Genomic DNA, 57,671 nt, shown 5'->3' with positions numbered 1-57,671 from the left:
GGCAGCTGCTCGCCGTCGCCGCCGGACGGAATGATCATGATGCGGGCGACCTGACGGTCCACGCGCCACAGCGCGCTGCCGTCGAGCTGGCTCAGCCGGCTCAGACCCGGAGTCGCGTCGAGCACCCGGCTCATCTCGCGCGGCGCGCCGTCCCGTACAAGTACGTAACGGATCGCGAAGCCGCTGAGCTGGCTGCCCTGGTCGGCGCCCGAGCCCGCGACCAGGTTGGCGACCACCTTGTCCAGGTGACTGTTGGAGCCGCCCGACTCGGCCAGCTCCGCGTCACCGAGCCGCGCGCCGGAGCCGCGGACCAGGGTGTACGAGACAGAGGCGGGCGAACTGCCGCCGAGGACCAGGGTGCGCGGCTGATCGCGGGTGCCGCTCTCCTCCGCGACGAACGCGGGGACCTGCACCGGGTCACGACGCTCCAGCGGGCCCGCGGCGCCACCGATCATCCAGCCGGCGGCGGCCAGCGCGGGAGCCAGCACCGCGGCGAGGGCGATCAGGGCGGCGACGGGCTGGCGCCAGCCGAAGCTGAGCTCGGCGACCCTTACTCGGGCACCGTCCGCGCCGACGAGCGCGGCGGCGATCAGCGCGATGCCGTAGACGAGGGTGGCGGGCCCGGCCCAGCCGGAGCCGTTGGCGATCCCGGCGAAGACCAGGGCGACGAGCGCGACGGCCCAGGCGGCACGGATCGCGAACTGCCGCTCCCCGCGCAGCAGCGCGGCAAGCGCCGCGAGCACGATGCCGAGCAGCAGCACGCCGCCCGCGGCCTTCGGGCCGCCGGGGCTGATCCCGAGCAGGTCGAGTGCGGAGGCCGTACCCGTACCGACGTCCAGGCCCGCCTCGTTCAGGAACGACGAGGGGCTGCTGAGCAGCGACAGCGACCACGGGGCGAGGACCAGCAGCGGGGTGCCGATCGTGGCGAGGAAGCGGAGCCCGTAGGCGGCGATGTCGTGGCGGCGCAGTACGAGGACGCCGATGCCGAGGACGACAGCGAGCGGCCAGACGATGGGCGTGAAGGCCATCGCGAGGGTGAGGAGCAGGGTGTACGCCCAGGTGGCGCGCCAGCTGCCGCGGGTGTCCCCATGACCACGCATCCCGCTTGCGGAGACGGCGGCGCGGGTGATCAGCGGAAGCAGAATCGCCAGTACGGCGGTGCCGAGGCGGCCGGTCGCGAGGGCGCCGGTCGCGGCGGGCAGGAAGGCGTACGCGATGCTCGCCCAGGCCCGCAGCAGTCGTGATTCGAGCAGCGGGCGGGACACGAAGTACGCGGTGAGTCCGGCGAGCGGGACGGAGCAGACGAGCAGCAGCGTGAGCGCGAAGCCGGTCGAGCCGAGGAACAGCGCGGACAGGGCGGAGATCACGGCGAGGTAGGGCGGTGCGGTCTGGGTGCCACCGGTGCCGACCGGATGCCAGCCGTCCGCGTACCGCCCCCACAGGTCGGAGACATCCGCGGGTGCGGGCAGCAGGGCGCCGCCCGCCAGTGCGCCGCCGCCGAGGAGGCTGCGGCAGGCGACGAGGGAGACCAGGAGCAGGACGGCGAAGAGGACGGGGCCGGGCTTGCGGCCGATCCGCTTCAGCCGGGCGAACTGTTCGATCTCCAGGAAGTCGGCGTCGTCACCGCCTGGTCCGGACTCGACGGCGCCGTGCCGTGAGCCGCCGGAATCGGCGTCGGATCCGCTGCCGAAGTTTCCGGCGACCTGCTCGACGGTGGCGCGCACGGTCGCACCGGGCGGCGGGAAGAGGCCGCGCAGCTCGGCCGCGTCCACGACGCCCTTGCCGCGCCTGCGGCGGGCGGTGAAGATCCTGCCGGGGCGCAGCAGGGTGCCGAAGAGTCCGGCGACCTCGTCGAGTGCCTGGCCGGGCACCTTGCCGACCAGATAGGCGAGGGTGCGGAGCAGGGTGCCGAGCATGAGCCGGAGCAGCACCCAGGGCAGTTGCTTGCCGCGGGCGTTGACGAGCATCGTGTAGACGGCGCCCGCCTTGTCGACACGGTGAGGCGAGGCGACGGAGCGTCCGGCGCAGTCGATGGGGCGGCGTTCCCGGGCGGCCGCCTCGGCATGCCGCAGGACGGCGTCGGGGGCGACGAGGACCCGGTGTCCCGCGGCGTGGGCGCGCCAGCAGAGATCGACGTCGTCACGCATCAGCGGGAGCCTGCGGTCGAACCCGCCGAGTTCCTCCCAGATGTCACGGCGGATCAGCATGCCGGCGGAGGAGACGGAGAGTACGGTACGGACCTGGTCGTGCTGGCCCTGGTCCTGCTCGCGGCGGTCGAGTCCGGTCCAGCGGCGTCCGCTGTTGGCGATGGAGACGCCGACTTCGAGGAGCTGCTTGCGGTCGTACCAGCCACGGAGTTTGGGGCCGACGATCGCGGCGTGGTGGTCGGTCTCGACGACGCGCAGCAGCTCGGCGAGCGCGTCGGGCTCGGGTGCGCAGTCGTCGTGGAGCAGCCAGAGCCACTGCACCGGTTCGCCGTGCGGCAGTTCGGGCAGGTCGTACGCGTCGTCGCGCCAGCTCCTGGTGACCGGGTCCCAGCCGCTGGGGCGCTTCAGGTACGGCAGGTCGTCCGGGGTGAGTTCACCGACCGTGCGGACCGCCTCGTCGACAGCCGTACCGAAGCTCGTACGGCGTGCGAGGTGCAGGACGCGCTCGGCGCCGAGCGCCTCGGTGACCAGCCGCGCGGAGTCGTCGGCGGAGCCGGTGTCGGCGGCGACGACCTGCTGTACGGGACGTTCCTGCCCGAGCAGCCCGGCCAGCACGGTGGGCAGCCAGCGCGCGCCGTCGTGGGCGACGAGCACGGCGGTGACGACGTGCCGGGGGAACTCTGGGGCGGCGGCGGCCGCGTACGGCGCCGTCGATTGGCTGTGCACGGACATCGAGGTACGGGCCCTCCGGCCGGGTCCGGGGGGCGTCCCCCCGGGGGCTGCATCGGTGTACACGCGCGCTCCGTCGGGGCGTTGGCGCGTCTCGGACGGAGCCCCACACTAACGGTACGGACGACCGGGGTGGCGCCGAGCGGTCTAACGGGGGCGCCCGGAGGGCGAAGGGCGGAGCGGCCGCGCCGGCAGCGGTACGAGGGGGTGCGGACGCGGCGACGGCCCGCCGCCTGCGGGCAGGGTGCAGGCGGCGGGCCGTCGCCGCCGAGGTCCGGAGCGTGGTCGTTGGCGCTCCGGCGGCCGGGGGTTCCAGTGAATCCGTCGGTCTGTCGCTTCGCCGGTCTCGCGGTCAGACTGCGGCCTTCTTCAGGCGTCGTCGCTCGCGTTCGGAAAGGCCGCCCCAGATACCGAACCGCTCGTCATTGGAAAGGGCGTACTCAAGGCACTCGGACCGGACTTCACAGGCGAGGCAGACCTTCTTGGCCTCGCGGGTCGATCCGCCCTTCTCGGGGAAGAAGGACTCGGGATCGGTCTGGGCGCACAGTGCGCGCTCCTGCCAGCCGAGTTCCTCGTCCGCGTCCTCGACCAGCAGTTGCTGGAACAGCTCGGTCATGTGCGCCCCTCGTCTGTCTCATGCGTCCCCGTGATGCGGCCGTTATCGATTCGGCCGAACGACACGAGTGAAATTACAAGTGTGTGGATACGAGCCAGTCAAGCGGAGATCTGCTATTGAGTCCCGTATTCACTCTGCGGAACCAAGCCTATGCAGAAAGTGTTCAAATCACCAAAAAAACTGACATATGCCACGGACTTCACCGCACCCCCGTCCCTCACGGAGTGAGACTCCCGAGAAGGTGGCCATGTTTCGATTCGATCACCGAAGCGATCAAGATCACAGTCGGGTCACGAGGTCGCTGCGACGTTTGGGGGCGCCGTTGTTGCGCCACATCTCCGGCGCGGCGGGTGCACAAACCTTTCCCCGGCCGGAGTAACCGGATGAGGTGAATCATTACCGCCAAATCGGGCATCAGGTTGACAACGGGAGCTTTGCTCGGTTCCCTTGCTGTCATGCCAGCGACCTCCGTGATGCGCGTGACCCACCTCCGTGGGTTCCGCACCGCTGTCCAGGCTCGCTGTTGCTGTTCCAGCTGTCTCAGCTGTTGAGGCCTTCGCGCTCCAGCTAGTCGCAGCTCTTCTCCGGACCTCGACCCTTCTCCGGACCACCCCGTCGAACGGCTTCTCGGCGACGGCTGCCCGGTCCCTCCCCGGTCCTCGGTCCTCGCGACACCCCTGGATCTCTGCATCTGCACTCTTGCCCTGCACTCACTTGCCGAGGAACCACCGCACCCATGAACAGCAACAGCGACCTCCAGATCGCCGGCGACATCCTTGAGGTCCAGCACCTCCTCCGGCCCGCCCGCCAGCACCCCTCCACGGTGGCCGAGTTCGTCGGGCTCGCCCGCAGCATCGCCGCCGACCGCTCGCAGTGGGCGCCGCTCGTCCAGTACGACGCGACCACGCGCTGGTACCACCGGCTCCGCGCCGTTCCCCCAGCTCTCGACTCAGCTCGAGCAGGGGAGACCCCACTCGGTTACGAGGTGTGGCTGCTCAGCTGGGTTCCCGGTCAGGGCAGCGGGCTGCACGACCACGGGCGGTCTTCCGGCGTACTGACCGTCCTGGAAGGCGAATTGACCGAGCGTACGGAGCGCGGCATGCGGTCGCTGGACTCCGGCGCGCAGCGCGTGTTCGCGCCCGGATACGTCCACGAAGTGGTCAACGACTCCCTCGAACCGGCCGTCAGCCTGCACATCTACTACCCGGGGCTGACCGAGATGCCCATGCACGCGGCATCCTGCGCCTCGGCAACTGCCGACGCCGTACACGTCTGACAGTCCCACCCGTCGCCCACCACCACCCCGACAACGATCAGGCTGCGCCTGACAGACTGGTCGGCATGCGCATTGTGGTTCTGGCCGGCGGTATCGGTGGTGCTCGTTTTCTGCGTGGCCTCAAGCAGGCCGCGCCCGACGCGGACATCACGGTGATCGGCAACACCGGTGACGACATCCATCTGTTCGGGCTCAAGGTCTGCCCCGACCTCGACACCGTGATGTACACCCTCGGCGGGGGCATCAACGAGGAGCAGGGCTGGGGCCGTACCGACGAGAGCTTCCACGTCAAGGAGGAACTCGCGGCGTACGGCGTGGGACCCGAATGGTTCGGGCTCGGCGACCGTGACTTCGCGACCCACATCGTCCGTACGCAGATGCTGGGCGCCGGCTACCCGCTGAGCGCCGTCACCGAAGCGCTCTGCGCACGCTGGAGGCCCGGGGTCCGGCTGCTTCCGATGTCCGACGACCGGATCGAGACGCATGTCGCCGTCGACATCGACGGCGAACGAAAGGCGATCCACTTCCAGGAGTACTGGGTGAAGCTGCGCGCCTCGGTCCAGGCGCAGGCGATCGTGCCCGTCGGTGCCGAGCAGGCGAAGCCGGCGCCCGGGGTCCTGGAGGCCATCGCCGACGCCGATGTCATCCTCTTCCCGCCGTCCAACCCCGTCGTCTCGGTCGGCACCATCCTCGCCGTGCCCGGGATCCGGGAGGCGATCGCCGAGGCCGGGGTGCCGGTCGTCGGCCTCTCCCCCATCGTCGGGGACGCGCCGGTACGCGGCATGGCGGACAAGGTGCTCGCCGCGGTCGGCGTGGAGTCCACGGCGGCCGCCGTCGCCCGGCACTACGGCTCCGGGCTGCTCGACGGCTGGCTCGTCGACACGGTGGACGCCGGCACGGTCGACGAGGTGGAGGCCGCGGGCATCCGCTGCCGCGCCGTGCCGCTGATGATGACCGACGTGGACGCAACCGCCGAGATGGCGAGGCAGGCGCTGGCGCTGGCCGAGGAGGTACGGGCGTGAGCGGCGCGGCTGCCGGTGAGGCCCCCTCGTACCGGGTGTGGGCACTTCCCGGGATGCCCGAGGTACGGGCCGGTGACAACCTCGCGAAGCTGATCGCCGCCACCGAGCCGGGGCTGGTCGACGGTGACGTCCTGCTCGTCACCTCGAAGATCGTCTCCAAGGCGGAGGGCCGGATCGCCGAAGCCACCGATCGGGAGGCGGCGATCGACGCCGAGACCGTACGGGTGGTGGCGCGCCGCGGCACGCTGCGGATCGTCGAGAACCGGCAGGGCCTGGTCATGGCAGCGGCCGGGGTCGACGCCTCGAACACCCCCGCCGGGACGGTGCTGCTGCTCCCCGAGGACCCGGACGCCTCCGCGCGGACGATCCGGGACGGGCTGCGGGACACCCTCGGCGTCGAGGTCGGGGTCCTGATCACGGACACCTTCGGGCGGCCGTGGCGCAACGGGCTGACCGACGTCGCCATCGGGGCGTCCGGAGTCCGGGTGCTGGACGATCTGCGGGGCGGGACGGATGCGCACGGCAATCCGCTGAGCGCCACCGTGGTCGCCACCGCGGACGAGCTCGCCTCGGCCGGTGACCTGGTCAAGGGCAAGGCGGAGGGGTTGCCGGTCGCGATCGTGCGGGGGCTCTCGCATGTGGTGGACCCGGCGGACGCGGAAGTGGGGGCCCGGGCGATGGTGCGGGTCGCCGCCGAGGACATGTTCCGGCTCGGGACGTCCGAGGCGGTACGGGAAGCGGTGACGCTGCGGCGTACGGTCCGGGAGTTCACGGACGAGCCGGTGGACCCGGCGGCGGTACGGCGCGCCGTGGCCGCGGCGGTGACGGCGCCGGCGCCGCATCACACGACACCGTGGCGGTTCGTACTCCTGGAGTCCGAGGAGTCGCGGATCCGGCTGCTCGACGCGATGCGGGATGCGTGGATCGCGGATCTGCGCCGCGACGGCAAGAGCGAGGAGTCGATCGCCAAGCGGGTACGGCGGGGCGATGTGCTGCGCCGGGCGCCGTATCTGGCGGTGCCGTGCCTGGTGATGGATGGCGCCCATGGATACGGGGACGCGCGGCGGGATGCTGCGGAGCGCGAGATGTTCGTGGTCGCGGCGGGGGCGGGCGTCCAGAACTTCCTGGTGGCGCTGGCCGGTGAGCAGCTCGGTTCGGCGTGGGTGTCGTCGACGATGTTCTGCCGCGATGTGGTGCGTGAGGTGCTGGACCTGCCGGCGGAGTGGGATCCGTTGGGTGCGGTGGCGGTCGGACGTCCGGCGGTTGCGCCGGTGGCCCGGGCGGAGCGGGGTGCGGAGGCGTTCGTCGCGGTGCGGTGAGGTGGGCCGGGGTGGGTTTCTCCCACCCGCCCCTTTCCGGGACCCGGGGGCGACTTTGGGGCTCATTCGTCCTCGATCGCCGGACGGGCTCGAAGGCGACACGGCTGATCGTGGACTGCGAGGCCGCGTCGGGTGTTTGAGGACGTATCAGAGGCGGGCGATGTCGCCCCTTGTCATGCGCGGAGCTCTGCGGGACGGGGTGTGGCCCGAGAGCAGGATGAGGCGTGTGGCTCGGTGGCGCTGGCCCTCGTAGGGGGTCAGGAGCGTCAGCATTTCCGCGTCGTCGGCGTTTCTGTTGCCTGCCAGGGCGTGCCCGATGATGCCGGGGAGGTGGAGGTCGCCCACGGTCACCGCGTCGGGGGCGCCGTTGGCTCGTTGGAGGGTTTCCGCCGAGGTCCAGGGGCCGATGCCGGGAATCAGTTCCAAGCGGGCAGTCGCCTCGGCGAGGGGCATTGTCGCCGCCTCCTCCAGGCGGCGGGCGACTCGTACCGCGCGCAGGATCGTGGCCGAGCGCTTGGCGTCGACGCCGGCGCGGTGCCATTCCCAGGACGGGATCAGCGACCAGGTGCGCGGGTCCGGCATGACGTGCAGGCCGTGCGTGCCGAAGAGGGTCGCTGCCGGACCGGGAGCCGGAGTGCCGTACGTACGGACCAGGAGGCGCCAGGCGCGGTAGGCCTCGTCGGTGGTGACCTTCTGTTCCAGGATCGACGGGATCAGCGACTCCAGCACCAGACCGGTACGCAGCAGGCGCAGTCCGGGGCGGCGGTGCCGGGCCGCTGCGACCAGGCGGTGGCGGGGGCGGAATGCTTCCGGGTCGTCCTCCGCGCCGAGCAGGGTCGGGAGCTGGTCCAGCAGCCAGGACGCGCCGGGGCCCCAGGCCGTCGCCTCGATCCGGCCGCCCCGGTCGATGATGTGGAGCGTGCCGGGGCCTGCCGGGGTGCGGGTGGCCCGCCAGACCGAGCCGTCCCGGGCGATGCGGAACGTGGGGTCGGCGGGGCCGCGGCGCAGCGGGCCGAGGACGAGGCGCAGGTCGAGCGGGCCCGGCGGGGTCCAGTCCCGGGTCAGCGCCTCCGGTGCCGGACCGGTCGGCACCTGGCGTGGGACGGGCGTGCGCGGGGCGTTGCGGGGAGCGAATCGTCCGGCCACGGGTGAGGTCCTCGGTCGTCGGGGGTGCCTATCGAGCGTACGCGCCGCAGCGCGCCCGTCATTCGTCCGACGAGAAACGGACCGACGCGTCCGGCAGGACCGCACCGCACCAGACGCGGACGCCGTCACGCAGTTCGTTGTCGGCGCCGACGTGGGCACCGTCGCCGATGACAGCGCCCACCAGGACCGTACGGCTGCCGATCCGCGCACCGGCTCCGACCAGGGAGTCCGTGATCACGGCGCCGGGTTCGACGACCGCTCCGGCCAGTACCGCGGAGCCGTCGATCCGGGCGGCCTCGCCGATCCGGGCGTCCTCGCAGATGACCGTACCGCCGGTGAGTTTGGCGTCGGCGGCGACGGATGCGGTCGGCAGGACGAGCCGGTCGCCGCATCGGCCGGGGACGGCCGGGGACGGGGCGCGGCCGAGGACCAGGTCGGCGGAGCCGCGTACGAATGCCTGCGGCGTGCCGAGGTCCAGCCAGTACGTGGAGTCGACCATGCCCTGGAGGTGCGCGCCGGAGGCGAGCAGTCCGGGGAAGGTCTCGCGTTCCACGGAAACCGGTCGGCCGGCCGGGATCGTGTCGATGACCGAGCGGCGGAAGATGTACGCCCCCGCGTTGATCTGGTCGGTGACGATCTCCTCGGGCGTCTGCGGCTTCTCCAGGAACGCGGTGACCCTGCCCGTGGAGTCCGTCGGTACGAGTCCGAAGGCGCGGGGGTCCTCGACCCGGGTGAGGTGGAGCGAGACATCCGCGCCGGAGGTGGCGTGCGAGGTGACCAGCGCCCGGATGTCGAGGCCGGTGAGGATGTCGCCGTTGAAGATGAGCACGGGCTCGTCCGGGCCCGAGGTGAGACGGGATGCCACGTTGCGGATGGCTCCGCCGGTGCCGAGCGGTTCGCGTTCGGTGACGTACTCGATGTGCAGGCCGAGCGACGAGCCGTCGCCGAAGTACGGTTCGAAGACCTCCGCCAGGTACGAGGTCGCGAGCACGATGTGCTCGACCCCGGCGGCCCGCGCCCGCGCCAGTTGGTGCATGAGGAACGGGACACCTGCCGCCGGAACCATGGGCTTCGGAGTGTGCACCGTGAGCGGGCGCAGCCGGGTGCCCTTGCCACCGACCAGGAGAATCGCTTCTTTTGCCTCTGTCACGGCACGTCTCTGCTTCCTGCTGGGGCCGGGCCTGGTTTTGGCTGGCCAGTTTATGCAGACCGGTCGGGTTCATCACCGTCCGGCAGCCCCGCAGCAGACCGCAGCGGTGGGTCGTCAGCGGCCTTGCAGTCGGGCGGAGCTGGTCCGGGCCGTGCCGAGCTTCTCGTAGAGGCGTGCTCCCGGACATTCGGTGACGAAGCCGTCCCGATGACCGGAGATGACCTTGAGCGTGACCTTCGCTCCCTTCTTGAACCGGTTGCCGCCGCCGGAGACGAGTGTGGTGCTGCCACTGGGGTCGGCGCCGAACAGGCCGAGCTTCCAGGCGGTGAGCTTGGCGACGGCGTCCACCACCGCGGTGGGCGGCTTGGACGTGGTGAAGGTTCCGAGCACCGCAATGCCCATGCTGTCGGCGTTGAAACCGAGAGTGTGCGCGCCCTGGACGGCCTTCGTCACGCCTCCGGCGCGTCCTTCGTAGATATTTCCGCACTTGTCGACGGCGAAGTTGTAGCCGATGTCGCGCCAGCCACTGCTCGTGACGTGGTAGCGGTAGATACCGCGAAGGACCGAGGCCGCTTGCGAACACGTGTAGCTGTTGCCCGTGGCGGTGTGGTGGATGAAGGCGGCCTTGACGGACTTCGTGTACACGAAGGCGCTCTCGCGGAGCTTCTCGTCGGCGCCCCAGCCCTTGCGGGTGATGATGCTCGGGCGGGGGCCGATGTACGGCTTGGCGCCGGGGGCGACGTCGTCCTCGGCCTCGCTCTCCGCCTCGGTCTGCGCCTTGCTCAGCGCGGGGAGAACCAGGGCTTCGGAGGACGGGGCGCGACTGTCCCCGCCGTCGGCTGCGGCTCCCGGGCCGGCTGCGGGGCGTTGTTGAGGGTCCTTGCCCGGGTCGACGAGTTCGAGCCGCAGTCCGTCGGGCAGCGGGACGCTGGCGCCGCTGCCCCCGTCCCGTACGTCGGTCACTTCAGGGCTTACCCGGACCTCGACGCCGTCGGAGTCGCCGACCCAGAGCGGAGCGGTGGAGCCGCGGACGGTCCCGGAGTCGCGCTCGGCGGTGCCGGGGTCGGCGCCGTGCTCGGCGTTGTGGGTCTCCAGCTCCTGCCAGTCCGACCAGTGGGTGGTGCCGGTGGCGCGAGTGCGGACCTGGACGGTGCCGTTGAGTTCCACGTCGGCGTCGTTCCAGACGACACCGACCAGGGAGAAGGGGCGGACGTCGCGTCGGGGCAGGCCTCGTTCGGCGGTGGCGGCCCCCTCGGTGGGGGCGCCGGTCGTCCGCGTCGACGCGGCGGGCAGCGGAGCAAGTGGCAGGGACTGGGTCGACCCGGACACCTCGGTGGGGTCGGCGGTCTCGGTCTTTGCGGTGACGGTGGTGTCGGGGGCGGCGCCCGCGGGCGCGGCGAGCGGCAGTACGAGGGCTGCCGCGCAGGTGACACCAATGGCGGATGCAATGAAGGCACGCATACGAACGATCCTGGGCACAATCCAACAACTCCGGCTACCGGGATATCTCCGCCCAATTGACGATCCGTCTGCCGAACCGGTGTATGCGACACCTGTGGCGCCCGGTCCCGTCCGGCGCCGCCGCGTACCCTTGCGCGGATGAACGCCAGCGACCGTACCCCTGCCGACCTGCTGCGTTCCGCGCTCGCCGCGGACCCGGCCCGCCCCATGGTCACTTTCTACGACGACGCCACCGGAGAACGGGTCGAACTGTCGGTGGCCACCTTCGCCAATTGGGTGGCCAAGACAGCCAATCTGCTGCAGGGCGACCTGGCCGCGGAACCCGGCGACCGGCTCGCCCTCCTGCTGCCCGCGCACTGGCAGTCCGCGGTCTGGCTGCTCGCCTGTTCCTCGGTCGGAGTCGTCGCCGATGTGCAGGGTGACCCCGCCGCCGCCGACCTCGTCGTGACCGGTCCGGACACGCTCGACGCGGCGCGCGCCTGCCGCGGCGAGCGCATCGCTCTGGCCCTGCGTCCACTGGGCGGACGGTTCCCCCAGCCACCCGAGGGCTTCGCGGACTATGTCGTGGAGGTACCGAGCCAGGGTGACCGGTTCGCGCCGTTCGCACCGGTGGACCCGGACGCGCCCGCGCTGACCGTCGACGGTGTCACGCTGACGTCGGCGCAACTGGTCGCGCGCGCCCGCGAGGACGGTGCGGAGCGGGGTCTGACGCCCGGGTCGCGGCTGCTGACGGGGCACACCTACGACACCTGGGAAGGGCTCAGCGCCGGGCTGTACGCACCGCTGGCCACCGGGGGCTCGGTGGTGCTGTGCCGGCACCTGGACCGGCTGGACGAGGACGGGCTCGCCAAGCGCATCGAGAGTGAGCGGGTCACCAACACCGCAGCATGACAAGCGCCCTGAGGGCCACTCGTCCGGCCGACAGCGGGCCGAGCCCCCGGGCCTGCGGATCAACTCCGGTACATCATCGGCGGTACAGGTCCGGCGGATCATGACCGGACGCCCCCGACCGAGGCACAACCAAGCGTGAGGTTCAGCCGTCTACTCCTGCGACCGGCGGCCCAGCGCGCTGCCGAACGTGAAGGATGGACGCAGACGTGACCGAAAGCGCCGGCACGCCGCCGGACCCCGACCGCTCGGCCGCGGACAAGGACGAGGCCGCGTCGAGGGGCGGGTCGCAGGACGGGCCTCAGGACAACTCGCAGGACGGGCCGGACGGGGAAGCCTCCCGAGTGCGGTGGTGGGACGACGCGGCGCCCGCCCGGCGCAGGCACCGCTGGCTGCGCTGGGCCGCGCTCGCCGCCTCGTTCTTCGTCCTGGTGGCCGCGGGCGTCGGCTGGTGGCTGTACAAGAAGCTCGACAGCAACATCAGGACGGACACGTCCGTGGCCGCCGAACTGCGCGCGTACGAGAAGGAACGCCCCGCGTCCGTCGTGCACGACGCGGAGAACATCCTGATCATCGGCTCCGACAGCCGCGCCGGTGACAACCGGGAGTACGGCCGCGACTACGGCGGCAGCCAGCGCTCGGACACCACAATCCTGCTGCATCTCCCCGCGGACCGGAAGAGCGCCACCGCGATGTCCCTCCCGCGCGATCTGATGACGGACATCCCCAGCTGCCGCACATCGGACGGAAAGCGGAGCCGTAAGCAATTCGCCCAGTTCAACTGGGCCTTCGAGTTCGGCGGCACTGCCTGCACGATCCGTACGGTCGAGCGGATGACCGGCATCCGCATAGACCACTACATGGTCGTCGACTTCAACGGCTTCAAGGACATGGTCGACGCGGTGGACGGTGTCGAGGTCTGCCTCAAGGAACCGATCGACGACCCCGACGCGCATCTGAAGCTGCGCGCGGGACGCCAGAAACTCGACGGCGAGGAGGCGCTGGGCTACGTGCGGGCCCGCAAGTCCCTCGGCAACGGGAGCGACACCGACCGGATGGACCGCCAGCAACGTTTCCTCGGCGCACTGGTGAACAAGATGCAGAGCGACGGCGTCCTGCTCAACCCGACCCGCCTCTATCCGGTGCTGGACGCGGCCACCAAGTCGCTGACCACTGACCCCGGCCTGGACAGCCTCAAGGACCTGTACGCGCTGGTGCGCGGCGTGCGCAACGTGCCGACCGACAAGGTGCAGTTCCTGACCGTGCCACGGCAGCCGTACGCCGCCGACCCGAACCGGGACGAACTCGTCCAACCGGACGCGACCAAGCTCTTCGAGCGGCTGCGTCAGGACACCCCCGTCACGGTGGTCCCTGCGGACGAACTGGCACGCAGGAAGGACGGGAACGGGGACCCCTCGGACTCCACGAGCCCGACCCCCACACCCACCTATTCGGGCAACAACGCGGCCGCGGACCTGTGCAAGCAGTAAAGCAATGGCCAAGGAGATGTCGACGATCGGAGTGCAATGAGCAGAATGACCGGTTGTAAGGTCCGTGGAATTTGTCACGCCCGTCGCTCGACGCCGAACTTGGCGGATAGTGTGACGCGATCCGGTGCTACCGGCCGTCAGGTCGCGCACTGCTGGAGCGAAAGATCGAGCGCCTTGTCGGGGGAGGCGCCTCGCGTGGCACCGACGGAGGACTCAAACAACCGTGGATGCGCAAAGCCGTGGGCGGGCGGACGAAATCGATCCCGCAGACCAATGGGTTCTCAACCCGCAGACCGGCGATTACGAATTGCGACTGCCCCAATCCGGAGGGGATTCGAGGCGCAGGTCGACCCCTCCGGGGCAGCGTGGCTCCAGGAGTGCAAGTGCGGTTCGTGAGGGCGGTGGCGAACGCAGAAGCGGTGCGCGTGACGGCGGCGGGCGCGGCAACGGGCCGCGCCGCGAGGTGCCGACACAGCGTGGCCGTCGTACGGCCAATGGCCCGCGCGGGCCGGAAGGCTCCGGTCCGGACACCGCGGGCCGGCGCAAGCGCAAGCAGCCCAAGGCCCGCCGCAAGAAGGCGCTCATCTGGACGGGCGGCGTGATGGCCTTCGTGCTCGTCGGTCTCTCGGCCGGCGCCTACGCGCTGTACCAGCACTTCAACAGCAACCTGAACACTGTCGACATCGGTGACGCCGGAAACAAGGACGTCACCTCCGACGGCCCCCTCAACATCCTGGTCATCGGTACCGACAAGCGGACCGGTAAGGGCAATGAGGGGTACGGCGACAAGGGCAGCGCCGGTCACGCCGACACCAACATCCTCTTCCACGTCTCCAAGGACCGGACCAACGCGACGGCGCTGAGCATTCCCCGCGATCTGATCACCAACATCCCGGACTGCGAAACCACGCAGCCGGACGGCACGAAGAAGGTCGTTCCGGGGACACAGGGCGTCCGGTTCAACGTCAGCCTGGGCCAGGAAGGACGCGACCCGGGCTGCACCATGCGTACGGTCGAGGAGATCACCGGAGTGCGGCCCGACCACTTCATGATGGTCGACTTCAACGCGGTGAAGGAACTGTCCACGGCGGTCGGCGGCGTCAAGGTCTGCCTGGCCAAACCGGTCAAGGACAAGGACTCGCACCTGGACCTGCCGGCCGGTGAGAGCAAGATCCAGGGCGAGGACGCGCTCGCCTTCGTCCGCACCCGGCACAGCTTCGGCAACCAGAGCGACCTGGACCGGATCAAGGTGCAGCAGCAGTTCATCGGCTCGATGATCCGGCAGATGAAGTCGGACGACACACTGACCAGCCCGACCAAGCTGTACAAGCTGGCGAACGCGGCGACCAAGGCGCTCACGGTCGACAAGGCCATCGGCTCCGGGACGAAGCTGGTGTCGCTCGCCAAGGAGCTCAGCAAGGTCGACACCAAGAACATCACCTTCGTGACGGTCCCGGTGCTGGACAACCCGGCCGAGAAGGTCCACGCCACGGTGGTGCTCAACAAGGCCAAGTCCGAACCGCTGTTCCAGATGATGCGCGAGGACACCTCACTGACCGAGGTGAACAAGCAGAAGAAGGCCGCCAAGAGCAAGCAGGACGCACAGCTCAAGGGGACCAAGGCCGCTGCCGCCGACGTACGTGTCGATGTCCTCAACGGCGGCGACCGGCCGGGCGCCGCGCAGGAGACGGTCACGTGGCTGCAGAACGACCAGGGCGTACTCAAGTCCACCAACAAGGCCAACGCCCCGGCGAAGATCTCCAAGACGACGCTCGAGTACGCGCCCAACCAGGCTGACCAGGCCCGCGCACTCGCCGCCATGATGGGGCTGCCCGGCTCGGCCCTGAAGCAGGGCACCACCGACGCCGAGGGGCTTCAGGCGATGGTCCTGACCCTGGGTGCGGACTTCAAGGGCGCGGGTGTGCCCATCACCGGACCGACAAAGGCGCCGGCAGACATACCGCTAGCAAACGCCGCCAAGGCAGAGTGCGCAAAGTGACACCGGGTCACTGCGCCATTCCACGAGTCTGAGCAGCAGGGGGGTCCCGGTGGGACGGAGCAGCACATCCGGGGAGGGGACGCGACCACGCGTCCGGCATCCCGGCCAACTCGGCCGGGACGACGACCTGTACACGGCCGCCCCGGCCGCGGGCCGGGACGGCCGGGGTGCCGGCGCGGACCGGGAGGGGCCGGGTCACGGCGGGCGCCGCCGCGGCACGTCGCGCCGGCGCGGGAAACGCGGAAAGCGCCGCATACTGCGCTGGGTCGCGTACGTACTTGCGCTGGTCATACTCGGCACCGGCGCCGCCGGTTATCTCTGGTACCAGCACCTGAACAGCAATCTCCGCAAGGGGCATCGCAGCGCCGGGAACAACGCGGCGAAGAAGACCGCCCCGAACGCCGCGGGTCAGACCCCGCTGAACATCTTGCTGATCGGCTCGGACAGTCGTAATTCCAAGGCGAATCTGAAGCTCGGCGGCTCGAAGGCGAGTGTCGGCGCCAAGCCGCTGGCCGATGTGCAGATGCTGCTCCATGTATCGGCCGACCGGAAGAACGCCTCGGTCGTCAGCATTCCGCGTGATACGCGCGTGGACATCCCGAAGTGCGTGGACCCCGACACCGACCAGGAGTACCAGGCCACCAACGCGCTCATCAACGAGTCGCTCGGCCGTGGCGGCCCGGGCTGCACGCTGGACACCTGGGAGCAGCTGACCGGCGTCTACATCGACCACTGGGTGATGGTCGACTTCGCCGGTGTGGTCGCCATGGCGGACGCCGTGGGCGGCGCCGATGTGTGCGTCAAGGACAACGTCTACGACATCCCCAAGCCCAAGGTTTCCGGCGGCTCCTATCTGAAGCTGACCAAGGGCACGCACAAGGTCAAGGGCAAGCAGGCGCTGCAGTGGCTGCGTACCCGGCACGCCTTCGAGAGCGACATCGGCCGGGCCAAGGCCCAGCACATGTACTTGAATTCGGTCATCCGCGAGCTGAAGAGCCAGAACGCGTTCACCGACACCGGGCGGCTGATGGATCTCGCCGAGACGGGGACCAAGTCGCTCCAGGTCTCTGAGGAGATCGGCTCGGTGAAGAAGCTGTTCGATCTCGGTATGCAGCTCAAGAACGTACCGATGGACAAGATCAACATGCTGACCATGCCGCGGATCGCGGATCCGCAGGACGACAACCACGTGCTGCCGAAGCCGGGCGCCGCCGACAAGCTCTGGGCGCTGCTGCGGGACGACCAGTCGCTCGACCCGAAGGACCGCAAGAAGTCCGGGACGAAGGGCGGGTCCGGGACGAAGGACAAGAGCCCGACGGTGGCCGCGGCCGCGCCCGACGCTCTCGACCTCACGGTGGTCAACGGCACTGCGGCCGACGGCCAGGTCGCCACCAGCGGCCGGGCGGCGGACGTCCAGGACATCCTCAGGTCCAAGGGCTTCACCAAGGCCACCGCGTCGACCACACCCGGGTCGGCGCTGACCACCGCGGTGACGTACCCCAAGGACTCCGGCGCCCAGGGCAAGTCGGATGCGCTCGCGGTCGCGGAGGCGCTGTCCATGCCGACCAGCGTGGTCAAGGTGTCGGCCGATGTCGACACGCTGACGCTCACGGTCGGCTCGGACTGGCGGACAGGGGCGACGTACCCGAAGCAGGCGGCCGGGAACGACGACCCGCTGGAAGGAACCGAGGCGGTCAACGGGTCCGAGGAGGACGCCTGCATGGACGTCTACTGGCCGTACCGGTTCTAGCGGACCACGCACGAAAGGGGCGCCGGCTGTTTCTCCGGGGAGGAACAGCCGGCGCCCCTGTTCATGTCCGTGCCGGGTCAGACCGCCTGTCGCTGGACCGCCGGGCGGCGGCTGGCGATGACCTTCCTCGCCAGCGAACGCGGGCTGGTCAGGAAGCCGTAGCCCCAGGACATGTGCATGGTGGCCAGCGCCACCGGTATCTGGGCCCGCGCCTTCAGCGACAGGCCCTTGCCCGCCGGGAGGGACCCGGCGACGATGGCGGCGACATAACCGGCCGGGACGACGAACGCCCACGGGGTGACGGCCGCACCGACCACGAGGCCCGCCGCGATCGCGCAGACGGCGGTCGGCGGGGCGAGGTAGCGCAGGTTGATCGAGCCGGAGTGGTAGCGGGCGACGACATGGCGCCAGCGGCCGTAGTCCTTGTACTGCTTGGCCAGCGCCTTCACCGAGGGACGCGGCCGGTACTGCACCTGCAGCTCCGGCGAGAACCAGATCAGACCGCCCGCCTCGCGGATCCGGAAGTTCAGCTCCCAGTCCTGGGCGCGGATGAACTCCACGTTGTAGCCGTCCGCCTTCTCCAGCGCCTCGCGGCGGAAGACGCCGAGGTAGACGGTCTCGGCCGGGCCCGCCTGGCCGCCGGTGTGGAAGGCCGCGTTGCCGACGCCGATCTTCGATGTCATGGCCGCGGCGACGGCGTCCTCCCAGGCGTTCTCGCCCTCGGCGTGCATGATGCCGCCGACGTTCTGCGCGCCGGTCTCCTCCAGGAGGCGGACGGCCGTCGCGATGTAGTTCGGCGAGAGCATGCCGTGGCCGTCGACCCGCACCACGACGGGGTGCGAGGAGGCCTTGATCGCGGCGTTGAGCGCTGCCGGGGTGCGGCCGGTCGGGTTCGGCACGGTGTGGACCCGGGAGTCCTCCCGTACCAGCTCGGCGGCGATCTCGTCCGTACGGTCCGTGGACGGACCGAGCGCGATCACGACCTCCATCTCGCCGGCGTACTCCTGCTCCAGGATGTGCCGGACGGAGTTCCTGAGATGGCGTTCCTCATTGAGCACCGGCATGATCACGGAGACGGCGGGGTACTGCGCGGCAGACATGTGGTCCTCGGGGGGTCCTCGGGGGCGCCGGGGGCTCTCACCCCAGGAGGCGGCGTTTCGGCCGCCACGTTACCGCGAATGGGGGACGCGGGCGCGCGCCGCAAGGTCGCTTCCCGGTATGGAGATCGTACGGGCCTACTGTGCGAGCGATCCCCCTTGCACCGCGGAGGTCCCCCCCGTGCCCACACCGCACCGCTCCCCCCGTCCGCCGCGCCCCCGCGCCGCTCCCCCGCAGCTCAGGTCGAGAAAGCAGGACGAGAGGCCCCGCTGGGGCATGCGGGTCGCGACCAGCCTGTCCGTGCTGGTGCTCGGCGCCGGCGGGATCGGTCACGCCGTGGTGGCCAACCTGGAAACCGGGATCGACCGCATCGACCCGTTCAAGGACATGAAGAACCGGCCGCGGGCCGGGAACGGCACGAATCTGCTGCTCGTCGGCACCGACGGCCGCGACAGCATCACCCCGGACGAGAAGAAGAAGTACCGGCTGGGCGGTGCTCCCTGCCACTGCACCGACACGATCATGCTGGTGCATCTGTCGGCGGACAAGGAACGCGCGAGCATTGTCTCCCTGCCGCGCGACAGCTACGCCGAGATCCCGGAACACCGCGACCGGAACACCGGCGCCGAGCACGCCGCCCACCCGCTGAAGCTGAACGCCGCCTACTCGGAGGGCGGGCCGAATCTGACCGTACGGACCGTCGAGGACATGACCGGCATCAAGATCGACCACTATCTGGAGGTCGACTTCCCCAGCTTCATGAAGACGGTCGACACCCTGGGCGGGGTGCAGATCTGCACCGTCCGGCCGATGAAGGACTCGTACACCGGTCTCGATCTCGCCGCCGGCGCCCACCGGCTGAACGGCGGGCAGGCGCTCCAGTACGTGCGCTCGCGCCATGTCGACGGGGCCGCGGACCTGGGCCGGATGCAGCGCCAGCAGCGGTTCCTCGCCTCGCTGATCAAGCAGACGACCAGCAGCGGTGCGCTGCTGAACCCGGTGAAGTTCCGGGAGATCGCCTCGACGATGCTCCGTTCGGTCCGGGCCGACGAGGGGTTCGGCACGGAGCAGATGCTGGACCTCGGCCAGGCGATGCGCGGCTTCACTGCGGCGTCGTCCGAGTTCACCTCCGTACCGGTCAGTGATCCCTCCTATCCGGTCAAGGGCATCGGCTCGACGGTCAAGTGGGATCCGGTGAAGTCGACGAAGCTGTTCCAGGCGCTGCGTGACGACAAGCCCCTCGCGGCGAAGCAGCCGAAGCAGGCCGCGGCGAAGACCGTCGATGTCGCGCCGCAGCAGATTCGGGTCCAGGTCTACAACGGGACCCCGATGGACGGCCTCGGCAGGACGGCCGACGACGCCCTGCGCGCCACCGGCTTCCGTACGACGGGGGCCCCGCTCGACGGGGCGCCGCGGGAACTGAAACACACCCTGGTCGAGTACGACCCGAGGTGGGACCGGTCGGCGAAGTCGCTGGCGGCGGCGCTGCCGGGGGCCGAGCTGCGGGCAGTCAAGGGGCAGGGCGCGACGATGAAGGTGACGACGGGCACGGACTTCAGCAAGGTCGAGCGGGTACGGGGCGAGGACACGCACGGGGGCGCGTTCGCCGCGGTCACGGGCGACCAGGTGACGTGCCCGTAGCGAGGCGCCCGCCCGGCGGAGCCCAGGGCAGCGGTCCGCCCCGGGGCCGGGGAGGGCGCCCTGCCGTCAGTCCTCGATGCCGTCCGCCACGCGCTTCTCGCGCAGTTCCTTGATCGCGCGACGCCGGGCCAGCCGGTGCGTGCGCCGGATCTGCGCCTCCTGGTAGCGCCGCTTGTCGCGCTCCGTCTCGGGTATCACCTGCGGTACGGGGCGCGGCTTGCCGTCCCCGTCGACCGCCGCGAAGACCAGATACGCGCTGCCGACCTGCTGGGCCGGGGTCGATTCGTTCCACCGCTCGGCCATGACCCGGACGCCGACCTCCATCGAGGAACGGCCGGTCCAGTTCACCTGGGCACGGACGTGAACAAGGTCACCGACGCGTACCGGCTCCAGGAAGACCATCTCGTCCATCGAGGCCGTGACCGCGGGTCCGCCGGAGTGCCGGCCGGCCACGGCGCCCGCCGCGTCGTCGACCAGTTTCATGATCACGCCGCCGTGCACCGTACCCAGCAGATTGGTGTCGTTGCCGGTCATGATGTGGCTGAGGGTCGTCCGGGACGCCGCAGTCGGCTTGCCCGGAATGTCGCCCTCCGGACGTGGGGCCTGATCTGTCATACCGTCCACCTTATGCGGGGACCCTGGGCCTCGGACATTGCATCAGCTTCGCAACAGCCCAGGCCCGATATCTCACACCCCCTGTGATAGCGGCACGCCCGGACTGCACACTGGACCGCATGAGCGACTGGCCCGGTGGATGGACCGACGACGACCGCAACGACCGCTACGGGCGGGGCAGCGACAGCGCCCAGCCCGAGGGCCCCCGCGTCATGCGGCACGTCCAGCGGCGCCCCGCGCCGCCTCAGCAGCGCCCCGCGCCACCTCAGCAGCGTCCGACGGCGCCGCGACAGCGTCAGCCCGAGGCGCCTCAGTACTCCGGCGGCTATGACGACAGCGCAGGGTACGACGACGGTTACAACACGGGCCACGTCTACGGCGGCGGCAACGGCGGTGGCTACGGCCACGGGGGCGGCCGGGGTGACGGCGGTTACGTCCAGGGGAGGCCCGCGCCGGACTGGCGCCGCCGGATAAAGATAGGCACCCTGACCCTCGTGGTCGTGGTGCTGGCCGTCTCCATCGGCACGTACTTCTGGGCCGACTCCAAGCTCAAGCGTGAGGTCGACCTCTCCAAGGTGATCGAGCGGCCCCACGAGGGCGACGGCACCAACTATCTGATCGTCGGCTCCGACAGCCGCGCGGGCATGACGGCCGAGGACAAGAAGAGGCTCCACACCGGCTCTGCCGGGGGCAAGCGGACCGACTCGATGATGATCCTGCACGACGGTTCGAACGGGCCGACGCTGATCTCGCTGCCGCGTGACTCGAACGTCGAGATCCCCTCCTACAAGGGCTCCGACTCCGGCAAGCTCTACCCGGGCCGCGGCCGCTTCACCAAGCTGAACGCCGCCTACGCCGAGGACGGACCCGAACTGCTCGTCCGTACCGTCGAGTTCAACACCGGGCTGCACATCGACCACTACGTCGAGATCGGGTTCGGCGGCTTTGCCAAGATTGTCGATGCGATCGGCGGCGTGGAGCTCGACATCCCCAAGGCGTTCAAGGACAAGAACTCCGGCGCCGATTTCCAGGCCGGCAAGCAGACCCTCAACGGCGAGCAGTCCCTCGCCTTCGTGCGGACCCGTTACGCCTTCGCGGGCAGCGACCTGGACCGTACGAAGAACCAGCAGAAGTTCCTCGCGGCGCTGGCGAGCCAGACGGCGACGCCGTCCACGATCCTCAACCCGTTCAAGCTGTACCCGACGATGGGCGCCGGTCTCGACACCCTGATCGTCGACAAGGACATGTCGCTGTGGGACCTGGGCAACATGTTCTTCGCGATGAAGGGCGTCACGGGTGGTGACGGCACGTCCATGAACATGCCGATCTCCGGCTCCACGGGCGGGAATCTGGTCTGGGACAAGGCCAAGGTCAAGCAGCTGGTGGAACAGCTCAACAACGACGAGAAGGTCACCGTCTCCGGTAATTGACCGCAGGCGAAGGCAGGGCCCGGACGGTTCACCGTCCGGGCCCTCTTCATGCGCGGCAACCGGCCCGGTGCCCGGCAGTCTTGACGCCCCGACCGAGCTGCGCCGGGACTGCCGGACTGCCTGCTCCGTACGGATACCGTCACCCGCGTCGGCCATGTCGCCCAAGTGGTGCCGGCGGGCGGCCGGTTCGTCGTCGGCCCGGCACCTTCCTCGCGTACCGCCGGTGCCGACGGGCGGCGCCGGCCTGCCTGACATGCGCCCGCGCCCCGGGAAGGGGCGGCGGGTGAGCTCCGACGCTCAGGCGCTGTCCTGCCCCCGGGGCGCGGCGGGGTCGACCTCGTCCAGGTCCTCGTACAGAGCGTCCAGGATCCGCCCCGTGGGCTCGCCCGCCGGGGACAGTTCAGCCAGGCACCAGCCGGGCAGCTGCTCCTCGATCCCCGGCGGAAGCCGGCCGTCCGTGGGGTCGGCGAGGCCGTAGAGGACACCGAAGGCGGTCTCCTTCGCCACCTCGCGGGCTATCTCACCCAGCTCCTGGTGGGTCAGGCCCAGCCGGAGCGCCCGCCCGACTGCCCCGGCGGCGGAACCCTCTTCCGCGTACGCCCCGACCCAGTCGGGTGCTGCCGTGCTCCAGGCGTCGATGTCCTGCCAGACCATGCGGAGGAACCGGTAGCGGGCAAGCTGTGGAATGTTCTCCTCCGCCTCGGAGTCCGCCCAGCCCCGGGCGTCGTCGGCGCCGAGCGCGGTGAACAGCGCGGTGAGCCTGTCGATGTCGTTCATGGACAGGGAAAGTACGCCACGGAAGGGGACGCGCCTACGCCCTCGGCCCGTCTCGGCGATGGGCGCCGGGCGACGGTGCCGACATGGTCCGTGGCCGGGCCTGGCGGGAAACCACTACGGTCGCCGGACCGGGACCGCGCAGTCCCGCAGGTTGCGGAGCCGTGGCAGAGCGGCCCATTGCGATCGCTGTGAGGGAGGTCCCCCTCACAGCGACTGACGGGGTCCGGGGCGGATCCTGCCCCTACCTGTCCGCGGGTTCGAATCCCGCCGGTGCCGCAACCGAACAGCACCACCCGCCCACGGGAGTTCCTGGCAGCCGTCGGAAACGGCCCCCGGCATGGCGCCGGGGGCCGTCTCGCGCAGCTGGAACCGAAGCGCTACGGCAGGTTCCTCGCCATGACGATCCGCTGGACCTGGTTCGTGCCTTCATAGATCTGGGTGATCTTGGCGTCGCGCATCATCCGCTCCACCGGGTAGTCCCGCGTGTAGCCGTAGCCGCCGAGCAGCTGGACCGCGTCCGTGGTGATCTCCATCGCGACATCGGAGGCGAAGCACTTGGCCGCGGCACCGAAGAAGGTGAGGTCGCTGTCGAGGCGCTCGGACTTGGCGGCGGCCGAGTAGGTGAGCTGGCGGGCCGCCTCCAGCTTCATCGCCATGTCGGCGAGCATGAACTGGACACCCTGGAAGTCACCGATCGGCTTGCCGAACTGCTTGCGCTCCTGGACGTAGCCCTTGGCGTAGTCGAGGGCGCCCTGCGCGATGCCGAGGGCCTGGGCCGCGATCGTGATGCGGGTGTGGTCCAGCGTCTTCATCGCCGTGGCGAAGCCGGTGCCCTCCTCGCCGATCATGCGGTCGGCCGGTATCCGGACGTTGTCGAGGTAGACCTCGCGGGTCGGGGAGCCCTTGATGCCGAGCTTCTTCTCCGGGGCGCCGAAGGAGACGCCCTCGTCCGACTTCTCGACGACGAACGCCGAGATGCCCTTGGAGCGCTTGGTCGGGTCGGTGACGGCCATCACCGTGTAGTACTCGGAGACGCCCGCGTTGGTGATCCAGCGCTTGACGCCGTTGAGGACCCAGAAGTCGCCGTCACGGACGGCCTTGGTCTTCATGCCGGCGGCGTCGGAGCCCGCGTCGGGCTCGGAGAGGCAGTACGAGAACATCGCGTCGCCCTTGGCGAGCGGGCCCAGGTACTTCTTCTTCAGCGCCTCGGAACCGGAGAGGATCACCGGGAGCGAGCCGAGCTTGTTCACGGCCGGAATCAGGGAGGAGGAGGCGCAGACGCGGGCCACCTCCTCGATCACGATCACGGTGGCGAGGGCGTCGGCACCGGCGCCTCCGTACTCCTCGGGGACGTGCACGGCCTGCAGCTCGGAGGCGACCAGGGCGTCCAGCGCCTCCTGCGGGAAGCGGGCCTCCTCGTCGACCGCTGCCGCGAACGGGGCGATCTTCGCCTCGGCGAGCGCACGGACCGTCTCGCGGAGCATGTCGTGCTCCTCGGCCGGACGGTACAGGTCGAAATCGGTGGAACCCGCCAAGACTCTCACTCCCCAGGGACGCTAACTACCGTTAAGTAACCCAATTTTAGGTGCCCTGGCCCACAAAGACCTATGAGAGCTGCACGTGAGCTTCGCGACAGGGGTCCCCCAGGCCTGTAAATCCCGGTCTTCAGAGGCACGACTATGCTCGTTCACCGCATGTCTGTCCGCATCTCTCTGGAGCACTCCATGGCCCTCAGAATCACTGTGATCGGCACCGGCTACCTCGGCGCCACCCACGCCGCGGCCATGGCGGAACTCGGCTTCGAAGTGCTCGGGCTCGATGTCGTGCCCGAGAAGATCGAGATGCTCAGCAGCGGCCGGGTCCCGATGTACGAGCCCGGGCTGGAGGAGCTGCTCCGAAAGCACGTCGCGGGCATCGAGGGATCCACCGGGCGGCTGCGGTTCACCACCTCGTGGGAAGAGGTCGGTGCCTTCGGCGATGTGCACTTCGTCTGCGTGAACACCCCGCAGAAGCACGGCGAGTACGCCTGCGACATGTCGTACGTGGACTCCGCCTTCGAGTCGCTGGCGCCGCAGCTCACCCGGCCCGCGCTGGTCGTCGGCAAGTCGACCGTGCCGGTGGGCTCCGCCGTCCGGCTCGCGGCGCGGCTGGCCGAGCTGGCGCCGGTGGGAACCGATGCGGAGCTGGCCTGGAACCCGGAGTTCCTGCGCGAGGGCTTCGCCGTGAAGGACACCCTGCACCCCGACCGGATCGTCGTCGGGGTGGAGAGCGAGCGGTCCGAGAAGGTGCTGCGCGAGGTGTACGCGGTGCCGGTCGCGGAGGGGTCGCCGTTCGTGGTGACGGACTTCCCGACCGCGGAACTGGTGAAGACCTCGGCGAACTCGTTCCTGGCGACCAAGATCTCCTTCATCAACGCGATGGCGGAGGTCTGCGAGGCCGCCGACGGCGATGTGGCGAAGCTGGCCGAGGCGATCGGTCACGACGAGCGGATCGGATCCAAGTTCCTGCGGGCCGGTATCGGCTTCGGCGGCGGGTGTCTGCCGAAGGACATCCGGGCGTTCATGGCGCGCGCCGGTGAGCTGGGCGCCGACCAGGCGCTGACCTTCCTCCGTGAGGTCGACTCGATCAACATGCGGCGCCGCGGCCACATGGTGGAGCTGGCCCGGGAGGCCGTGGGCGGGGAGACCTTCCTCGGCAAGCGGGTTGCCGTGCTGGGTGCGACGTTCAAGCCGGACTCGGACGACGTACGCGACTCGCCTGCCCTGAACGTCGCCGGGCAGATCCACCTCCAGGGCGGCCAGGTCACCGTCTACGACCCGAAGGGCATGGACAACGCCCGTCGGCTCTTCCCGACGCTCGGGTACGCCGAGTCGGCGCTGGACGCGGTGCGCGGCGCGGACGTGGTCCTGCACCTGACGGAGTGGCGCGAGTTCCGCGAGCTGGACCCGGCGGCGCTGGGCGAGGCCGCCGCACACCGGATCATCCTCGACGGCCGCAACGCGCTGGACAGCACGCTGTGGCGCGAAGCGGGCTGGACATTCCGGGCGATGGGCCGCCCCCGCGCCTGACCCGCCCCCGGGCACGCCCCACCGCTCGGGTTCGCCGATCGTGGCCGTCGACGGGGCCCGGCGGAGCTGTACCGCACGGGAGGCGAATTCGGCCGGAGGACGGGGGGAACGTCCTCCCGTCCCGTGGAACGTCAGGACGCCCGGGCGTCCAGTTCCTGGATCGTGGCGTGGGACGGGCCGCGTCGCGTTTGCAGGTCGCGGGCGACGGCCTCGGCGTCACGCAGCACCCGTACCGCGTTGCGCCAGGTGAGCTTGGCGAGGTCGGCGGCGGACCAGCCGCGGCCCAGAAGTTCCGCGATCAGGTTCGGGTAGCCCGCGACATCCTCCAGACCTGCGGGGAGGAACGCGGTGCCGTCGTAGTCGCCGCCGATACCGATGTGGTCGATCCCGGCGACCTCACGCATGTGGTCGAGATGGTCGGCGATCGTCGCCACGGTGGCCATCGGGCGCGGGTGAGCGGCCTCGAACTCCGCGTGGATCTTCATGGCCTGCGTGGTGGTGTCGAGGTGGTGCAGACCGTGGTCACGCATGTTCCGGTCCGCCGCGCGGGTCCATTCGACGGCTTCCGGGAGGACGAACTTCGGCACGAAGGTCGCCATGGCGATGCCGCCGTTGGCCGGGAGCTGCGCGAGGACGTCGTCGGGGATGTTGCGCGGGTGGTCGCAGATCGCCCGCGACGACGAGTGCGAGAACATCACCGGCGCGGTGGAGGTGGCGAGTGCGTCGCGCATCGTCGTGGCCGCCACATGGGAGAGATCGACCAGCATGCCGGTGCGGTTCATCTCCCGCACCACCTCATGGCCGAACGGCGAGAGACCGCCGACGCCCGGCTCGTCCGTCGCCGAGTCCGCCCACGCGATGTTGTCGTTGTGAGTGAGCGTCATGTAGCGGACGCCGAGGGCGTGCAGGGCGCGCAGGGTGCCGAGCGAGTTGTTGATGGAGTGGCCGCCCTCGGCGCCCATCAGGGAGGCGATCCGGCCCTCGGTGCGGGCCGCCTCCATGTCGTCGGCGGTCAGGGCGCGCCGCAGGTCCGCGGGGTAGCGGTCCAGCAGCTCGGCGACCACGTCGATCTGTTCGAGGGTGGCGCTGACGGCGTCCTCGCCCGCCATGTCGGACCGTACGTAGACGGACCAGAACTGCGCCCCGACGCCACCGGCGCGCAGCCGCCCGATGTCGGTGTGGAGGTGGGCGGACTGGTCGGTGGCGATGTCGCGGGCGTCCAGGTCGTATCCGACCTGTTCCCGAAGTGCCCAGGGCAGATCGTTGTGACCGTCGACGACCGGGTACTCGGCGAGGAGTTCCGCGGCCTGTGCCAGGTGGTCCCCGAAGTGGTCCGTGGTCCGGTCCGCGATCTGCTCCGCCATGGTCGCCCGCTTCCGCTCGTTGTCCGCTGTGTCTACTTGCCGAAGCCGAAGGAGTCGCTGCCCTCGACCTTGCTGCGCAGCCGCTTGCCCTTCTCGGTCGCCTGGTCGTTCAGCTCCTGCTGGAACTCCCGCATGCGGGCCAGCAGTTCGCTGTCGTGGGCGGCGAGGATACGAGCGGCGAGCAGACCCGCGTTGCGCGCGCCGCCGACCGACACGGTCGCGACGGGCACACCGGCCGGCATCTGCACGATGGACAGCAGGCTGTCCATGCCGTCCAGGTACTTCAGCGGAACCGGGACGCCGATGACGGGCAGCGGGGTGACCGACGCGAGCATGCCGGGCAGGTGGGCTGCACCGCCCGCGCCCGCGATGATCGCCTTGAGACCGCGGTCCGCGGCGTTCTCCCCGTACGCGATCATTTCGTGCGGCATGCGGTGGGCGGAGACGACGTCGACCTCGTACGGGATCTCGAACTCGTCGAGGGCCTTGGCCGCTGCTTCCATGACGGGCCAGTCGGAGTCCGAACCCATGACGATGCCGACGACCGGCGCGGCGGAGGCGGGGGAAGTCATTCGGTGATCGTTCCTCGCAGGTAGTCGGCCGCGTGCCGGGCGCGCTCACGCACGTCCGCCAGGTCGTCGCCGTAGGTGTTGACGTGACCGACCTTGCGGCCCGGCTTCACGTCCTTGCCGTACATGTGGATCTTGAGCTGCGGGTCGCGGGCCATGCAGTGCAGGTACGCCTGGTACATGTCCGGGTAGTCGCCGCCCAGGACGTTGCACATGACCGTCCAGGTGGCGCGCGGGCGAGGGTCGCCGAGCGGCAGGTCGAGAACGGCCCGGACGTGGTTGGCGAACTGTGAGGTGATCGCGCCGTCCTGGGTCCAGTGCCCGGAGTTGTGCGGGCGCATCGCGAGCTCGTTGACGAGAATGCGGCCGTCACGGGTCTCGAAGAGTTCGACGGCGAGGTGGCCGACGACACCGAGCTCGGCGGCGATCCGCAGGGCCAGCTGCTGGGCCTCGCCGGCGAGCTGCTCGCTCAGCTCGGGGGCCGGAGCGATGACCGTGTCGCAGACGCCGTCGACCTGGATCGACTCGACGACCGGGTAGGCGACTGCCTGGCCGTGCGGCGAGCGGACGATGTTGGCCGCCAGCTCCCGTACGAAGTCGACCTTCTCCTCGGCGAGGACCGGGACACCCGCCCGGAAGGGGTCGGCCGCGTCCGCCTCGGAGCGGACCACCCAGACGCCCTTGCCGTCGTAGCCGCCGCGGACCGTCTTCAGGATGACGGGGAAGCCACCGACCTCGGCCGCGAACGCCGCGGCGTCCGCCGGGTCGGTCACGATGCGGTGGCGGGGGCAGGGCGCGCCGATCTCGCCGAGCTTCGCGCGCATCACCCCCTTGTCCTGGGCGTGCACCAGCGCGTCGCGGCCGGGGCGCACGGGAATGCCGTCCGCCTCCAGGGCCTGCAGATGCTCGGTCGGGACGTGCTCGTGATCGAAGGTGATCACGTCACAGCCGCGCGCGAAGGCGCGCAGCGTGTCCAGGTCGCGATAGTCGCCGATGACGACTTCGCTCACCACCTGGGCCGCCGAGTCCTGAGGGGTGTCGCTGAGGAGCTTGAATTTGATGCCGAGGGGGATGCCCGCCTCGTGGGTCATACGGGCGAGCTGACCGCCACCGACCATGCCGACTACCGGGAACGTCACGCCTCCAGGATATCGGGCGTCCGGGGGACCGCCGGACGATGCCCCGGAGGGCGGCGGCCGGAGGCTCCGTGTCACAGGCTTGCCACGTCTCGATGGATGCTCACAGGTATCTCATGGGAGGCCTCGATAGCATGACTGGGTTGACCGAATCCACGGACGGGGCTGAGCCATCACCATGAACGAACGGGGCGTACTACGGACCCGGCTGGATGCGCTGGCCCGGGAGATCGCCAAGTTCGGCGTGGTCGGTGCGATGGGTCTGCTGGTCAATGTGGGGGTGTCCAACCTGCTGTGGCACACCACGGACCTTCAAGTGGTGCGGGCCAGTCTGCTGGCCACGTTCATCGCCATCCTCTTCAACTACGTGGGCTTCCGCTACTGGACGTACCGGGACCGCGACAAGACCGGGCGGACCCGGGAACTGACCCTGTTCCTGCTGTTCAGCGCGGTGGGTGCCGCGATCGAGAACGGCGTGCTGTACACGGCGACGTACGGGTTCGGATGGAACGGCCCGGTCCAGAGCAACGTCTTCAAGATCCTGGGAATCGGGATCGCGACGCTGTTCCGGTTCTGGTCCTACCGGAGCTGGGTGTTCAAGGCGCTGCCTGCCAAAGACGGCGTAGGCGTGGTGGCGCAGGGGCGCGGGGCCGCGGAGCAGGTGCCGGTGGAACGGGTGCCGGTCGAGCCGGCGGAGCCCGTACGACGTTGAGGCACCGGGGCCGACCGGTTGCCGCCTCGTCCTCGATCCCCCTCGACGGGCTCGATTCAGCGGACCGGTCGTTCCGGTTCCGCGCGGTTCAGGGCCACCCGGCTCAGGAACAGGGCGAAGACCGCCGGTTGCTGCTGGAGCAGTTCCAGGCGACCGCCGTCCGCCTCGGCCAGATCGCGGGCGACCGCGAGGCCGATTCCCGTCGAGTTGCGGCCGCTGATCGTCCTCTCGAAGATCCTGGCGCCCAGATCGGGCGGAACGCCGGGTCCCTCGTCCGTCACCTCGATGACCGCCTGGTTGCCGGTGACCCGGGTGCGCAGGGCCACCGTGCCGCCGCCGTGCATCAGTGAGTTCTCGATCAGCGCGGCCAGCACCTGGGCGACCGCGCCCGGCGTGCCGACGGCCCGCAGACCCTGTTTGCCGGAGCGGACGATGGCGCGGCCCTCGCCGCGGTAGGCGGGGCGCCACTCCTCGATCTGCTGCTTGACGACCTCGTCGAGGTCGAAGACGACCGCCGAGCCGGTGCGCGGGTCGCGGGCGTTGGTCAGCAGCCGCTCCACCACGTCGGTGAGGCGCTCGACCTGGGTGAGGGCGATGTTCGCCTCTTCCTTCACCGTGTCCGGGTCGTCGGTGACGGAGATCTCCTCGATCCGCATGGAGAGCGCGGTCAGCGGCGTGCGGAGCTGGTGGGAGGCATCGGCTGCGAGCCGGCGTTCCGCGGTCAGCATCCGGGCGATCCGTTCGGCGGACGAGTCGAGGACGTCCGCGACCCGGTCCAGCTCCGGCACCCCGTAACGCTTGTGGCGCGGCCGAGGGTCACCGGAGCCCAGGCGTTCCGCGGTCTCGGCGAGGTCGGTGAGCGGCGAGGTCAGTTTGTTGGCCTGGCGTACGGCGAGGAGCACCGCGGAGACGATCGCGAGCAGCGCCACCGCCCCGATGATCATCAGGGTGCGCCCGACCTCGCTGGTGACGGCGGAGCTGGACTCCTCGACGGTGACCTTCTCGCCCTGCTCCCCCTTCGCTGTGCTTCTGATCACACTGCCGGTGGGGCGGGTGCCCGCTTCGATGGGGGTGCGGCCGGGGATCTCGACCCGGGCGTACCGGTTGTGGGCGACCTGTTGGGCCAGCACCCCGGGGTTGATCCGTTCCGCCCCGAGGAGCCGGCTCTCGACCACGCTGATCAGTCGCAGCGCCTCGGAGTCGACACTCTCCTGGGCGCTGTTGCTGATGGTGCGGGTCTCGACGATGACGAGGGAGACGCCGAAGACGGCGATCACCACGAGCACCACGGCGAGCGTGGAGTTGATCAGTCGGCGGCGCATGACTGTTTCTGTACGTCAGCTCTTCTCGAACCGGAAGCCGACGCCCCGGACGGTCGCGATGTAGCGGGGGTTGGCCGCGTCGTCACCGAGCTTCTTGCGGAGCCAGGAGATGTGCATGTCGAGCGTCTTCGTGGACGACCACCAGGTGGTGTCCCAGACCTCGCGCATCAGCTGGTCGCGGGTGACGACCCGGCCGGCGTCGCGGACCAGGACCCGCAGCAGGTCGAACTCCTTCGCGGTGAGCTGGAGCTCCTCGTCGCCCATCCAGGCCCGGTGCGATTCGACGTCGATCCGCACCCCGTGCGTGGCGGGCTGCGGGGTCGGGTCGGTGGCGCCGCGCCGGAGCAGCGCCCGGACCCGGGCGAGGAGTTCGGCCAGGCGGAACGGCTTGGTGACGTAGTCGTCGGCTCCGGCGTCCAGGCCGACGACGGTGTCCACCTCGTCGGCGCGGGCGGTGAGCACCAGGATCGGCACGGCGTGGCCCTCGGCGCGGAGCCGTCGGGCTACTTCGAGGCCGTCCATCCCGGGCAGGCCCAGGTCGAGCACGACCAGGTCGATGCCCCCCTGGAGGCCGGCGTCGAGAGCGGTCGGACCGTCTTCGCGGACCTCGACCTCGTAACCCTCCCGACGCAGGGCGCGAGCCAGCGGCTCCGAGATGGAAGCGTCGTCCTCGGCGAGCAGTACACGGGTCATGGAGTGATGGTAGTCCGCATGGGGCGGCCACCGGGAGGTGATCCACAAGGCCTGTAGGTCTTCGCCCCATTCGGAGGGGGACCTTGGAATATGCGAGTCTGGTTGCACCTGGACCTGTGATCCATCTCTCAAGTCCTTTCATATCGACCACCGTCGTGTCGTATGGTGACTCGACGCCTGTTGCACTACTCAAAGACCTTTGGGCAGCTTTAAGCGCCAAGGGTCTTTTTTGTGCTTGGGCTGGTAACTGCCAGCCCTGACTTCAGTGAATGACCTGTGGCCGGGCCCGGAGCGCTAGGAAGTGCGCCGGGCGTGGATCCCGATGCAGCTGGTCCCCCGACTCCGGTACCCGCTCCGTACGCCGTGCGGAGTCCGGAGCGAATCCCTTCTCAGGCGTGTAGGGATGGGGCGTTTGCCGCGTCGGTGCCGGCCTCCCCCCACCGGGCGCGTCACGCTCACGAGGCGCCGCGTCCCGAGCAAGCAAGGATCGACCATGGCGTCCAGCCTGACGAAGGACTCCGCCAGCACGTCTGGCTCCGAGAAGACCTTCTTCGGCCACCCCCGCGGCCTGGCCACTCTCTTCATGACCGAGATGTGGGAGCGCTTCAGCTACTACGGCATGAGGGCCCTGCTTCCCCTCTACCTGATCGCCCCCAACGGGCTTCACATGAACCCCGCCACGGCCACGGCGATCTACTCGGTCTACGTGTCGCTGGTGTACCTGCTCGCGATGCCCGGCGGCTGGTTCGGCGACCGTGTCTGGGGTCCCCGCAAGACGGTCGCCGTCGCCGGCGCGGTCATCATGATCGGCCACCTGGCGCTGGCGCTGCCCTTGCAGGGCACCTTCTTCGCCGGTCTCGGACTCGTCGCCATCGGCTCCGGTCTGCTGAAGTCCAACATCTCCACGATGGTCGGCCACCTCTACGACGGCCCGGACGACCCGCGCCGCGACGGTGGCTTCACGATCTTCTACATGGGCATCAACGTGGGCGCCTTCGCCGCCCCGCTGGTCATCGGCACCATCGGTGAGAACGTCAACTGGCACCTGGGCTTCGCGCTCGCCGCGGTCGGCATGGGGCTGGGCCTCGTCCAGTACCTGCTCGGCACCCGCCACCTGAACGAGCGCAGCCTCGTCGTCCCGAAGCCGCTGTCGGCCGCCGAGCGCGCCGCCACGCTGCGCAAGGGCATGATCTGGCTGGCCATCGCGGCCGTCTTCTACATCGTCACGGTCGTCACCGGCGTCTACACGCTCAACTGGATCCTGGTCCCGATCACCGTCGCGGGTCTGGTCATTCCGGTGATGGTCCTGACGCGCATCAAGCGCGACAAGGATCTCAGCGCCGCCGAGCAGTCGAAGATGTCCGGCTACATCTGGTTCTTCGTCGCCGCCGCCATCTTCTGGATGATCTACGACCAGGGCGGTTCGACCCTGGCGATCTTCGCCGACAGCTCGGCCGACAACAGCGTCTTCGGGTGGGACTTCCCGGTCTCCTGGTACCAGTCGGTCAACCCGGTCCTGATCATGGCGCTGGCCCCGGTCTTCGCCGCCTTCTGGCTGGCGCTGAACCGGCGTGGCAAGGAGCCGAGCACGATCGTGAAGTTCAGCTCCGGTCTGGTGCTGGTCGGTGCGTCGTTCTTCCTCTTCCTGATGCCGCTGACGATCGCCACGGACGGCCACAAGGCCGCCGCGATGTGGCTGGTCGCGATCTACTTCGTGCAGACCGTCGCCGAACTGACGCTGTCCCCGGTCGGTCTGTCCGTCACCACGAAGATGGCTCCGGCCAAGTACGCGAGCCAGATGATGGGTGTCTGGTTCCTGGCCGTCACCGCCGGTGACTGCACCACGGGTCTGCTCTCCATCGCGGGTGTCGACCTCAACGGCACCGGTATCGTCGCTCTGCAGGCCGCTCTCGCGGCGGCCGCAGGTGTCGCGATCTTCCTGTACCGCAACAAGGTCAAGCAGCTCATGGGCGACGTGCACTGAGGCACTGAAGCGCTGAAGCGCTGAAGGGCCGCTGCACCGGATCGTCGGTGCAGCGGCCCTTCGCGTATCCGACGACTCAGCTCACCGGGTGCCGCGCAGCCGACGCCACGGGGTGAACGTGAACACGGCGCCGCCCAGCAGGATCGCCGTACCGGCGACCAGGCCGAGTGCGCGCAGGGTGCCGTTGTCCTCGGCCCCGGTCTCGGCCAGTCCGCCTCCGGAGTCCGTACCGCCGCCGGTCGTGGCGCCGCCCGTGTCCGAGCCGCCCACGGCCCCGCCGGGCTGGGACGAGGTGTCCAGCTCCAGGGAGACCGCGACACCGGCGGGCGGGGTGCAGGTCGTCGTCGTGCCGAGCGCCTTCACGGTCAGCACGCCCGGGCTGAGGGTGGACTTACCGCTCGCGCCCGGCTTGTACGTACCCGTGAGGTCGGGGATCTCGATCGGTTCACCGGACTTGATGGGCTCCTTGTTGGTGGGGCCCTCGACATGGACCGTGCCCTTGTCGGCTCCGCCGAGTTTGACCTCCATGGAGGGCTTCACCGAATCGGCCGGGATGTCGGCGGGGCTGTCCATGACCGACTTGCTGAACTTCACCGTGAGGTCGAAGCTGCCGCCGTTCTTCTTCGCGTTGATCTTCACCGGGGAGGTGGCGTTCTTGTCGCCGATCGGCGTCTTGCAGGCGTACGCGACAGACACCTCCTTGCCCTCGAAGTCGGTCCGACCACCACCGCCGCCGCCGCTCGACCCGGCGGTGGTGCCGCCGGAGTCACTGCCTCCGGTGTCCGTACCGCCGGCCGTCGTGCCCGCCGTCGTTCCCCCTGCGGCCGTCGTGCCGCCCGCCGTGGTGGAGCCGGTGGTCGTACCGCCCGCAGTCGTGCCGGTGGTCGTCCCGCCCGCTGTCGTACCGCCACCGTCCGTGACCTTGATCGTCGCGCCCGGCTGAACGGCCTCCTTCGGGGAGCACTTGGTGTCGGTGGAGATCGGCTTCGACACGTTGATGTTGTACGCGCCCGGCGTCAGCGTGATCTCACCGGCCTTCTCCAGCTTCAGCGTGCCCTTCATGTCGGGCAGCACCATGGCGCTGTTCTTGGGGATCGGCGGGTTCTGCCGTGGCCCTTCCATCTGCAGCGTTCCCGTGGCCGCGCCGCCGACCTCGATGGTGCCGGTCGGCTTGACCGTGTCCTTCTCCAGGTCCAGGACGTCGGGGTTCCTGGAAGCGGCCTCGACCGTCTTCCACACCACCTCGACGCTGTCCCCGACCTTTGCCTCGGCGGGCGCGGTCAGCTGCACCTTGGTCGTGCCCTGCACAGGAGGCAGTCCGGAGATGGACGGCGGTATGCACTCCGTCTTGTACGAGACGTCGGCGGCCAGGGCTGGGCTCGCGGCCAGCAGGATCCCCGCGCCGCCGAGCATCAGCGCGACCCCGGCCGCGCTCATCCTCCGTTGCGTGCTCACGAATGTCCCTTCGTCGTGGGTCTGTTCTCTGACGGTGCGGAATCCGGTGTGAACCACGGCAGCGCGGCCGTGGTGGTCGCGCCCGGGGCGGGTCCTGCCGCGGACGCTGTCGAGGGGGTCTCATGGGCGCGCGATCCCCGGCGCAGCCTCGGCAGCTTCGCCGTCACGTCGGCCGGCAGCGGATGGCGGTGACGGCCGGCGCGGGCCGGGGTGTACGCGGCGCGGGGCCGCACCTTGTCGACGATCGCCATGCCGATGCGGAACACCGCGGCCGGTACGACGACGCAGAGCAGGATCCAGAAGAGCGTGACGCCCCAGGGGCGGCCCACCCCCCACGGCTGTTCGGCCAGTGTTTTCGTCCCGTACCGCAGGGAGATCCGGTAGTCGCCGTGGGCGCCCGCCGTCAGTTCGACCGGCAGTACGATCCGTGCCTTGCGACCGGGCGCGATGGTGCCGCGCCACTGCCGCTCCTCCCACTGCGGGGCAAAGACGCCGTGCGCGGTGCCGACCCGGAAGACCGGGTCCTTGACCGGCGCCGAACCGAGGTTTCCCACGGTGAAGACGAGTTGCCGGGAGGGCGGAGCGCCGAACCAGGTGAGGATTCCGCTGTCGCCCTCCAGCCGGGTGGTGGCGAGCACCGCGAGCTTTCCGCCCTCCGTCTGTTCCGGCAGTGGGGCGACGGGGTGTCCGGCGACGACGAACCCGGCGTCGGCGGCTGCCTGTTCCCCGGTGACCGTCGCGACATGGACCACGCAGGGGCACGGTCTGGGCGGTTCGGACACCGGCATCTTCTTGCTGAAGGCGCCCTTGGCGTCGGTGGTGACGGCGCGTCCGTCGGCGTTGGCGCAGGAGTTGGTGCCGCCGATGACGCCCGTGCCGGGGGCGGACTGTCCGCAGATCAGCATCATCAGCAGGGTGTTCGGCCGCCATCCGGTGCCCTTGACGGTAATGTCACCGCCCTTGCCCGCCTGCTGCTCGGAGAGGGCGACCGCGGGCTTTCCGTCCGCCGCGCGGGCACCGGGCGCGGGCAGGAGCAGCAGGGCGGGCAGCAGCGCGACGAGGAGCACGGCGGCCCACCGGTGGCTGCCGCGCCGGAGGGACGCCGGTCCGGTCTGTCGACTCACGATTCCGCTCCCGCCTTCACCAAGTGCCTTCTCTCTGCCGTGGTTCGAGCTGCGTCGCCATGGTCCGGGCCGTCGTCGTCCGGTGGCCGGCGGTGGCTGCGCCGCAGCCGGTACGCGTACGCGCCTGCGGCGGCCGCGGCCAGGACCAGGGCGCCGCCGGCCACCGGCGCCCAGGGGACGAAGACGGCCCGGGCTGTCGCCTCGCTGTGCGCTCCGCCCGCGGCGGTGACGCGGAGCCGGACGGTGGCGGAATCGAGGGCGGGGGCGTTCCGCCACGGTTCGGTGAGTTTCACCCGCTGTCCGGGCAACAGGTCCACCGGCAGGTTCCGCGCCTCGCGCCGCAGCAGGGTGCCGAAGACCCCGTCCGCGCTGACGGCGAGGCGCGGGGCGAGGGCCGCGTTGCCCCGGTTGACGAGGGTGTAGTGGATGGTCCGACCGGACACGCTGACGTCCTCCAAGGTCAGCGCGGTCAGCGTGGGCCCGCTGACCCGCAGATGGACGCGTACGCCCACCGAGCGCCCGGAGTGCTCGGCGACGATCGCCCCCGGGTGGTCGCCGGGCGACGCATCTGCCGGGACGGTGACGGAGAACGGCACCTCGGCGCGGGTACGGGCGGGCACGGTGACCCGGTCCGCGGCGAGCCGCAGCCAGGCGCCGGTCCCGGCGGAGTCCTTCGTTCCGCGTACGGCGAAGTCACCGCCCGCGGAGTTGTACGCATCCGCCCCGCGCAGTCGCACGGTGACCGGGGCGGTGCCCGGGTTGGTGACGGAGAGCCGGTCCTGCAGCACGGTGCCGGGCAGTCCCTCCAGATAGAAGTACGGTCTGCCGCCGGCCTCGCCGCTCCGGCTCCCGGCGCCCGCCGCGGGCTGCGCCGTCCAGTCCGCGCCGCTCCGGTCGGCGGCGGTCGCCGGGTTCGCGGTCAAGGCGCAGGCGAAAGCGCACAACAGGGCTGCGAGAACGGCTCGGACGGCGTGACCGGTCAACGGTGGCATAGGGGCGGGCTCCCTGCTGCGTACAGAACGGGCGTGTACGTACGGACGGCGCGCGGCGGCTCCGTGGAGCTCAGCCCGCGGCCCGTTGTCCGCGCCTGGTCAGCCACAGCACCCCGGCCGCACCGGTCAGCAGTACCGTGCCGCCGAGCGTCCCGAGCGCCATCGCCGAGTCGAGCGGTCCGGTCTTCGGCAGGGTCGTTTCCGAGGTGTCCTTCGAGCCGCCCGCCGCCGTCACATCGAGTTCGAGCGACGGCTTCGGGCTGTTGCCCGGCGTGCAGGTCGTGGTCGTACCGAGCGCCTTGATGGTGAGGACTCCGGCCGTGAAGCCGACCTTGCCGCTCTTCCTCGGGGTGTACGTACCCGAGAGGTCGCTGATCTTGATCGGGGTGTTCGCCGGGATCGCCGCGGAGTTCGCCGGTCCCGAGACCTGGACCTGACCCGATTCGGCGCCGCTCAGCCGGATGACCGCGCTGGGCTTCATGGCGCCCTTGCCCAGCTCGACGGGGCTGGACGAGACGCCCTTCTGGAAGGACATCGTGAGCGTGTAACTGCTGCCGCTCTTCACGCTCTTGATGTCGATGGGCGAGACCGCGCTCTTGTCGCCGATCGGTGTCTTGCACTTGTAGTCGACGTCCACGACCGTGGCGTGGGCGGCGGGCGCGGCCAGCAGCACCACCGAGCCGGCCAGCGCGGACGCCAGCGCGAGAGCTGTTCGCTTCGGGTACGGCACCTCAGTTCCCCTCATGCCGGAAGTCGCCGCGCGCCGTATCACTCCGACGCAAGTTACTGACGACACATCAGATTGGGCGCTCAAGGTACGCCCGGGGCCGTATGGAGGGAAGACAAAGAGCGCGCCGATCCGGCGCGCTCTTCGGGGGCAGGAAGGAGGGGCCGTACGGCCCGACGGTTCGCGTGATGACTACGCGGGGGCGGCGAGCTCCGCCCATACGGTCTTGCCGGGCTCGCCCGGCACCCGCTGGACACCCCAGTCCAGGCAGAGCCGTTGCACGATGAACATGCCGTGCCCGCCGGGCCGGCCCGCCCGGTGCGGGGTGCGCGGCGCGGGCTGTCCCGCACCGCCGTCGACGACCTCCACCCGCAGCACCTTCGAGGTGCAGGCGATGCGAAGCTCCTCGGGTCCTTCCGCGTGCAGGCAGGCGTTCGTGACCAGTTCGGAGACGACCAGCAGGACGTCCTCGGCGGCTGCGCGCCGGTCGGCGCTCGATGCCGGGAGCCAGCCCCAGTCGTGGAGTGCCTGACGGGCGAAATCGCGGGCCGTCGGCACGATGCCGCTGACCTCCCGCAGGGGCAGCGTGCGCCACCGCCGGTCGACGGGCCCGGAGGAGGCTGCGTCGGCGCCGTCGCCCGCGCCCTCCGGCTCCCGGCCGAGGTCGCCCGGCGGATGCTGCCGGGTGGTGCTCATCAGCGCTTCACCTCACCGATTCACCATGTCGCCATTGAACAGTTACAGATACAGATACGGGTGCGGCTGCCGAAACGGACACCGACCGCATACGGAGTGTGCAGGGCACTCAGGTCACACGAGGTTCGCCGGGGTGTCTCCTGCCCGGCCGTATCGTGACAACACCCACTTCGCCCATGCGGAATGCGTGAGGCAGGCGACACCCGGGACGGGTGAGACTGCGCTCCGGGCCACGATCAGGTGTCCAGCGCCGATTCGAGGGAGTCGTGGACGGTGAAGACCGCCTCGGCCCCGGTGATCTCGAAGACCCTCGCCACCATCGGCAGCATTCCGGCCAAATGGACCCCTCCCCCGGCCGCCTCCGCCTTGAGGCGGGCACCGAGCAGCACATTGAGCCCGGTGGAATCACAGAATTCGAGTCGCGAACAGTCGACCACCAGTCGGGTCCGTCCTTGTTCGACCGCGCTCTCCAGGGGTTCGCGGAGCAGATCGGCGGTGTGGTGATCCAGCTCACCCACCGGCGTCACCACCTCACTGCGCCCCTCGGTCCGGACCTCGACATGAAGTCGACCCCGGTTCGCACTGCCGACCGTCTGGCGGTCCATGCCCGTCCCTCTTCGCCGTTCGTCACTGCCTGCGTCACCGTGCGCGTCACTCTCTGCGATGGCGCGTGCGGTTGCGTGTGTAGCTGTCGCTGACGTTCGTAAAACACTACGCGTTCCGTGCGGCACACGGTAGCCGAAGACCTCAACAAACCGGACATATAGCCTCAATTGGCGGTTGTATCTGCACGTCCGGACCGGGTAAGGGTAGAGGGACACCCGAAACACAGCCGGCTTTGGAGGCGCCGCTTCACCGCAGGAACACGTATGGGCATCGGCAGCCATATGCCGAGAACGATGGAGGAGACCATGTCACCCCGGCTCGACGGACCGCGTACCCACATCGCGACGTCAGCATGTCCTCAGGGACTGACCGAATCAGACTCCCCTGCCGCGGTAGCCGTACCCGCTCCGCGCCGCAGCACCAGCAGCATCAGCAGCACCAGCGACATCGGCAGCGCCAAGGGCAGCGGCGATCTCGAAGGACTTCCCGAGATCCCGCCGTACGACGAAGTGGGCGCACTGGACGCCAGAGCTCTGTCGAAGACACTCTTCGCGCGGCTCGAATCCCTCGAAGAGGGCACCCACGAGTACGCGTACGTACGCAACACACTCGTCGAACTGAACCTGGCCCTGGTCAAGTTCGCCGCCTCACGGTTCCGCTCCCGCAGCGAACCGATGGAGGACATCATCCAGGTCGGCACCATCGGCCTGATCAAGGCGATCGACCGGTTCGAGCTGAGCCGGGGCGTCGAGTTCCCGACCTTCGCGATGCCGACCATCATCGGCGAGATCAAGCGATTCTTCCGCGACACCACGTGGTCCGTGCGCGTCCCGCGCCGACTGCAGGAGCTGCGGCTCGAGCTGGCCAAGGCGGGCGACGAACTCGCCCAGCAGCTCGACCGGGCGCCCACCGTGGGCGAACTCGCCGACCGCCTCGGACTCACCGACCACGAGGTCGTCGAAGGCATGGCCGCAAGCAACGCGTACACCGCGAGCTCGCTCGATGCCAAGGCCGAGGAGGACGAGACCGAGAGCGCGCTGGCGGACCGGATCGGCTACGAGGACCACGGACTCGAAGGCATCGAGTACGTCGAGTCCCTGAAGCCGCTGATCGCCGCGCTGCCCGGTCGCGACCGGAAGATCCTCTCGCTCCGCTTCGTCGCCAATATGACGCAGTCGGAGATCGGCGACGAACTCGGCATCTCCCAGATGCATGTCTCGCGGCTGCTCTCCCGGACGCTGGTCAAGCTCAGGAAGGGCCTGACTCTGGAGGAATGATCCCGGAGTTCCCCGCGCCCCCGCGGGACCACTTGCGGAAGGACCTGCCCGACAAAGGGCAGGTCCTTCCGCATGTGACTGAGGAGTGGAAGTCGGGTTCTTCCGATTCGGGGGCGAGGCCGGAGATATCGCTCAGAGGGCGCGTTCACCGCGCTGTCGGACCGCCTGGACCAGGGGGACGCCCGGTCGGTAGGCGAGGTGGACATGGCTGGGGGCGTCGAGGAGGACCAGGTCGGCGCGGGCGCCCGGGGCGATGCGGCCGATGTCCGTGCGGCGCAGGGCCGCCGCGCCGCCCGCGGTGGCGGACCAGAGTGCCTCGTCGGGGGTCATGCCCATGTCGCGTACGGCCAGGGCGATGCAGAAGGGCATGGACGAGGTGAACGACGAGCCCGGGTTGCAGTCCGTGGACAGCGCGACGGTGGCGCCCGCGTCGAGGAGGCGGCGGGCGTCGGGCCAGTCCGCGCGGGTGGAGAACTCGGCGCCGGGGAGGAGCGTGGCGACGGTGTTGCCCTGGGCGAGGGCGTCGACGTCCTCGGCGGTGAGGTGCGTGCAGTGGTCGGCGGAAGCGGCGTCCAGCTCGACGGCGAGCTGGACGCCGGGGCCGTAGGTGAGCTGGTTGGCGTGGACACGGGGGTGCAGGCCCTTGGCCATGCCCGCGGTCAGGATCGCGCGGGCCTGGTCGCCGTCGAACGCACCCTTCTCGCAGAACACGTCGACCCAACGGGCGTACGGGGCACAGGCGTCGAGCATCGGCCCGGTGACCAGGTCGACGTACCCGGCGGGATCGTCGGCGTAGTCCGGGGGGACGACGTGGGCGCCGAGGTAGGTGACCTCGTCGGTGTGGCGGGCGGCGATGCGCAGGGCGCGGGCCTCGTCCTCGACGGTGAGCCCGTAGCCGGACTTGGTCTCGAACGTGGTGGTGCCCTGGCGGAGCGCCTCGGCGAGATAGCGGACGACGTTGGCGTCCAGCGCGTCGTCCGTGGCGGCGCGGGTGGCGGCGACCGTGGTGCGGATACCGCCCGCGGTATAGGGGCGGCCGGACATCCGGGCGTTGAACTCCTCGGTGCGGTCGCCCGCGAAGAGGAGGTGGGAGTGGGAGTCGACGAATCCCGGGATCACCGCGCGGCCGCCCGCGTCGACGGCGTTGTCAGTGGCGGGTGCTTTCCTTGATTCACCGGTCCAGACGACCCGGTCGCCCTCGATGACGACGGCCGCGTCCAGGATCAGGCCCAGGGGGGAACCATCACCGAGGGAGGGGTCGTTGGTGACCAAACTGGCGATGTTGGTGATGGCGGTCGTCGTCATCGGGGGACTGTTCTCCTTGCGGGGGTCCGGGGTCAGCCGTGCAGGGCGGCGATGGCTGAGGCGAGTGCTGCGGGGATCTCCTCGACGAGCGTGTGCTGCCCGTCGCGGACGATGTGGCGGCCTGCCACGACCGTATGGCGCACATCGGCCGCGGAGGCGGCGAATACGACTGCTTCGGCAGCCAGTCGAGGCACCGGTCCCGCTGTTCTGACGGAGTCCAGGGCGACGGTGGTGAAGTCGGCGAGCGCGCCCGGTTCCAGGGTGCCCGCGTCGGACCGGCCGAGGGCGACGTGCCCGTCGACGGTGGCGGCGCGCAGCAGTGCGGCCGCTGTCCAGTGGCCGCGGGCATGGGTGCGCAGACGCTCGTTGAGCTCCATCGCGCGGGCCTCTTCGAAGAGGTCGATCACGGCGTGGCTGTCACTCCCGAGGGAGAGCGGCGAGCCGGCGCGCTGCAGGGCGACGGCGGGTCCGATGCCGTCGGCGAGGTCGCGTTCGGTCGTGGGGCACATGCAGGTGCCGGTGGCCGAGACGCCGAGCAGCGCGATGTCCTCACTGCTGAGGTGGGTGTTGTGGATGCCGGTGGTGCGCGGGCCGAGGACCCCGTGGTCGGCGAGGAGCCGGGTGGGGGAACAGCCGTGGGCGGCCTGGCAGGCGTCGTTCTCCGCGGTCTGTTCGGAGAGGTGGACGTGGAGGGGCGCCTGCCGCTCCTCGGCCCACTTCGCCACGGTCGCGAGCTGCCCGGCGGGCACGGCGCGTACGGAGTGGACGGCCGCGCCGATCAGGGCGTGGTCGCTTCCCTTGAGCAGGGAGGCGCGTTCGGCCCAGGCGTCCGCGGTGGTGTCGGAGAAACGCAGCTGGTGCTGGTCGGGCTCCCGGTACTGGCCGGCCCGCTGCCCGAATCCGGCGGCGAGATAGGCCGTGTCCAGCAGGGTGATCCGGATCCCGGCCGCCTCGGCGGCGGCGATCAGGGCTTCGCCCATCGCGTTGGGGTTGTTGTACGGGGCCCCGCCCGGCGCGTGGTGCAGATAGTGGAACTCACCCACCGCGGTGATGCCTGCCAGCGCCATCTCCGCGTACACGGCACGGGCCAGGTCGTAGTACGTATCGGGGGTGAGCCGGGCCGCGACCTGGTACATGAGCTCGCGCCAGGTCCAGAAGGTGCCGGAGCCGACCTGGACGGTGGAGCGCAGGGCGCGGTGGAAGGCGTGCGAGTGGGTGTTGGCGAGACCGGGCACCGTGAGTCCGCGCAGCACGGTGGCGCCGGGCGGCGGGGCGTCGACACCGGTACGGATCCCGGCGATCCGCCCGTCGGCGACGTCCAGGGTCACGCCCGGCTCGACATGGGTGCCGAGCCAGGCGTGGGACATCCAGAACGTGGTGGTGCGGTGCCCGCCCGTCGGTGTCGTTGTCAGCTGCACGCGAGACCTTCCAGTACATCGGCGAGGGCGATCACCCCGGCGGTGCAGTCGTCCTCGGCGGCGTACTCGGCCGGCGAGTGCGAGATCCCGGTGGGGTTCCGTACGAACAGCATGGCGGTAGGGACCGAAGCGGACAAAATACCCGCGTCGTGTCCGGCTCCGGTGCCGAGGACGGGCACGGCGCGGCCCGCGTCGCCGCCGCCCCGGCCGGTCAGGATCTTGCCGAGTTCGTCACGCAGGGCGTGCTGGAACTCCACGACGGGCGTGAAGGACTCCCGTACGACGTCGAGATCGATGCCCGCACGCTCGGCGTGCTCCCGGGCGGCCCGCTCGATGCCGGTGACGACGGCGTCGAGGGTGTCCTGGTCGGCGGCGCGCGAATCGAGCCAGCCACGGACGAGGGAGGGGATGGCGTTGACGCCGTTCGGCTCGACGGCGATCTTCCCGAAGGTGGCGAGGGCACCGGTGAGCTCCGCCTCGCGGCGGGCGGCCAGCACGGTCTCGGCGTACGTGAGCATCGGGTCGCGCCGGTCGACGAGCCGGGTGGTCCCCGCGTGGTTGGCCTCGCCCCGGAAGTCGAACCGCCAGCGGCCGTGCGGCCAGATCGCGGAGGCGATACCGACCGGGTCACCGGTGAGGTCGAGGGAGCGACCCTGCTCGACATGGAGCTCGACGAAAGCGCCGATACGGGCCAGCCGTTCGGGGTCCGGGCCGATGGCGTCGGGGTCGTACCCGGCCGCCTCCATGGCCCGCGGCAGGGTGATGCCGTCGCCGTCGCGGAGCTGGTGCGCCTTCTCGACGGTCAGCTGCCCGGCGGCGAGCCGGGACCCGACGCAGGCGAGCCCGAACCGGGCCCCTTCCTCGTCACCGAAGTTGGTGATGGCGAACGGCCGGGTGAACTCGGCTCCTCTGCAGCGGAGTTCGTCGAGCGCCGCGAAGGAGGAGACCACACCGAGCGGTCCGTCGAACGCGCCGCCGTCGGGCACGGAGTCGAGGTGCGACCCGGTGACGACGGCGTCGTCACCGAGCGGATCCCCGAGCCAGGCCCACTGATTCCCGTTCCGGTCGACCTCGTACCCGAGCCCACGCGCTTCGGCCTGCTCCCGGAACCACACCCGGCAGTCGGCATCGGCACCGGTCCAGGCGTACCGCCGGTACCCACCGCTCTCGGCGTGGCGTCCGATGGGGGCGAGTTCCTTCCACATGTCCTGGAAGGACGGCTGCCCGCCCCTTCCCGGCCCCTGCGGGCCATGGGGAAGGGTGGGCGCCGGGGAACCCTCGGCCTCCACGGAGCCGCCTCCGCCCGGCAGGCTCACTGCCCCTCCGTCATGGGAACCCGCACGCCCTTGTCCGCGGCAACGGACTCCGCGATGTCGTACCCCGCGTCGACGTGCCGGATGACCCCCATTCCGGGGTCGTTCGTCAGCACCCGGCGGATCTTCTCGCCCGCCAGCTTCGTACCGTCGGCCACGGTCACCTGACCGGCGTGGATGGAGCGCCCCATCCCGACGCCGCCGCCGTGGTGGATGGAGACCCAGGAGGCGCCGGACGCCACGTTGACCATGGCGTTCAGCAGCGGCCAGTCCGCGATCGCGTCGGACCCGTCGAGCATCGCCTCGGTCTCGCGGTACGGGGACGCCACCGACCCGCAGTCCAGGTGGTCGCGGCCGATCGCCAGCGGTGCGGCCAGTTCGCCGGAGGCCACCATGTCGTTGAAGCGCTCACCGGCGCGGTCGCGCTCGCCGTAGCCGAGCCAGCAGATCCGGGCGGGCAGACCCTGGAAGTGGACGCGCTCACCGGCCATCTTGATCCACCGGTGCAGCGACTCGTTCTCCGGGAAGAGCTCGAGCATCGCCTTGTCGGTCTTGTGGATGTCCGACGCCTCGCCGGACAGCGCGGCCCACCGGAACGGGCCCTTGCCCTCGCAGAACAGCGGCCGGATGTACGCGGGCACGAACCCGGGGAAGTCGAATGCCCGGTCGTAGCCCGCGAGCTGGGCCTCGCCGCGGATCGAGTTGCCGTAGTCGAAGACCTCGGCCCCGGCGTCCATGAAGCCGACCATCGCCTCGACGTGCTTGGCCATCGCCTCGCGTGCCCGCTGCGTGAAGTCCGCGGGCTTCTCGGCGGCGTACGAGGCCATGTCGTCGAAGTCGACGCCGATCGGGAGGTACGCGAGCGGGTCGTGCGCGCTGGTCTGGTCGGTGACGATGTCGATCGGGGCGCCCTCGGCGAGCATCCGGGGCAGCAGCTCCGCCGCGTTGCCGAGCAGCCCGATGGAGAGCGGCTTGCGCGCGTCGCGCGCCTCGGTGGCGAGCTGGAGCGCGTGCTCCAGGGAGTCGGCGCGCACGTCCAGGTAGCGGTGCTCGATGCGGCGCTCGATGGCGCGCGGGTCGCAGTCGATACAGATCGCGACGCCGTCGTTCATGGTCACGGCGAGCGGCTGGGCGCCACCCATGCCGCCGAGCCCGGCGGTCAGGGTGATCGTCCCGGCCAGCGTCCCGTTGAACTTCTTGGCGGCGACGGCGGCGAACGTCTCGTAGGTGCCCTGCAGGATGCCCTGCGTACCGATGTAGATCCACGACCCGGCCGTCATCTGGCCGTACATGGTCAGTCCGAGCGCCTCCAGGCGGCGGAACTCCTCCCAGTTCGCCCAGTCGCCCACCAGGTTGGAGTTGGCGATCAGGACGCGCGGCGCCCACTCGTGGGTCTGCATGACACCGACCGGGCGTCCGGACTGGACGAGCATCGTCTCGTCCTGCTTGAGCGTCTGCAGCGTGCGCACCATCGCATCGAACGAGCGCCAGTCGCGGGCCGCCTTGCCCGTGCCGCCGTAGACGACGAGCTTGTCGGGGTGCTCGGCGACCTCGGGGTCGAGATTGTTCTGCAGCATGCGGAGGGCGGCTTCCTGCTGCCATCCCAGGGCGCTCAGTTCGGTACCGCGCGGTGCCCGTACGGGGCGGGGTCCTGACATGACAATGCCTCCTCGCGACTGTGTTGCTTCTATTCACATCCTGCTGTTCTGAATACTTGTAGTCAACAGGCGCGCCCGAAAGAGCTGCCCCGAAGACGGGATGCAGCACCGAACACGGACAGAACATGACAGGGGCGGCGGCGGGTCCGACTGTTTCCGATCGCCTTCCGCATGTACCAATGGAAAATGCCAGAGCTCCCACCTGGGGCAGGCACGTTGCGTAGCCTCTGGGCCGGTGGTGCGGGGCCCGTCGCGGGACAGCCTTCGACAGCAGCGTCTTCCTGACCGCTCCGACGGCAACCTGGCGCTGGCCCGGATGAGGCTGGGCGAGATGGCGGAGCGGCTGGTCCTGGCATGAGAGCCACCGCGCCCGAGAGAGAACACCTCCCGCGAGAACCTCACCCGAGAGAGCCTTCCCCGAGAGAGCCTTCCCCGTGAGAGCAGCCTCCGCCCTCTCTCCGATGCTCCGGCGTCTCGCCGCCGAACGCGCCACCGGCGCCCCGATGCGCGACCACGGCACGCTCTACCTCGTCGACGGCCAGGTCGTGCACGCCGAGAGCCCCTCGACACCAGGCCTGGACATCCTGATCGCCCCCGATGCCCAGTACCACCTGATCCGGCTGCTCAAGGCGCGCGGCAACAACGGTCTCTTCCTCTACCTGGTGCTGGACGGCGACCGCGCAACCCGGCGATGGCCCGCCACCAACTGAAGCGGATCGAGGCCGAACTGGAGGGCTGACCTCCGCAGACCGTCCTCAGCGGCGCCGCGCCCCACCGGGCGCGGCGTCGCCCGCCACCGGCCCGGTCGTCCGGTATGCCGCGACCTGCCTGCCCGCGGGCCGTCCCTTCTCCACCCAGTCGGTCCGAACCCAGTACAGGACCTCGTCCTTCCGCTCCCGCTGCCCGATCCGGACGGACTTGGCCCAGAGGCCGGCCCCCGCGCCCGCGAGCATCAGCCCACCGGCGCCGGGCAGCACGAATCCGCCGGCGATCGCCACGAGAAACCCGCTCAGCAGCCACCACCGGTGCCCGCGCCGCCAGTTGCGTACGGTCACGGCCCGGTCCTGGAGGAAGTCCGTCCGCCCGGCACGGGTGGCAGCCCTCGCCAGCTCCGCGTACCTGCGCCCGCGTGCGAGCGCCACCACAACCGCGGTGATCAGGAAGAGCGCGGCTCCGGCGAGCAGTCCGATCCGACGACCGGTGAGTCCCGGGACGAGCGCACCGACGGCGGCGGCGAGCAGCCCCGGCCACCACAGCGGTACGGCTCCGGCCCGCACGATCACGGCCACCCTCGCCAGCGACTGCGCTCCGCGCCCCACGTCGGTACCCCTCTCGACAGCCATCGATGCTGATTCTCGGGGCGCAGGTTAATGGCCGTATCTGAGCGGTGTCTGAGAATCGGCGAGGAATGCCGACCACCGGCCGGACTTCCCTCAGCACCGGACACCCGCCCTGCCGTCCCCGCCCCGGCGCAGGCGGACTCGCCTCCGCGGAGCCGTTCCCAGCCGGCGAATTTCCGGGTCCCGCAGTGCCGGAAGCGATCACGGCCCGGGCGCCGACGACCGCCCGCCCAGCCGCAGCCCCGGCGTCGGCCGCCCGGTCCCCCGGGCGACGACGACAACCCCCGGACGCTCACCCCGCCCGGGAAGCCCGGCAGCCACATCCCGTGCGTCACGCCCTCATTCCACGAACAGCCCGCGCGCCGCCGCCCGCGCGTCGAACTCCTCCAGCCGCGCCTGCGCGTCCGGCAGGTCGTCGCACATCGCCTCCAGCAGTACCCGACCCAGCAGCATCGGCGCGCACGCCGTGTCGAAGGCGAGTCCGGTGCCGACGGCGGCGGGAATCAGCAGGTCGCTGTGTTTGGCCACCGGGGCGAACGCCGAATCGGCGACCGACACCACGGCCAGTCCCTGCTCCTGGGCGTACGCGAGCGCGTCCACGACCTCCTTGGGATGGCGCGGCAGCGCGAAGCAGACCAGCGCGCTCGCCCCCGCCCGGCGTGCGGCGTCGATCCGGTCGTGCAGCATGCTGCCGCCCTCGTCGAGCACTCGCACATCCGGGTGGACCTTGGCTGCGAAGTAGCCGAAGCCCCGCGCCTGCGAGGAGGCGGCGCGCAGCCCGAGCACAAGGAGCGGGCGCGACGCGGCGAGCAGCCGCCCCGCCCGCTCGACCGGAGTGGGGTCGGCGAGGAGTTCGGCGAGGTGCTGCAGGTTTTCGATCTCGGCACGGACGGCCTGCTGGTACTCGTTGTACGTGTCGGCGGCGGCGCGCGCACCGCCCTCGACGGGTCCGGGCGCAACCTCCCGCAGATGCTTGCGCAGCGCCGGATACCCGTCGAACCCGAGCGCGACGGCGAACCGGGTGACGGACGGCTGGCTGACCCCGGCCAGCTCGGCCAGCTCCACACTCGACAGAAACGGGACGTCCCCGGCCCTGCGCACCATCGAGTGCGCGATCCGCCGCTGGGTGGGCGTGAGCCGGTGCCCCTCGAAGAGCTGCTGCAACCGCGCGGCCGGGCTGCTCCCGCTCATGCTGTCCCCCTAGTACTCGTGCTGGTGAGATCGGTGTTCCACAGGTCCGTGCAGCGGTCGAGCAGGTCCCCGGCCGCCACCTTCACATCATCGGTGAGCGGCCGGTCCGCGAACTCCCCTTCGAGCAGGGAATCGACCGGCTCGAACGCCCGCCCGACCGGCAGACCGGGATCGGGCCGCAGGTCACGCAGCCGCAACGCCCTTACCGCGGAGACGAGTTCGCAGGCGACGACCTGCCGGTAGGCGCCGCACACACGCAGCGCCCGGCGGACTGCCGGCGAGGCGAAACTCGCCTGCTCCTCCACGCCCCCGGACAACACGGCGTGGCCGAGCGAGGCGGGCATCGGGCGGGCGGCGCCGCGGGCAATCCGGACGACATCGGCGACGGGGAGGGCCTCTCCGTCGGGCTCGACGATGGAGACGGCGTGGTCCGCGGCCCATCCGCCGCAGAGCGAGGAGTCCATCATGCGGGACGACATCATGCGCAAATGCTCCTCATCCGGACACTCGATCCCGCTTTTCGGGCTTCTATAACCAGTGTTTTACCTCAAGGCATTGACAATCTATTCAGCCAACGAGAACTCTGCATGACTATATGCAGCCGGGGCAAGGGAGCTGATCGCGGACCGCGCGGCGGACTCCACGGTCCGCAGGGCACTGGCCCGCCTGGGCGCCACCCTCACGACAGCGGACCTCACGGAGACGAACCGCCTGGTGGACAAGGACAAGAAGGACCCGGAGGACGTGGCGCACGACTGGGCCGCGGCGCACGGTCCGGCAGAGAAGTAAGAGAAAAGGAGCAATCCCCGATGGCCGACTCCCTCGTCGAGCGCCGCTCGATCGATGTCGTACCGGACGACGAACGGCACGGTACCGCGTTCTCCCAGTTCACCCTCTGGCTCGGAGCGAACCTCCAGATCACCGCGGTGGTCAGCGGCGCACTCGCAGTCATCTTCGGCGGCGGCGCCTTCTGGTCCCTGATCGGCCTGCTGGTCGGCAACCTGCTCGGCGGAGCGGTGATGTCGCTGCACTCGGCGCAGGGCCCCAGGCTGGGCCTGCCCCAGATGATCTCCAGCCGGGCACAGTTCGGGGTGCGGGGCGCGGTCGTGCCGCTGCTCCTGGTCGTCGTGATGTACGTCGGTTTCTTCGCCAGCGGCAGCGTGCTGGCCGGCCAGGCGGTCGGCGAGCTCACCCACCTCGGGCAGACCCCCGGCATCCTCCTCTTCGCCGCGATCACCGCACTGATGGCGGCGATCGGCTACCGGGTCGTCCACGTCCTCGGCCGGGTCGCCAGTGTGGTCTGCGCGCTGGCCTTCATCTATCTCGGTATCCGGTTGCTGGACCGGATCGATCTCGGCGCCGCCCTCGCCGACCGCGCCTTCGATCTGCCGATGTTCCTGCTCGCGGTGTCGATCGCGGCGTCCTGGCAGCTGGCGTTCGGGCCCTACGTCGCCGACTACTCGCGCTACCTGCCGCGCCGTACGAGCTCCCGCGCCACCTTCTGGTGGACGCTGGCCGGCACGACGCTCGGCTCCCAGTGGTCCATGGCCTTCGGCGTGCTGGTCGCCGCATCCGCGGGCGCCGCGTTCCTCGACGACCAGGTCAGCTACGTCGTCTCGCTGGGCGGCACCGGGCTGATCGCCTCGCTGCTCTATTTCGTGATCGCTCTCGGCAAGCTGACCATCAACGTGCTGAACACCTACGGCGGTTTCATGTCGATGGTGACCGGGATCAGCGGCTTCCGCGGGCAGCGGGCACTGTCGCAGCGCGGCCGCTCCGCGTACATCGCCGTGATCATGATCGCGGGCACGGCGGTCGCCCTGCTCGGCAAGGACACCTTCCTCGCCTCGTTCAAGGACTTCCTGCTGTTCCTGCTGACCTTCTTCACCCCGTGGTCGGCGATCAACCTCGTCGACTACTACCTGATATCGCGCGAGCGCTACGACATCCCGGCCCTGTCCGACCCGGACGGCCGCTACGGCGCCTGGCGCTGGGACGCACTGACGGTCTACGCGGTCGGCATCGTCGCCCAGCTCCCCTTCCTGGCGACGACCTTCTACACCGGCCCGCTGGTGGAGCCGCTGGGCGGCGCGGACATCTCCTGGGTGATCGGCCTGCTCGTACCGGCCCTGCTGTACTGGCTGCTCGCCCGCCGCGACACCACCCACATCCCGGCCGCCACCATCATGCCGACGGACCGGGTGCCGGTCGGCTGAGCCGAAGGGCGGCTGCGCGCCGCCCCGGCCGTTCGTGGCAACAGGGGGGCTAGCCCCACTGCGCCCGGCCCCGCCGCTTCGTACCGTAGGCGCATGGAAGCCCGTGACTCCGAGTTCAAGAAAGAGCTCAATGCCACCCTGCAGGCGCGCAGCGAGCTGGGGCCGGAATACGAGTCCGCGCTCATCGACTCGTTTCTGGAGAAGGTCGAGCAGCGTCTCGACGCCACGCTCGACCGGCGGGTGCGGCGGCACCTGGGCGAGCAGCAGATCAAAGTCGCCCGAGGGGCCCATACGCCCCAGCCGCCGTTGGGCGACTTCGGTGAGCGGTTCGGGTTCGGGATCGTCTCGTTGGTCCTGGCCATCCCGCTGTCCGCGATCGGGGTCGCGAACGCCGGGATCGAGGGACTCGTCGTGGCCTGGCTGGGGATCGTCGGGGTGAACGCCTTCAACGCCGCCCGTGGTCGGCCGTTGTTCCGGCGCTCGGAGAACCGCTCGAAGTCCGACTGGGAGGACTGAGCAGCCGGCTGAGCGCGCGGAGGGCGCGGGACCGACGCGCGGCTACGCCTGGCGCGTGGGAAGCACGATCAGCTGGCGCAGGTTGACGTGGCGCGGGCGGCTGGTGGTGTACGCGATGAGGTCCGCGATGTCGTCGCCCGACAGTGCGCCCAGCGCGTCGAACATGCCGTCCAGCTGGCTCGACAGCTCCGCGTTGTCGATGTGGCCGGCCAGCTCCGTGTCGGTGAGGCCCGGTTCGATGTTGGTGACGCGGACGTCGCGCGGGCCGAACTCCGTACGCAGGGACGCCGACAGATGGCTGAGCGCCGCCTTCGTCGCCCCGTACACGGCGTAGTGGGGAAACGTGACGTGCGCGCCGATCGACGAGATGTTCACCAGGTCCGCGGTGCGGCCGTCGGCGGCCGCCGCCACCAGGTCGGGAGTGAACGCCCGGATGATCCGCAGCGCGCCCGACACATTGGTGTCGAGCATCCGCTGCCATTCGTCGGTGCGGCCCTCGTCCACCGGGTTCGGCAGCATCACTCCGGCCGCGTTGACCACCAGGTCCGCCCGGCCATAGGCGGTGTGCACGCGCTCGGCTGCCGTATCGACGGACGCCTGGTCGGTGACGTCGGTCACCACTACGAGCGCTTCGCCGCCCTCGGACACGATCTTGGCGGCCACTTCCTCCAGCCGTTCCGCCCGCCGGGCCAGCAGCGCGACCCTGGCGCCCTGGGCTGCGAGCAGCCCGGCGGTGGCGGCGCCCATGCCACTGGCGGCTCCGGTGATGACAGCGGTGCGGCCTGCGAGCGTCTCGTACGACATGTCCGTACTCCTTGTACGTGGTGTCCGCCGGGGCGTCTCCCCGGTGGCAGGACCCACCCTCCGCCGTCGCCCGCCCACTACCCAGGGATGCGTCTTTCCTGGGTCTGCCAGTACCAGGCTCCGTTCCGGCCGGTCTCCTACGATCGGAGCATGGACGGGGACCTCGGAGACTTTCTTCGCTCACGGCGCGCGCGCATTCAGCCCGAGGACGTCGGCCTCCAGGCATACGGCCGCAGGCGGGTGCCCGGGCTGCGCCGCGAGGAGGTCGCGCAGCTCGCGGGGGTGAGCGTCGACTACTACATCCGGCTGGAACAAGGGCGTGGGCCGAGCGTCTCGGACGCGGTGCTCGACGCGATCGCCCGGGTGCTGCGGCTGGATGAGACGGAGCAGGCGTATCTGCACACCGTGGCCCGGCCGGCACCGAGGGCACGGACCGGGCGGCCGGCCAACGCCGCTCAGCGGGTCCGGCCCGGTCTGCGGCTGCTTCTGGACACCGTCGACAGGGCCCCGGCATTCGTCCTGGGCCGCCGGATGGACGTCCTGGCCTGGAACGCCCTGGGTGACGCCCTCGTCGGCTTCTCCCGGATGCCCGTCGCCGAGCGCAACATGCCGCGCCAGGTGTTCCTGGAACCGGCGGCCCGCGAGCTGTACCCGGAGTGGGCGGCGGTGGCGGCGGAGACCGTCGCACATCTGCGCCTGGACGCCGGACTGCACCCGACGGACAGACAGCTCGCCACCCTGGTCGGCGAGCTGTCGATGCGGAGCGAGGACTTCCGCCGACTGTGGGCCGACCATCAGGTGAAGACGAAGACGTACGGCGTCAAGCGCATCCTGCACCCGGTCGCGGGCGAACTGACGCTTCCGTACGAGACGCTGGGGCTGCCCGGCGACCCCGGCCAGTCGCTGGTGGTCTACACCCCGGAACCGGGCACGGAGACCGCGGAGCGCATGGCGCTGCTGGCGAGCTGGGCGGCCGCACCGGCCGGGTGAGTGGCCCGCGGCCGCGGAGAGCGACAGCGGGCAGGCGTCGACAACCGTCGCACGGGGAGACACAGCGAACCGACGCACGGGGACGCGCTGACAGCCGTCACATGCGGACACGCTCGACGCAGTCATCTGTTGACGCGCATAGATATGTCGCGGGGACCGCCGCACCCCCGGTTTCCCAGGGGGCGGGACGACGGCGGTCCCCGCGAGGGACGCGGGTCCGGGTCAGGGCCGGGTGCGCGCGTCCTGGCGACAGTGGAGGTCCGGGAGCCGCTCCGTAGTCCGTGTCGCCGTCTTGGGTGCCGGCGGGTTTCCCTGCCGACACCCACCAATGTGCCGGAGCCGTGTTAAGCCGGTGCTGCGCGTACGTGTCGTGCTCGTACCGTTTTCGCGAAGCCCCGAATCGCTCCCTACTGCTTCGGACCCGCGTCCTTCGCCAGGAACGCCAGCAGGTCCTGCCTGCTCACGACGCCCTTCGGCTTTCCCTCCACCAGCACGATCGCCGCGTCGGCACCGTCCGCGCCGCCGAGCACCGACATCAGGTCCTCGACCGGTTCGCCGGAGCCGACCTGCGGCAGCGGCGCCGACATGTGCTTCTCCAGCGGGTCGGTGAGCGAGGCGCGCTGCGCGAACAGTGCGTTCAACAGTTCCCGCTCCACGACCGAACCGATGACCTCGGCGGCCATCACGTCCGGGTGGCCTGCGCCCGGCTTCACGATCGGCATCTGCGAGACGCCGTACTCGCGCAGGACGTCGATCGCCTCCCCGACGGTCTCCTCCGGGTGCATGTGGACGAGTGTCGGCAGCGGACCGTCCTTGTGGTCGAGCACGTCGCCGACGCGGGCGGACGTACCCGTGTCGTCCAGGAAACCGTAGTCGGCCATCCACTCGTCGTTGAAGATCTTGCTCAGATAGCCGCGGCCGCTGTCCGGGAGGAGCACGACGACCACGTCGTCCGGTCCGAGGCGCTGCGCGACCTCCAGGGCCGCCACGACCGCCATGCCGCAGGAGCCGCCGACGAGCAGGCCCTCCTCCTTGGCGAGCCGCCGGGTCATCTGGAAGGAGTCCTTGTCGGACACGGCGACGATCTCGTCCGTGACCGTCCGGTCGTACGCGGTCGGCCAGAAGTCCTCGCCGACGCCCTCGACCAGGTACGGGCGACCGGAACCGCCGGAGTAGACCGAGCCCTCCGGGTCCGCGCCGACGATCTTGACCGAGCCGCCGCTGACCTCCTTCAGATAGCGGCCGGTGCCGGTGATCGTGCCACCGGTTCCCACGCCGGCCACGAAGTGGGTGATCTTCCCGTCCGTCTGCTCCCACAGCTCGGGACCGGTGGTCTCGTAGTGCGAGCGCGGGTTGTTCGGGTTCGAGTACTGGTCGGGCTTCCAGGCACCCGGCGTCTCCCGGACCAGCCGGTCCGAGACGTTGTAGTACGAGTCCGGGTGCTCGGGGTCAACGGCCGTCGGGCAGACGACGACCTCCGCACCGTAGGCGCGCAGCACATTGATCTTGTCCGTGGACACCTTGTCGGGGCAGACGAAGATGCACTTGTAGCCCTTCTGCTGGGCGACGATCGCCAGGCCGACGCCCGTGTTGCCGCTCGTCGGCTCGACGATCGTGCCGCCGGGCTGCAGTGCTCCGCTCTCCTCCGCGGCCTCGATCATGCGCAGGGCGATCCGGTCCTTCACCGAACCGCCGGGGTTGAAGTACTCGACCTTGGCCAGCACCGTCGCCTGGATGCCGGCCGTGACACTGCGCAGCCTCACCAGCGGGGTATTGCCAACGAGACTGATCATCGAATCGTGAAATTGCACCGTGTTACTCCGGGGTCTCCGAGATGGTGCGGCCAGGGTATGCGTACGGGCATGAGATTGGGCGAAGCGATTGGGCGACGGTCGTTACGGGGCAGTTAGCTGTATGTACGGCGGTACGGCAACGAGGAGGTGGACCGGACTGTGTCGAGAGCAAGGGTGGCACGGCGGATCGCGGCGGGCGCGGCCTACGGCGGCGGCAGTATCGGACTGCTCGGCGCGGCGGCGGCAGGCGTGTTGCTGGCGGAGGTCCAGCTGGCGAAGCGGCACGTGGGAGGCGGTATCGCACCGGTTCCGCCCAGTGCGGACGGGCGGTACGGGGTGGCGTTCACCGGGCCTGCGGAGCCGCTGCGGCTCGTGCTGCTCGGTGACTCGACCGCGGCCGGCCAGGGTGTGCGCAGGGCCGGGCAGACGCCCGGCGCGCTGCTCGCCTCGGGGCTCGCTGCGGTGTCGGAGCGACCGGTGGATCTGCGGAACGTCGCGCAGCCGGGGGCCCGGTCGGACGATCTGGAGCGACAGGTCTCGCTGCTGCTGGCCGACACGTCCCGTGCGCCGGACGTCTGCGTGATCATGATCGGGGCGAACGATGTGACGCACCGGATGCCCGCCACCGAGTCGGTGCGGTGCCTGACCACCGCCGTGCGCAGGCTGCGTACGGTGGGTGCGGAGGTGATCGTCGGGACCTGCCCGGATCTGGGCACGATCGAGCCGGTCTACCAGCCGCTGCGCTGGCTGGCCCGGCGGGCGAGCCGTCAGCTGGCGGCGGCGCAGACGATCGGTTCGGTGGAGCAGGGCGGGCGGACGGTGTCGCTGGGCGACCTGCTGGGTCCGGAGTTCGAAGCGAATCCGCGCGAGCTGTTCGGCCCGGACAACTACCACCCGTCGGCCGAGGGGTACGCGACGGCGGCGATGGCACTGCTGCCGACGCTGTGCGCCGCGCTGGGGCTGTGGCCGGAGTCCGACCGTCTCGACGGGTCGCGGCGCGAGGACATGCTGCCGGTGGCCAAGGCGGCGTCCCAGGCGGCCCAGGAGGCCGGTACGGAGGTCACGGGGGCGCGGGCACCGTGGGCTCTCCTCAAGCACCGCAGGCGCAGGCGCCTGCCCGCGGCCACGGAGCCGCACCCGGAGCCGGCCGTACAGCACTCGGATGCACAGCACCTGGACGGCCGTCGCCCGCAGGTCCAGCCCCCGGAGGTCCAGCACCTGGACGGCCTGCATCCGGACGGCAAGGGTCCGGACGTTCCGGTGGACAGGGACCCTCGCGCAGGCGGGGACTCCGGCACGGATCCCGCACCCCGGACCGCCTGAGCGGTTGCTTAGAAAAGAGGCCCGCATCACACAGCCTGCCGGGTGACCTCGGCGATACGTACGGGTAACTTCCAAGACAGTCCTGCTCAGCCCTGACAGCCTTCCAGCCCTCATGGAGCCGCGTGATGCCCGAAGCCGTGATCGTCTCTGCTGCCCGTTCCCCCATCGGCCGGGCCTTCAAGGGGTCACTGAAGGACCTGCGGGCGGACGACCTGACCGCCACGATCATCCAGACCGCGCTGGCCAAGGTCCCCGAGCTCGACCCGAAGGACATCGACGACCTGATGCTCGGCTGCGGCCTCCCCGGCGGCGAGCAGGGCAACAACCTGGGCCGCATCATCGCCGTGCAGATGGGCATGGACCACCTTCCCGGCTGTACGGTCACCCGCTACTGCTCGTCCTCGCTGCAGACCAGCCGCATGGCGCTGCACGCCATCAAGGCCGGCGAGGGCGATGTCTTCATCTCCGCCGGTGTCGAGATGGTGTCCCGCTTCGTGAAGGGGAACTCGGACAGCCTGCCGGACACGCACAACCCGCTCTTCGCCGAGGCCGAGGCCCGTACCGCCGCCCGCGCCGAGGAGACCGGCGCGCACTGGCACGACCCGCGCGAGGACGGCCTCGTCCCGGACGCGTACATCGCGATGGGGCAGACCGCCGAGAACCTGGCCCGGCTCAAGGGCGTCACCCGTCAGGACATGGACGAGTTCGGCGTGCGGTCGCAGAACCTCGCCGAGGAAGCCATCAAGAACGGCTTCTGGGCGCGCGAGATCACCCCGGTGACGACCCCCGACGGCACCGTCGTGTCGAAGGACGACGGCCCGCGCGCGGGCGTCACCCTGGAGGGCGTGCAGGGGCTGAAGCCGGTCTTCCGCCCCGATGGCCTGGTCACCGCGGGCAACTGCTGCCCGCTCAACGACGGTGCCGCCGCGCTCGTGATCATGTCTGACACCAAGGCGCGCGAGCTGGGTCTGACCCCGCTGGCCCGCATCGTTTCGACCGGCGTCTCCGGCCTCTCCCCCGAGATCATGGGATACGGACCGGTGGAGGCGAGCAAGCAGGCGCTGAAGCGCGCCGGCCTCACCATCGACGACATCGACCTGGCCGAGATCAACGAGGCGTTCGCCGCCCAGGTGATCCCCTCCTACCGCGACCTCGGCCTGCCGCTGGAGAAGGTGAACGTCAACGGTGGCGCCATCGCCGTCGGCCACCCCTTCGGCATGACCGGCGCCCGGATCACCGGCACGCTGATCAACAGCCTGCAGTTCCACGACAAGCAGTTCGGTCTGGAGACCATGTGCGTGGGCGGCGGCCAGGGCATGGCGATGGTCATCGAGCGGCTGAGCTGAGCTGCAGCGGAGGGTAGGAGTCGCCTGAGGTACGAAGGCGGCACCTGCCCGCAGCGGAAGCGAAGCGAACGCGACCACGAACACGAGCGGCTGAGCTGAGCTGCAGCGGAGGGTAGGAGTCGCCTGAGGTACGAAGGCGGCACCTGCCCGCAGCGGAAGCGAAGCGAACGCGACCACGA

The 57,671-nt window shown here is 70.2% G+C and carries 46 protein-coding genes and 3 pseudogenes (1 of these 49 cut by a window edge); 20 read left to right on the top strand and 29 right to left on the bottom strand.

The features are described 5' to 3' along the window. Positions 1-2,879: the 5' portion of a glycosyltransferase gene (locus ACFU8W_RS20285; protein ID WP_384038888.1), read on the bottom strand. It extends 967 nt beyond the left edge of the window; 2,879 of the gene's 3,846 nt are visible here — the first part of the coding sequence; its start codon is at positions 2,877-2,879; its stop codon lies beyond the left edge, outside the window. Positions 2,880-3,228: 349 nt separating this feature from the next. After that, positions 3,229-3,492: a WhiB family transcriptional regulator gene (locus tag ACFU8W_RS20280; protein ID WP_030927001.1), complete on the bottom strand. Its 264-nt coding sequence runs from the start codon at positions 3,490-3,492 to the stop codon at positions 3,229-3,231. A 736-nt stretch (positions 3,493-4,228) separates the two neighbouring features. On the opposite strand from ACFU8W_RS20280, the gene ACFU8W_RS20275 reads away from it, so the two are divergent. From ACFU8W_RS20275 to ACFU8W_RS20265, 3 genes are all read left to right on the top strand, one after another. Continuing rightward, the gene (locus ACFU8W_RS20275; RefSeq protein WP_384038885.1) at positions 4,229-4,768 is read left to right on the top strand and encodes a cysteine dioxygenase; all 540 of its coding nucleotides are present in this window, start codon (positions 4,229-4,231) and stop codon (positions 4,766-4,768) included. A 65-nt stretch (positions 4,769-4,833) separates the two neighbouring features. Then, positions 4,834-5,790 carry a 2-phospho-L-lactate transferase gene (cofD, locus tag ACFU8W_RS20270; protein ID WP_384038883.1) on the top strand — a complete coding sequence of 319 codons (957 nt, stop codon included), beginning with the start codon at positions 4,834-4,836 and terminating at the stop codon, positions 5,788-5,790. Beyond that, positions 5,787-7,109 (top strand): coenzyme F420-0:L-glutamate ligase, encoded by a 1,323-nt coding sequence (locus tag ACFU8W_RS20265; protein WP_384038880.1) that lies wholly within the window; start codon positions 5,787-5,789, stop codon positions 7,107-7,109. The genes cofD and ACFU8W_RS20265 overlap by 4 nt, the downstream gene beginning before the upstream one ends. A gap of 147 nt (positions 7,110-7,256) precedes the next feature. On the opposite strand, the gene ACFU8W_RS20260 is transcribed toward ACFU8W_RS20265, so the two are convergent. From ACFU8W_RS20260 to ACFU8W_RS20250, 3 genes are all read right to left on the bottom strand, one after another. After that, the gene (locus ACFU8W_RS20260; RefSeq protein ID WP_345517784.1) at positions 7,257-8,255 is read right to left on the bottom strand and encodes a DNA-3-methyladenine glycosylase 2 family protein; all 999 of its coding nucleotides are present in this window, start codon (positions 8,253-8,255) and stop codon (positions 7,257-7,259) included. A 58-nt stretch (positions 8,256-8,313) separates the two neighbouring features. Beyond that, complete coding sequence (locus ACFU8W_RS20255) at positions 8,314-9,405, bottom strand: sugar phosphate nucleotidyltransferase (protein WP_384038877.1); 1,092 nt, start codon at positions 9,403-9,405, stop codon at positions 8,314-8,316. Between the two features lie 114 nt (positions 9,406-9,519). Continuing rightward, entirely contained in the window at positions 9,520-10,866 is a 1,347-nt protein-coding gene (locus ACFU8W_RS20250) for a peptidoglycan recognition protein (protein ID WP_384038875.1), read from the bottom strand. 138 nt (positions 10,867-11,004) lie between these two features. Between ACFU8W_RS20250 and ACFU8W_RS20245 the strand changes: the two genes are divergently transcribed. The 4 genes from ACFU8W_RS20245 to ACFU8W_RS20230 all read left to right on the top strand — a co-directional run bounded on the left by ACFU8W_RS20245 (position 11,005) and on the right by ACFU8W_RS20230 (position 16,993). Continuing rightward, on the top strand, positions 11,005-11,757 hold the full coding sequence (locus ACFU8W_RS20245) for a TIGR03089 family protein (protein WP_384038874.1): 753 nt from the start codon (positions 11,005-11,007) through the stop codon (positions 11,755-11,757). 206 nt (positions 11,758-11,963) lie between these two features. Beyond that, entirely contained in the window at positions 11,964-13,244 is a 1,281-nt protein-coding gene (locus ACFU8W_RS20240; RefSeq protein WP_384038871.1) for an LCP family protein, read from the top strand. Between the two features lie 223 nt (positions 13,245-13,467). Further along, positions 13,468-15,243 (top strand): LCP family protein, encoded by a 1,776-nt coding sequence (locus ACFU8W_RS20235; protein WP_384038868.1) that lies wholly within the window; start codon positions 13,468-13,470, stop codon positions 15,241-15,243. Positions 15,244-15,292: 49 nt separating this feature from the next. Further along, positions 15,293-16,993, top strand: a complete 1,701-nt coding sequence (locus tag ACFU8W_RS20230) for an LCP family protein (RefSeq protein ID WP_384038865.1) — start codon at positions 15,293-15,295, stop codon at positions 16,991-16,993. 77 nt (positions 16,994-17,070) lie between these two features. Here ACFU8W_RS20230 and ACFU8W_RS20225 read toward each other — a convergent pair whose 3' ends face one another. Then, positions 17,071-18,093, bottom strand: coding sequence for a glycosyltransferase family 2 protein (locus ACFU8W_RS20225; RefSeq protein WP_384038862.1), 1,023 nt, complete (start codon positions 18,091-18,093; stop codon positions 17,071-17,073). 274 nt (positions 18,094-18,367) lie between these two features. Between ACFU8W_RS20225 and ACFU8W_RS20220 the strand changes: the two genes are divergently transcribed. Continuing rightward, positions 18,368-19,732: an LCP family protein gene (locus ACFU8W_RS20220; protein ID WP_384038859.1), complete on the top strand. Its 1,365-nt coding sequence runs from the start codon at positions 18,368-18,370 to the stop codon at positions 19,730-19,732. 66 nt (positions 19,733-19,798) lie between these two features. Here the strand turns inward: ACFU8W_RS20220 and ACFU8W_RS20215 are convergent, their stop codons facing one another. Next, the gene (locus ACFU8W_RS20215) at positions 19,799-20,347 is read right to left on the bottom strand and encodes an acyl-CoA thioesterase (protein WP_266984929.1); all 549 of its coding nucleotides are present in this window, start codon (positions 20,345-20,347) and stop codon (positions 19,799-19,801) included. A gap of 119 nt (positions 20,348-20,466) precedes the next feature. Between ACFU8W_RS20215 and ACFU8W_RS20210 the strand changes: the two genes are divergently transcribed. After that, entirely contained in the window at positions 20,467-21,777 is a 1,311-nt protein-coding gene (locus tag ACFU8W_RS20210) for an LCP family protein (protein WP_384038856.1), read from the top strand. A 297-nt stretch (positions 21,778-22,074) separates the two neighbouring features. Here ACFU8W_RS20210 and ACFU8W_RS20205 read toward each other — a convergent pair whose 3' ends face one another. Then, positions 22,075-22,554 (bottom strand): hypothetical protein, encoded by a 480-nt coding sequence (locus ACFU8W_RS20205; RefSeq protein ID WP_326792387.1) that lies wholly within the window; start codon positions 22,552-22,554, stop codon positions 22,075-22,077. Positions 22,555-22,931: 377 nt separating this feature from the next. Then, on the bottom strand, positions 22,932-24,089 hold the full coding sequence (locus tag ACFU8W_RS20200) for an acyl-CoA dehydrogenase (RefSeq protein ID WP_326792388.1): 1,158 nt from the start codon (positions 24,087-24,089) through the stop codon (positions 22,932-22,934). Between the two features lie 189 nt (positions 24,090-24,278). On the opposite strand from ACFU8W_RS20200, the gene ACFU8W_RS20195 reads away from it, so the two are divergent. Continuing rightward, positions 24,279-25,622, top strand: a complete 1,344-nt coding sequence (locus ACFU8W_RS20195) for a UDP-glucose dehydrogenase family protein (RefSeq protein ID WP_384038941.1) — start codon at positions 24,279-24,281, stop codon at positions 25,620-25,622. A gap of 131 nt (positions 25,623-25,753) precedes the next feature. On the opposite strand, the gene ACFU8W_RS20190 is transcribed toward ACFU8W_RS20195, so the two are convergent. Genes ACFU8W_RS20190 through ACFU8W_RS20180 form a run of 3 tightly spaced genes read right to left on the bottom strand, consistent with a single transcriptional unit; the run spans position 25,754 to position 28,694 of the window. Continuing rightward, on the bottom strand, positions 25,754-26,986 hold the full coding sequence (locus tag ACFU8W_RS20190) for a dipeptidase (protein ID WP_384038853.1): 1,233 nt from the start codon (positions 26,984-26,986) through the stop codon (positions 25,754-25,756). Positions 26,987-27,018: 32 nt separating this feature from the next. Next, a complete protein-coding gene (gene purE / locus ACFU8W_RS20185) occupies positions 27,019-27,558 on the bottom strand; it encodes a 5-(carboxyamino)imidazole ribonucleotide mutase (protein ID WP_266984915.1) in 540 nt (179 codons plus the stop codon). After that, on the bottom strand, positions 27,555-28,694 hold the full coding sequence (locus ACFU8W_RS20180) for a 5-(carboxyamino)imidazole ribonucleotide synthase (RefSeq protein WP_384038850.1): 1,140 nt from the start codon (positions 28,692-28,694) through the stop codon (positions 27,555-27,557). Before ACFU8W_RS20180 ends, purE begins: the two co-directional genes overlap by 4 nt. Before the next feature lie 175 nt (positions 28,695-28,869). Between ACFU8W_RS20180 and ACFU8W_RS20175 the strand changes: the two genes are divergently transcribed. Next, on the top strand, positions 28,870-29,403 hold the full coding sequence (locus ACFU8W_RS20175; protein ID WP_384038847.1) for a GtrA family protein: 534 nt from the start codon (positions 28,870-28,872) through the stop codon (positions 29,401-29,403). A 56-nt stretch (positions 29,404-29,459) separates the two neighbouring features. Here ACFU8W_RS20175 and ACFU8W_RS20170 read toward each other — a convergent pair whose 3' ends face one another. Together ACFU8W_RS20170 and ACFU8W_RS20165 are read right to left on the bottom strand one after the other, a co-directional pair. Next, complete coding sequence (locus tag ACFU8W_RS20170) at positions 29,460-30,725, bottom strand: ATP-binding protein (RefSeq protein ID WP_345517769.1); 1,266 nt, start codon at positions 30,723-30,725, stop codon at positions 29,460-29,462. A 15-nt stretch (positions 30,726-30,740) separates the two neighbouring features. Beyond that, positions 30,741-31,418, bottom strand: a complete 678-nt coding sequence (locus tag ACFU8W_RS20165) for a response regulator transcription factor (protein ID WP_266984907.1) — start codon at positions 31,416-31,418, stop codon at positions 30,741-30,743. A gap of 493 nt (positions 31,419-31,911) precedes the next feature. Between ACFU8W_RS20165 and ACFU8W_RS20160 the strand changes: the two genes are divergently transcribed. Further along, entirely contained in the window at positions 31,912-33,402 is a 1,491-nt protein-coding gene (locus ACFU8W_RS20160; protein WP_384038844.1) for an oligopeptide:H+ symporter, read from the top strand. 81 nt (positions 33,403-33,483) lie between these two features. Here ACFU8W_RS20160 and ACFU8W_RS20155 read toward each other — a convergent pair whose 3' ends face one another. The 6 genes from ACFU8W_RS20155 to ACFU8W_RS20130 all read right to left on the bottom strand — a co-directional run bounded on the left by ACFU8W_RS20155 (position 33,484) and on the right by ACFU8W_RS20130 (position 39,001). Next, positions 33,484-34,839, bottom strand: coding sequence for a hypothetical protein (locus ACFU8W_RS20155; RefSeq protein WP_384038938.1), 1,356 nt, complete (start codon positions 34,837-34,839; stop codon positions 33,484-33,486). A gap of 14 nt (positions 34,840-34,853) precedes the next feature. Further along, positions 34,854-35,981, bottom strand: coding sequence for a hypothetical protein (locus tag ACFU8W_RS20150; protein ID WP_384038841.1), 1,128 nt, complete (start codon positions 35,979-35,981; stop codon positions 34,854-34,856). After that, positions 35,978-36,973, bottom strand: a complete 996-nt coding sequence (locus tag ACFU8W_RS20145; protein ID WP_384038838.1) for a hypothetical protein — start codon at positions 36,971-36,973, stop codon at positions 35,978-35,980. The genes ACFU8W_RS20150 and ACFU8W_RS20145 overlap by 4 nt, the downstream gene beginning before the upstream one ends. Before the next feature lie 70 nt (positions 36,974-37,043). Continuing rightward, entirely contained in the window at positions 37,044-37,703 is a 660-nt protein-coding gene (locus tag ACFU8W_RS20140) for a peptidase (RefSeq protein ID WP_384038935.1), read from the bottom strand. Between the two features lie 189 nt (positions 37,704-37,892). Continuing rightward, positions 37,893-38,396, bottom strand: a complete 504-nt coding sequence (locus ACFU8W_RS20135; RefSeq protein ID WP_345517763.1) for an ATP-binding protein — start codon at positions 38,394-38,396, stop codon at positions 37,893-37,895. A 236-nt stretch (positions 38,397-38,632) separates the two neighbouring features. Continuing rightward, positions 38,633-39,001: an STAS domain-containing protein gene (locus ACFU8W_RS20130; protein WP_345517762.1), complete on the bottom strand. Its 369-nt coding sequence runs from the start codon at positions 38,999-39,001 to the stop codon at positions 38,633-38,635. A gap of 306 nt (positions 39,002-39,307) precedes the next feature. Between ACFU8W_RS20130 and ACFU8W_RS20125 the strand changes: the two genes are divergently transcribed. Beyond that, complete coding sequence (locus ACFU8W_RS20125) at positions 39,308-40,279, top strand: RNA polymerase sigma factor SigF (protein WP_384038833.1); 972 nt, start codon at positions 39,308-39,310, stop codon at positions 40,277-40,279. 132 nt (positions 40,280-40,411) lie between these two features. Here the strand turns inward: ACFU8W_RS20125 and hutI are convergent, their stop codons facing one another. From hutI to hutU, 4 genes are all read right to left on the bottom strand, one after another. Then, complete coding sequence (gene hutI / locus ACFU8W_RS20120) at positions 40,412-41,584, bottom strand: imidazolonepropionase (RefSeq protein ID WP_384038830.1); 1,173 nt, start codon at positions 41,582-41,584, stop codon at positions 40,412-40,414. 32 nt (positions 41,585-41,616) lie between these two features. Continuing rightward, positions 41,617-43,002, bottom strand: coding sequence for a formimidoylglutamate deiminase (locus ACFU8W_RS20115; protein ID WP_345517759.1), 1,386 nt, complete (start codon positions 43,000-43,002; stop codon positions 41,617-41,619). Continuing rightward, a complete protein-coding gene (locus ACFU8W_RS20110) occupies positions 42,993-44,207 on the bottom strand; it encodes an allantoate amidohydrolase (RefSeq protein WP_345518445.1) in 1,215 nt (404 codons plus the stop codon). Before ACFU8W_RS20110 ends, ACFU8W_RS20115 begins: the two co-directional genes overlap by 10 nt. A gap of 107 nt (positions 44,208-44,314) precedes the next feature. Then, entirely contained in the window at positions 44,315-45,973 is a 1,659-nt protein-coding gene (gene hutU, locus ACFU8W_RS20105; RefSeq protein ID WP_266984889.1) for a urocanate hydratase, read from the bottom strand. Between the two features lie 434 nt (positions 45,974-46,407). Here hutU and ACFU8W_RS20100 point away from each other — a divergent pair. Further along, positions 46,408-46,563 (top strand): annotated as a pseudogene (locus ACFU8W_RS20100) (transcriptional regulator); the annotation flags it as partial. A gap of 165 nt (positions 46,564-46,728) precedes the next feature. On the opposite strand, the gene ACFU8W_RS20095 reads toward ACFU8W_RS20100, so the two are convergent. From ACFU8W_RS20095 to ACFU8W_RS20085, 3 genes and pseudogenes are all read right to left on the bottom strand, one after another. After that, a complete protein-coding gene (locus ACFU8W_RS20095; protein ID WP_345517758.1) occupies positions 46,729-47,316 on the bottom strand; it encodes a hypothetical protein in 588 nt (195 codons plus the stop codon). Positions 47,317-47,652: 336 nt separating this feature from the next. Next, complete coding sequence (locus ACFU8W_RS20090) at positions 47,653-48,504, bottom strand: MurR/RpiR family transcriptional regulator (protein WP_345517757.1); 852 nt, start codon at positions 48,502-48,504, stop codon at positions 47,653-47,655. Further along, positions 48,501-48,845: pseudogene (locus ACFU8W_RS20085) on the bottom strand (aromatic amino acid lyase); the annotation flags it as partial. The pseudogene ACFU8W_RS20085 and the gene ACFU8W_RS20090, both read right to left, overlap by 4 nt. A gap of 274 nt (positions 48,846-49,119) precedes the next feature. On the opposite strand from ACFU8W_RS20085, the pseudogene ACFU8W_RS20080 reads away from it, so the two are divergent. From ACFU8W_RS20080 to ACFU8W_RS20070, 3 genes and pseudogenes are all read left to right on the top strand, one after another. Further along, positions 49,120-49,293: pseudogene (locus tag ACFU8W_RS20080) on the top strand (glycine betaine ABC transporter substrate-binding protein); the annotation flags it as partial. A gap of 20 nt (positions 49,294-49,313) precedes the next feature. Beyond that, complete coding sequence (locus ACFU8W_RS20075; RefSeq protein WP_384038825.1) at positions 49,314-50,720, top strand: purine-cytosine permease family protein; 1,407 nt, start codon at positions 49,314-49,316, stop codon at positions 50,718-50,720. A gap of 93 nt (positions 50,721-50,813) precedes the next feature. Further along, a complete protein-coding gene (locus tag ACFU8W_RS20070) occupies positions 50,814-51,236 on the top strand; it encodes a hypothetical protein (protein ID WP_384038822.1) in 423 nt (140 codons plus the stop codon). A 42-nt stretch (positions 51,237-51,278) separates the two neighbouring features. Here the strand turns inward: ACFU8W_RS20070 and ACFU8W_RS20065 are convergent, their stop codons facing one another. Then, positions 51,279-52,040 carry an SDR family oxidoreductase gene (locus ACFU8W_RS20065; protein WP_384038819.1) on the bottom strand — a complete coding sequence of 254 codons (762 nt, stop codon included), beginning with the start codon at positions 52,038-52,040 and terminating at the stop codon, positions 51,279-51,281. Positions 52,041-52,190: 150 nt separating this feature from the next. On the opposite strand from ACFU8W_RS20065, the gene ACFU8W_RS20060 reads away from it, so the two are divergent. After that, positions 52,191-53,030 carry a helix-turn-helix transcriptional regulator gene (locus ACFU8W_RS20060; RefSeq protein ID WP_384038815.1) on the top strand — a complete coding sequence of 280 codons (840 nt, stop codon included), beginning with the start codon at positions 52,191-52,193 and terminating at the stop codon, positions 53,028-53,030. A gap of 407 nt (positions 53,031-53,437) precedes the next feature. On the opposite strand, the gene ACFU8W_RS20055 is transcribed toward ACFU8W_RS20060, so the two are convergent. Next, positions 53,438-54,841 (bottom strand): cystathionine beta-synthase, encoded by a 1,404-nt coding sequence (locus ACFU8W_RS20055; protein WP_345517752.1) that lies wholly within the window; start codon positions 54,839-54,841, stop codon positions 53,438-53,440. A gap of 156 nt (positions 54,842-54,997) precedes the next feature. Between ACFU8W_RS20055 and ACFU8W_RS20050 the strand changes: the two genes are divergently transcribed. Together ACFU8W_RS20050 and ACFU8W_RS20045 are read left to right on the top strand one after the other, a co-directional pair. Beyond that, on the top strand, positions 54,998-56,146 hold the full coding sequence (locus tag ACFU8W_RS20050) for an SGNH/GDSL hydrolase family protein (protein ID WP_384038932.1): 1,149 nt from the start codon (positions 54,998-55,000) through the stop codon (positions 56,144-56,146). Between the two features lie 125 nt (positions 56,147-56,271). Then, positions 56,272-57,492 carry an acetyl-CoA C-acetyltransferase gene (locus ACFU8W_RS20045; protein ID WP_384038811.1) on the top strand — a complete coding sequence of 407 codons (1,221 nt, stop codon included), beginning with the start codon at positions 56,272-56,274 and terminating at the stop codon, positions 57,490-57,492. The last annotated feature ends 179 nt before the right edge of the window (positions 57,493-57,671 follow it).

This window comes from Streptomyces sp. NPDC057565 (assembly GCF_042801455.1).
Taxonomy (GTDB): domain Bacteria; phylum Actinomycetota; class Actinomycetes; order Streptomycetales; family Streptomycetaceae; genus Streptomyces; species Streptomyces yanii.
The sequence above is the reverse complement of the archived record's forward strand: the minus strand, read 5'-3'. Positions and strand labels throughout refer to the sequence as shown.

Coding starts and splice junctions, on each gene's coding strand:
- ACFU8W_RS20075 (WP_384038825.1), top strand. CDS start 49,314: ATGGCCGACTCCCTCGTCGAGCGCCGCTCGATCGATGTCGTACCGGAC.
- ACFU8W_RS20205 (WP_326792387.1), bottom strand. CDS start 22,554: ATGAACGACATCGACAGGCTCACCGCGCTGTTCACCGCGCTCGGCGCC.
- ACFU8W_RS20245 (WP_384038874.1), top strand. CDS start 11,005: ATGAACGCCAGCGACCGTACCCCTGCCGACCTGCTGCGTTCCGCGCTC.
- ACFU8W_RS20195 (WP_384038941.1), top strand. CDS start 24,279: ATGGCCCTCAGAATCACTGTGATCGGCACCGGCTACCTCGGCGCCACC.
- ACFU8W_RS20060 (WP_384038815.1), top strand. CDS start 52,191: ATGGACGGGGACCTCGGAGACTTTCTTCGCTCACGGCGCGCGCGCATT.
- purE (WP_266984915.1), bottom strand. CDS start 27,558: ATGACTTCCCCCGCCTCCGCCGCGCCGGTCGTCGGCATCGTCATGGGT.
- ACFU8W_RS20065 (WP_384038819.1), bottom strand. CDS start 52,040: ATGTCGTACGAGACGCTCGCAGGCCGCACCGCTGTCATCACCGGAGCC.
- ACFU8W_RS20250 (WP_384038875.1), bottom strand. CDS start 10,866: ATGCGTGCCTTCATTGCATCCGCCATTGGTGTCACCTGCGCGGCAGCC.
- ACFU8W_RS20215 (WP_266984929.1), bottom strand. CDS start 20,347: ATGACAGATCAGGCCCCACGTCCGGAGGGCGACATTCCGGGCAAGCCG.
- ACFU8W_RS20190 (WP_384038853.1), bottom strand. CDS start 26,986: ATGGCGGAGCAGATCGCGGACCGGACCACGGACCACTTCGGGGACCAC.
- ACFU8W_RS20135 (WP_345517763.1), bottom strand. CDS start 38,396: ATGAGCACCACCCGGCAGCATCCGCCGGGCGACCTCGGCCGGGAGCCG.
- ACFU8W_RS20210 (WP_384038856.1), top strand. CDS start 20,467: ATGAGCGACTGGCCCGGTGGATGGACCGACGACGACCGCAACGACCGC.
- cofD (WP_384038883.1), top strand. CDS start 4,834: ATGCGCATTGTGGTTCTGGCCGGCGGTATCGGTGGTGCTCGTTTTCTG.
- ACFU8W_RS20130 (WP_345517762.1), bottom strand. CDS start 39,001: ATGGACCGCCAGACGGTCGGCAGTGCGAACCGGGGTCGACTTCATGTC.
- ACFU8W_RS20175 (WP_384038847.1), top strand. CDS start 28,870: ATGAACGAACGGGGCGTACTACGGACCCGGCTGGATGCGCTGGCCCGG.
- ACFU8W_RS20170 (WP_345517769.1), bottom strand. CDS start 30,725: ATGCGCCGCCGACTGATCAACTCCACGCTCGCCGTGGTGCTCGTGGTG.
- ACFU8W_RS20125 (WP_384038833.1), top strand. CDS start 39,308: ATGTCACCCCGGCTCGACGGACCGCGTACCCACATCGCGACGTCAGCA.
- ACFU8W_RS20160 (WP_384038844.1), top strand. CDS start 31,912: ATGGCGTCCAGCCTGACGAAGGACTCCGCCAGCACGTCTGGCTCCGAG.
- ACFU8W_RS20070 (WP_384038822.1), top strand. CDS start 50,814: ATGGAAGCCCGTGACTCCGAGTTCAAGAAAGAGCTCAATGCCACCCTG.
- ACFU8W_RS20095 (WP_345517758.1), bottom strand. CDS start 47,316: ATGGCTGTCGAGAGGGGTACCGACGTGGGGCGCGGAGCGCAGTCGCTG.
- ACFU8W_RS20280 (WP_030927001.1), bottom strand. CDS start 3,492: ATGACCGAGCTGTTCCAGCAACTGCTGGTCGAGGACGCGGACGAGGAA.
- hutU (WP_266984889.1), bottom strand. CDS start 45,973: ATGTCAGGACCCCGCCCCGTACGGGCACCGCGCGGTACCGAACTGAGC.
- ACFU8W_RS20045 (WP_384038811.1), top strand. CDS start 56,272: ATGCCCGAAGCCGTGATCGTCTCTGCTGCCCGTTCCCCCATCGGCCGG.
- ACFU8W_RS20165 (WP_266984907.1), bottom strand. CDS start 31,418: ATGACCCGTGTACTGCTCGCCGAGGACGACGCTTCCATCTCGGAGCCG.
- ACFU8W_RS20220 (WP_384038859.1), top strand. CDS start 18,368: ATGCGGGTCGCGACCAGCCTGTCCGTGCTGGTGCTCGGCGCCGGCGGG.
- ACFU8W_RS20090 (WP_345517757.1), bottom strand. CDS start 48,504: ATGAGCGGGAGCAGCCCGGCCGCGCGGTTGCAGCAGCTCTTCGAGGGG.
- ACFU8W_RS20275 (WP_384038885.1), top strand. CDS start 4,229: ATGAACAGCAACAGCGACCTCCAGATCGCCGGCGACATCCTTGAGGTC.
- ACFU8W_RS20155 (WP_384038938.1), bottom strand. CDS start 34,839: ATGAGCGCGGCCGGGGTCGCGCTGATGCTCGGCGGCGCGGGGATCCTG.
- ACFU8W_RS20145 (WP_384038838.1), bottom strand. CDS start 36,973: ATGCCACCGTTGACCGGTCACGCCGTCCGAGCCGTTCTCGCAGCCCTG.
- ACFU8W_RS20225 (WP_384038862.1), bottom strand. CDS start 18,093: ATGTCTGCCGCGCAGTACCCCGCCGTCTCCGTGATCATGCCGGTGCTC.
- hutI (WP_384038830.1), bottom strand. CDS start 41,584: ATGACGACGACCGCCATCACCAACATCGCCAGTTTGGTCACCAACGAC.
- ACFU8W_RS20110 (WP_345518445.1), bottom strand. CDS start 44,207: ATGTGGAAGGAACTCGCCCCCATCGGACGCCACGCCGAGAGCGGTGGG.